The sequence below is a fragment of the Shewanella sp. BF02_Schw genome, assembly GCF_014596695.2.
In the GTDB taxonomy this organism is placed as follows: Bacteria; Pseudomonadota; Gammaproteobacteria; order Enterobacterales; family Shewanellaceae; genus Shewanella.
In genome coordinates this window covers 519,044-576,714 of record NZ_JABKAW020000002.1, presented here as the reverse complement: position 1 = coordinate 576,714, position 57,671 = coordinate 519,044, and the positions used below count along the sequence as shown (strand labels likewise).

Annotated in this window: 55 protein-coding genes (2 of these 55 running past the window's edge); 39 read left to right on the top strand and 16 right to left on the bottom strand. The window is 40.9% G+C overall.

Annotated elements, in window-relative coordinates:
* Both HNW13_RS10935 and HNW13_RS10930 read left to right on the top strand, forming a co-directional pair.
* On the top strand, nt 1-1,393 hold the 3' portion of the coding sequence (locus tag HNW13_RS10935; RefSeq protein WP_192115462.1) for a TonB-dependent receptor. The gene continues 929 nt to the left of window position 1, outside the view; 1,393 of the gene's 2,322 nt are visible here — the last part of the coding sequence; its start codon lies beyond the left edge, outside the window; the stop codon is at nt 1,391-1,393.
* A 14-nt stretch (nt 1,394-1,407) separates the two neighbouring features.
* Entirely contained in the window at nt 1,408-2,088 is a 681-nt protein-coding gene (locus HNW13_RS10930) for a Fe2+-dependent dioxygenase (RefSeq protein WP_192115463.1), read from the top strand.
* Between the two features lie 232 nt (nt 2,089-2,320).
* On the opposite strand, the gene nrfD is transcribed toward HNW13_RS10930, so the two are convergent.
* From nrfD to HNW13_RS10910, 4 genes are all read right to left on the bottom strand, one after another.
* Nucleotides 2,321-3,262, bottom strand: coding sequence for an NrfD/PsrC family molybdoenzyme membrane anchor subunit (nrfD, locus tag HNW13_RS10925; RefSeq protein ID WP_192115464.1), 942 nt, complete (start codon nt 3,260-3,262; stop codon nt 2,321-2,323).
* A complete protein-coding gene (locus HNW13_RS10920) occupies nt 3,259-3,945 on the bottom strand; it encodes a 4Fe-4S dicluster domain-containing protein (RefSeq protein ID WP_101086127.1) in 687 nt (228 codons plus the stop codon). Before HNW13_RS10920 ends, nrfD begins: the two co-directional genes overlap by 4 nt.
* A gap of 6 nt (nt 3,946-3,951) precedes the next feature.
* Nucleotides 3,952-4,416, bottom strand: a complete 465-nt coding sequence (locus HNW13_RS10915; protein WP_192115465.1) for a cytochrome c3 family protein — start codon at nt 4,414-4,416, stop codon at nt 3,952-3,954.
* 75 nt (nt 4,417-4,491) lie between these two features.
* The gene (locus tag HNW13_RS10910; RefSeq protein WP_101086125.1) at nt 4,492-4,956 is read right to left on the bottom strand and encodes a hypothetical protein; all 465 of its coding nucleotides are present in this window, start codon (nt 4,954-4,956) and stop codon (nt 4,492-4,494) included.
* Between the two features lie 518 nt (nt 4,957-5,474).
* Between HNW13_RS10910 and HNW13_RS10905 the strand changes: the two genes are divergently transcribed.
* The 8 genes from HNW13_RS10905 to HNW13_RS10870 all read left to right on the top strand — a co-directional run bounded on the left by HNW13_RS10905 (nt 5,475) and on the right by HNW13_RS10870 (nt 12,638).
* Nucleotides 5,475-6,434, top strand: a complete 960-nt coding sequence (locus HNW13_RS10905) for a LysR family transcriptional regulator (protein ID WP_101086124.1) — start codon at nt 5,475-5,477, stop codon at nt 6,432-6,434.
* 531 nt (nt 6,435-6,965) lie between these two features.
* Entirely contained in the window at nt 6,966-7,751 is a 786-nt protein-coding gene (locus tag HNW13_RS10900; protein ID WP_162022308.1) for an AzlC family ABC transporter permease, read from the top strand.
* Nucleotides 7,748-8,050, top strand: coding sequence for an AzlD domain-containing protein (locus HNW13_RS10895; RefSeq protein ID WP_059746143.1), 303 nt, complete (start codon nt 7,748-7,750; stop codon nt 8,048-8,050). Before HNW13_RS10900 ends, HNW13_RS10895 begins: the two co-directional genes overlap by 4 nt.
* Nucleotides 8,051-8,147: 97 nt before the next feature.
* A complete protein-coding gene (mpl, locus tag HNW13_RS10890) occupies nt 8,148-9,563 on the top strand; it encodes a UDP-N-acetylmuramate:L-alanyl-gamma-D-glutamyl-meso-diaminopimelate ligase (protein ID WP_192115466.1) in 1,416 nt (471 codons plus the stop codon).
* A gap of 25 nt (nt 9,564-9,588) precedes the next feature.
* Complete coding sequence (locus HNW13_RS10885; RefSeq protein WP_182745345.1) at nt 9,589-10,248, top strand: flavin prenyltransferase UbiX; 660 nt, start codon at nt 9,589-9,591, stop codon at nt 10,246-10,248.
* Nucleotides 10,249-10,255: 7 nt separating this feature from the next.
* Nucleotides 10,256-10,786, top strand: coding sequence for a hypoxanthine phosphoribosyltransferase (hpt, locus tag HNW13_RS10880; protein WP_011638672.1), 531 nt, complete (start codon nt 10,256-10,258; stop codon nt 10,784-10,786).
* 146 nt (nt 10,787-10,932) lie between these two features.
* A complete protein-coding gene (locus HNW13_RS10875) occupies nt 10,933-11,868 on the top strand; it encodes an ABC transporter ATP-binding protein (protein ID WP_192115467.1) in 936 nt (311 codons plus the stop codon).
* Nucleotides 11,868-12,638, top strand: coding sequence for an ABC transporter permease (locus tag HNW13_RS10870; protein WP_101086119.1), 771 nt, complete (start codon nt 11,868-11,870; stop codon nt 12,636-12,638). The genes HNW13_RS10875 and HNW13_RS10870 overlap by 1 nt, the downstream gene beginning before the upstream one ends.
* Before the next feature lie 139 nt (nt 12,639-12,777).
* On the opposite strand, the gene HNW13_RS10865 is transcribed toward HNW13_RS10870, so the two are convergent.
* The gene (locus HNW13_RS10865) at nt 12,778-13,056 is read right to left on the bottom strand and encodes a tyrosine-type recombinase/integrase (RefSeq protein WP_347813084.1); all 279 of its coding nucleotides are present in this window, start codon (nt 13,054-13,056) and stop codon (nt 12,778-12,780) included.
* A 321-nt stretch (nt 13,057-13,377) separates the two neighbouring features.
* Here HNW13_RS10865 and HNW13_RS10860 point away from each other — a divergent pair, with 321 nt between their 5' ends.
* The 6 genes from HNW13_RS10860 (at nt 13,378) to HNW13_RS10830 (ending at nt 19,658) form a co-directional block, all read left to right on the top strand.
* Nucleotides 13,378-14,388 carry a substrate-binding domain-containing protein gene (locus tag HNW13_RS10860; protein ID WP_192115468.1) on the top strand — a complete coding sequence of 337 codons (1,011 nt, stop codon included), beginning with the start codon at nt 13,378-13,380 and terminating at the stop codon, nt 14,386-14,388.
* A gap of 462 nt (nt 14,389-14,850) precedes the next feature.
* Nucleotides 14,851-15,552, top strand: coding sequence for a CPBP family glutamic-type intramembrane protease (locus HNW13_RS10855; protein WP_192115469.1), 702 nt, complete (start codon nt 14,851-14,853; stop codon nt 15,550-15,552).
* 700 nt (nt 15,553-16,252) lie between these two features.
* A complete protein-coding gene (locus HNW13_RS10845; protein ID WP_192115471.1) occupies nt 16,253-16,651 on the top strand; it encodes a hypothetical protein in 399 nt (132 codons plus the stop codon).
* A gap of 128 nt (nt 16,652-16,779) precedes the next feature.
* Entirely contained in the window at nt 16,780-18,099 is a 1,320-nt protein-coding gene (locus HNW13_RS10840) for a M24 family metallopeptidase (protein ID WP_347813087.1), read from the top strand.
* 198 nt (nt 18,100-18,297) lie between these two features.
* Nucleotides 18,298-18,714, top strand: a complete 417-nt coding sequence (locus HNW13_RS10835) for a hypothetical protein (RefSeq protein WP_192115472.1) — start codon at nt 18,298-18,300, stop codon at nt 18,712-18,714.
* A gap of 179 nt (nt 18,715-18,893) precedes the next feature.
* On the top strand, nt 18,894-19,658 hold the full coding sequence (locus tag HNW13_RS10830; RefSeq protein ID WP_192115473.1) for a lysozyme inhibitor LprI family protein: 765 nt from the start codon (nt 18,894-18,896) through the stop codon (nt 19,656-19,658).
* A 93-nt stretch (nt 19,659-19,751) separates the two neighbouring features.
* Here HNW13_RS10830 and HNW13_RS10825 read toward each other — a convergent pair whose 3' ends face one another.
* Complete coding sequence (locus HNW13_RS10825) at nt 19,752-20,003, bottom strand: hypothetical protein (protein ID WP_101086111.1); 252 nt, start codon at nt 20,001-20,003, stop codon at nt 19,752-19,754.
* Nucleotides 20,004-20,416: 413 nt separating this feature from the next.
* Between HNW13_RS10825 and HNW13_RS10820 the strand changes: the two genes are divergently transcribed.
* Nucleotides 20,417-21,067 carry a class I SAM-dependent methyltransferase gene (locus HNW13_RS10820; protein ID WP_243756243.1) on the top strand — a complete coding sequence of 217 codons (651 nt, stop codon included), beginning with the start codon at nt 20,417-20,419 and terminating at the stop codon, nt 21,065-21,067.
* A gap of 184 nt (nt 21,068-21,251) precedes the next feature.
* Here HNW13_RS10820 and HNW13_RS10815 read toward each other — a convergent pair whose 3' ends face one another.
* Entirely contained in the window at nt 21,252-21,629 is a 378-nt protein-coding gene (locus HNW13_RS10815; RefSeq protein WP_101086110.1) for a hypothetical protein, read from the bottom strand.
* A 745-nt stretch (nt 21,630-22,374) separates the two neighbouring features.
* Between HNW13_RS10815 and HNW13_RS10810 the strand changes: the two genes are divergently transcribed.
* The 6 genes from HNW13_RS10810 (at nt 22,375) to HNW13_RS10785 (ending at nt 28,693) form a co-directional block, all read left to right on the top strand.
* On the top strand, nt 22,375-22,923 hold the full coding sequence (locus HNW13_RS10810) for a hypothetical protein (RefSeq protein ID WP_174839625.1): 549 nt from the start codon (nt 22,375-22,377) through the stop codon (nt 22,921-22,923).
* A gap of 574 nt (nt 22,924-23,497) precedes the next feature.
* Nucleotides 23,498-23,746: a hypothetical protein gene (locus tag HNW13_RS10805; RefSeq protein WP_101086109.1), complete on the top strand. Its 249-nt coding sequence runs from the start codon at nt 23,498-23,500 to the stop codon at nt 23,744-23,746.
* A gap of 24 nt (nt 23,747-23,770) precedes the next feature.
* On the top strand, nt 23,771-24,268 hold the full coding sequence (locus HNW13_RS10800; RefSeq protein ID WP_162022311.1) for a hypothetical protein: 498 nt from the start codon (nt 23,771-23,773) through the stop codon (nt 24,266-24,268).
* Nucleotides 24,269-24,725: 457 nt separating this feature from the next.
* Nucleotides 24,726-26,276, top strand: a complete 1,551-nt coding sequence (locus HNW13_RS10795; protein WP_192115474.1) for a PAS domain-containing methyl-accepting chemotaxis protein — start codon at nt 24,726-24,728, stop codon at nt 26,274-26,276.
* 836 nt (nt 26,277-27,112) lie between these two features.
* Nucleotides 27,113-27,364 (top strand): superinfection immunity protein, encoded by a 252-nt coding sequence (locus HNW13_RS10790; protein WP_101086105.1) that lies wholly within the window; start codon nt 27,113-27,115, stop codon nt 27,362-27,364.
* A 531-nt stretch (nt 27,365-27,895) separates the two neighbouring features.
* Nucleotides 27,896-28,693, top strand: coding sequence for a hypothetical protein (locus tag HNW13_RS10785; protein ID WP_192115475.1), 798 nt, complete (start codon nt 27,896-27,898; stop codon nt 28,691-28,693).
* 196 nt (nt 28,694-28,889) lie between these two features.
* Here the strand turns inward: HNW13_RS10785 and HNW13_RS10780 are convergent, their stop codons facing one another.
* Nucleotides 28,890-29,837: a hypothetical protein gene (locus HNW13_RS10780; protein WP_192115476.1), complete on the bottom strand. Its 948-nt coding sequence runs from the start codon at nt 29,835-29,837 to the stop codon at nt 28,890-28,892.
* 221 nt (nt 29,838-30,058) lie between these two features.
* Between HNW13_RS10780 and HNW13_RS10775 the strand changes: the two genes are divergently transcribed.
* Both HNW13_RS10775 and dbpA read left to right on the top strand, forming a co-directional pair.
* Nucleotides 30,059-30,925, top strand: a complete 867-nt coding sequence (locus tag HNW13_RS10775) for a pirin family protein (protein ID WP_101086102.1) — start codon at nt 30,059-30,061, stop codon at nt 30,923-30,925.
* A gap of 325 nt (nt 30,926-31,250) precedes the next feature.
* Nucleotides 31,251-32,654, top strand: coding sequence for an ATP-dependent RNA helicase DbpA (gene dbpA / locus HNW13_RS10770; RefSeq protein WP_101086101.1), 1,404 nt, complete (start codon nt 31,251-31,253; stop codon nt 32,652-32,654).
* Between the two features lie 348 nt (nt 32,655-33,002).
* Here dbpA and HNW13_RS10765 read toward each other — a convergent pair whose 3' ends face one another.
* Nucleotides 33,003-34,436 (bottom strand): DEAD/DEAH box helicase, encoded by a 1,434-nt coding sequence (locus tag HNW13_RS10765; RefSeq protein WP_192115477.1) that lies wholly within the window; start codon nt 34,434-34,436, stop codon nt 33,003-33,005.
* A gap of 336 nt (nt 34,437-34,772) precedes the next feature.
* Here HNW13_RS10765 and HNW13_RS10760 point away from each other — a divergent pair, with 336 nt between their 5' ends.
* From HNW13_RS10760 to nqrF, 9 genes are all read left to right on the top strand, one after another.
* On the top strand, nt 34,773-35,831 hold the full coding sequence (locus HNW13_RS10760) for a DUF3626 domain-containing protein (RefSeq protein ID WP_162022314.1): 1,059 nt from the start codon (nt 34,773-34,775) through the stop codon (nt 35,829-35,831).
* A 320-nt stretch (nt 35,832-36,151) separates the two neighbouring features.
* Nucleotides 36,152-37,942, top strand: coding sequence for a cysteine/glutathione ABC transporter permease/ATP-binding protein CydD (gene cydD / locus HNW13_RS10755; RefSeq protein WP_192115478.1), 1,791 nt, complete (start codon nt 36,152-36,154; stop codon nt 37,940-37,942).
* A gap of 35 nt (nt 37,943-37,977) precedes the next feature.
* Nucleotides 37,978-39,675 carry a cysteine/glutathione ABC transporter ATP-binding protein/permease CydC gene (gene cydC / locus HNW13_RS10750; RefSeq protein WP_192115795.1) on the top strand — a complete coding sequence of 566 codons (1,698 nt, stop codon included), beginning with the start codon at nt 37,978-37,980 and terminating at the stop codon, nt 39,673-39,675.
* A 355-nt stretch (nt 39,676-40,030) separates the two neighbouring features.
* Nucleotides 40,031-41,410: a Na(+)-translocating NADH-quinone reductase subunit A gene (locus HNW13_RS10745; protein ID WP_101086097.1), complete on the top strand. Its 1,380-nt coding sequence runs from the start codon at nt 40,031-40,033 to the stop codon at nt 41,408-41,410.
* The gene (locus HNW13_RS10740) at nt 41,410-42,624 is read left to right on the top strand and encodes an NADH:ubiquinone reductase (Na(+)-transporting) subunit B (RefSeq protein WP_192115479.1); all 1,215 of its coding nucleotides are present in this window, start codon (nt 41,410-41,412) and stop codon (nt 42,622-42,624) included. The genes HNW13_RS10745 and HNW13_RS10740 overlap by 1 nt, the downstream gene beginning before the upstream one ends.
* Nucleotides 42,614-43,381 (top strand): Na(+)-translocating NADH-quinone reductase subunit C, encoded by a 768-nt coding sequence (locus HNW13_RS10735; RefSeq protein ID WP_101086095.1) that lies wholly within the window; start codon nt 42,614-42,616, stop codon nt 43,379-43,381. The genes HNW13_RS10740 and HNW13_RS10735 overlap by 11 nt, the downstream gene beginning before the upstream one ends.
* Nucleotides 43,382-44,002 (top strand): NADH:ubiquinone reductase (Na(+)-transporting) subunit D, encoded by a 621-nt coding sequence (locus HNW13_RS10730; RefSeq protein WP_101086094.1) that lies wholly within the window; start codon nt 43,382-43,384, stop codon nt 44,000-44,002.
* A 9-nt stretch (nt 44,003-44,011) separates the two neighbouring features.
* Nucleotides 44,012-44,620, top strand: coding sequence for an NADH:ubiquinone reductase (Na(+)-transporting) subunit E (gene nqrE, locus HNW13_RS10725; protein ID WP_101086093.1), 609 nt, complete (start codon nt 44,012-44,014; stop codon nt 44,618-44,620).
* A 24-nt stretch (nt 44,621-44,644) separates the two neighbouring features.
* Nucleotides 44,645-45,862: an NADH:ubiquinone reductase (Na(+)-transporting) subunit F gene (gene nqrF / locus HNW13_RS10720; protein ID WP_101086092.1), complete on the top strand. Its 1,218-nt coding sequence runs from the start codon at nt 44,645-44,647 to the stop codon at nt 45,860-45,862.
* A gap of 196 nt (nt 45,863-46,058) precedes the next feature.
* Here the strand turns inward: nqrF and HNW13_RS10715 are convergent, their stop codons facing one another.
* Both HNW13_RS10715 and HNW13_RS10710 read right to left on the bottom strand, forming a co-directional pair.
* Entirely contained in the window at nt 46,059-46,232 is a 174-nt protein-coding gene (locus HNW13_RS10715) for a helix-turn-helix domain-containing protein (protein ID WP_101086091.1), read from the bottom strand.
* A gap of 233 nt (nt 46,233-46,465) precedes the next feature.
* Entirely contained in the window at nt 46,466-47,146 is a 681-nt protein-coding gene (locus HNW13_RS10710) for a hypothetical protein (protein ID WP_101086090.1), read from the bottom strand.
* Between the two features lie 223 nt (nt 47,147-47,369).
* Here HNW13_RS10710 and HNW13_RS10705 point away from each other — a divergent pair, with 223 nt between their 5' ends.
* Together HNW13_RS10705 and HNW13_RS10700 are read left to right on the top strand one after the other, a co-directional pair.
* Nucleotides 47,370-48,041, top strand: a complete 672-nt coding sequence (locus HNW13_RS10705; RefSeq protein WP_174839626.1) for a nitroreductase family protein — start codon at nt 47,370-47,372, stop codon at nt 48,039-48,041.
* Between the two features lie 146 nt (nt 48,042-48,187).
* Entirely contained in the window at nt 48,188-48,562 is a 375-nt protein-coding gene (locus tag HNW13_RS10700) for a hypothetical protein (protein WP_101086088.1), read from the top strand.
* 161 nt (nt 48,563-48,723) lie between these two features.
* Here the strand turns inward: HNW13_RS10700 and lpxL are convergent, their stop codons facing one another.
* Nucleotides 48,724-49,650, bottom strand: coding sequence for an LpxL/LpxP family Kdo(2)-lipid IV(A) lauroyl/palmitoleoyl acyltransferase (lpxL, locus tag HNW13_RS10695; protein WP_192115480.1), 927 nt, complete (start codon nt 49,648-49,650; stop codon nt 48,724-48,726).
* Nucleotides 49,651-49,755: 105 nt separating this feature from the next.
* Between lpxL and hldE the strand changes: the two genes are divergently transcribed.
* From hldE to HNW13_RS10680, 3 genes are all read left to right on the top strand, one after another.
* Nucleotides 49,756-51,186 (top strand): bifunctional D-glycero-beta-D-manno-heptose-7-phosphate kinase/D-glycero-beta-D-manno-heptose 1-phosphate adenylyltransferase HldE, encoded by a 1,431-nt coding sequence (hldE, locus tag HNW13_RS10690; RefSeq protein WP_192115481.1) that lies wholly within the window; start codon nt 49,756-49,758, stop codon nt 51,184-51,186.
* A gap of 3 nt (nt 51,187-51,189) precedes the next feature.
* Entirely contained in the window at nt 51,190-52,176 is a 987-nt protein-coding gene (locus HNW13_RS10685) for a hypothetical protein (protein WP_243756242.1), read from the top strand.
* 227 nt (nt 52,177-52,403) lie between these two features.
* The gene (locus HNW13_RS10680; RefSeq protein ID WP_192115482.1) at nt 52,404-52,865 is read left to right on the top strand and encodes a TetR family transcriptional regulator; all 462 of its coding nucleotides are present in this window, start codon (nt 52,404-52,406) and stop codon (nt 52,863-52,865) included.
* A gap of 242 nt (nt 52,866-53,107) precedes the next feature.
* On the opposite strand, the gene HNW13_RS10675 is transcribed toward HNW13_RS10680, so the two are convergent.
* The 4 genes from HNW13_RS10675 to HNW13_RS10660 all read right to left on the bottom strand — a co-directional run.
* Entirely contained in the window at nt 53,108-53,806 is a 699-nt protein-coding gene (locus HNW13_RS10675) for a DUF3581 domain-containing protein (RefSeq protein WP_192115483.1), read from the bottom strand.
* 780 nt (nt 53,807-54,586) lie between these two features.
* Nucleotides 54,587-55,603, bottom strand: a complete 1,017-nt coding sequence (locus HNW13_RS10670) for a sensor domain-containing diguanylate cyclase (protein ID WP_162022328.1) — start codon at nt 55,601-55,603, stop codon at nt 54,587-54,589.
* Between the two features lie 103 nt (nt 55,604-55,706).
* Complete coding sequence (gene pntB, locus HNW13_RS10665) at nt 55,707-57,191, bottom strand: Re/Si-specific NAD(P)(+) transhydrogenase subunit beta (RefSeq protein ID WP_101086078.1); 1,485 nt, start codon at nt 57,189-57,191, stop codon at nt 55,707-55,709.
* A gap of 11 nt (nt 57,192-57,202) precedes the next feature.
* Nucleotides 57,203-57,671, bottom strand: the end of a protein-coding gene (locus tag HNW13_RS10660) for a Re/Si-specific NAD(P)(+) transhydrogenase subunit alpha (RefSeq protein ID WP_192115484.1). Its footprint extends 1,061 nt past the window's final position; the window shows 469 of its 1,530 coding nt (coding positions 1,062-1,530); the start codon falls outside the window, past its right edge; it ends in the stop codon at nt 57,203-57,205.

Genomic DNA, 57,671 nt, shown 5'->3' with positions numbered 1-57,671 from the left:
ACGTACCGAATATGAGTTAAATGACAGCATTACGTTGTACAACGCCACACGCGTTGGACATACCGAAAATGGCTATATTACAACCGGTATGGGCGGCACAACGCGGGCCGATACCGACCCAACAGCGCCTGGTGCCAGCACCTTAACGCTTAGTACTCACCAAGGTAACCAAGATGTTGATTATGTCAGCACTCAATTCAACTTATTTTGGAACACTCAAGCACTGGGGTTTAATCACAAGTTAGTATTTGGCCTTGAATACACAGATGAAAATGTTGATAACGGCATATATAGCATCACCAACAACAATGATGGAAATTGTTTGACCAATGGTCGCGGTGGCGTATCAGAGTCTTATTGTATTATTGATGGTGACGGCAATACTGTCGATAATATCGGCCAATTAATAAATCGCAGCTATGTTGATGGTGGATCAGATGCGATATACGACATCGAAACCGTGTCGGCATACATGATGGATACGGTAGAATTAACCGATCAGTTAGCATTATTTTTTGGTTTTAGACAAGACAGCTTTGATTACAGTAACAACACCACAGGTCGTGATGGCGAAGTGGATTATGCCTATTCCGATACCATGTATAACGGCAATATTGGCTTAGTTTACGACTTATCTGAAGATGCGAATATCTACGCCAATTACAGTACTGCAACCAACATCAACGGCGGTGAGTCTGACTTAGGTGCTAACTGTGGTTACGGTGGTATTTGTGGTACACAAGAGCAAGCTGCTGAAGCCGATGCCGAAATCGTTGAAAACCTAGAGCTTGGCACCAAGTGGATGTTGTTTGACGACAAAATGATGTTTTCAGCATCAATCTTCCAAATCACTAAAAGTGATGTGATGGAAAGTGTTGGCGACAGCTACTCAACTTTGGGGACACTTAATACCGGTAAAAACCGCGTTAAAGGTATCGAGTTTGGTATGGTCGGCAATATTACTGACAAACTCAGCATACAATTCTCGGCTGCCAAAATGGATTCCGAAATTCTAGAATCTTACAATCCAGCTAATATTGGTTTAGTACTGAGTAACTTTGCTGATGAAAGCGCTTATTTGCAACTGCGTTATGAGCTAACAGAGTCATTCGTATTTGGTGGTAGTTACACTTATCAAAGTGAAATGTATGGTGGACAACCAGACACTGCAGCAGGTTATGATAGCGACAATAGCCGTTACAGCATTGTGGTGCCTAACTATCAAGTAGTTGATTTATTTGCCAGTTACAATGCCACCGAAGATTTAACTTTCCGCATAAACGTAGGTAACATATTGAACGAAGAATACTGGACGGCAGCTTATCGTTCTGGCTCATTTATGTACTTAGGTGACGCCCGTAATGCTAAATTGTCGATGACATATGAGTTTTAATTAAAGGTATTTGCATGATTGTTATTGAACAAATTCTCTCGAAACAGGATGTCGGTGCTTATCGTCAGCAACTGGCTGAATGTCCGTGGGGCGACGGTCGTAAAACCGCAATGGGGATGGCGGCGTCGGTTAAAAATAACAATCAAGCAGATGCGCAACACGCTAATGTGCGCCAACTGGCTAATCAACTACTGGCGCGTATTGGCGAAACGCCTAAAATTGTATCAGCGGCGTTACCGCATAAGATATTTCCGCCGTGCTTTAATCGTTATAGCGAAACTGAAGAGTATGGTTACCATGTCGATGCAGCCATCATGCGGATCCCCAATACCTCAGAAGTGATCCGCAGTGATGTATCCATGACGGTATTTTTGAGTGAACCCGAAGAGTATGACGGTGGTGAGTTAGTTATTGCCACTGAATTTGGCCAGCAGCACATTAAGTTACCTGCAGGATACGCCGTAGTATACCCGTCGAGTAGTTTGCATAAAGTGACCGCGGTAATTCGAGGGCAACGCATTGCAGCTATTACCTGGATGCAAAGTATGGTGGCCGATGTCACTTTACGCCAAACCTTGTATCAGCTCGATCAAAGTATTCAAAACTTGATCAAAACCAATAATACAGATCGCGCCGAGTTAGATAACCTGCATAATGTGTATCATAATTTGATCAGGCAGTTTACCCAGCTGTAATAGCTCTAATGGGCTTTGAATGACGGGGTAATAATGGTTGGTTTTGAATTGTTAGCTTGTCTTAATACCAATTAAAATCAATTGGTAAAAATAGTTAAGCGAAGGTGACTCAAAAAATGGTGACTCAAAAAAATGAGACTCAATAAAGAGACGAGGTTACAAACAGCGGTATCTTCTGTCGAATAGACGGTGACAGTACGGTTGCTAACGCGTGCTATCACCGTTAATTTTATTAACTTACCACCATTTGACCGGTATAAAGTATAAAGTTACGTAATAATATGACGCCCAATAAACTTAGACATGCTGTTCCGGCAACATAGGAAAACTTGCGTTTTGAAGTGGCGGTCATAAATAAGTTCATCGCTAATGGGGCCGACAATCCTAGTCCCATAATGCCGAACCAGAATACAAATCCCCAAAAGCCTACTCCGATAGCATTGAATGCCGCAACCTTGCTTTGGCCACCACTGAAGACCAATCCTAGGAAGAAGGTGAACATAAGGAGTATCTCGCCTAAAATCAATGGGATCTCTATTTTATGAATAAAACGTACTTCAGCACCATTGGGATTGCCTTTGAGTAACACACCACCTAATAGTGATGCAGCGGCACCTGAAGACAAACCAGAAGCTAAAAATAGTAAGGGTAATACTCCTGTATTCCACATCGGGAAGTGAGGTTGAGCCGATAATAAAAATCCGGTATAGGCACCTAGAGACATTGAGAAAATCACTAGTAAACCGGTTATACCTGCTTCATATCGCGCTAGCAGCCTGGTTAACGTACAGACGATTGATAAATGTTTTTCACAAAACTTATCAATGGTTTGTCTGAATGTTACTGCAATCCAAGCATACATAAATACTTGATATAGCATTAAGATAATCACACCCATCGACATCACCGACGTAGGATTGTAAAACACTAGAATCTTCCAAAAGTCCCAAGGTTTTGTTAAATCTAATACCAACACTCCTAAGCCTGCTAAAACGGAAATTGCCGCAATAATACAGGCAGCTATAATAAATCCAGACTGATATGCTTTCTCTTTTAAGCAAAAATGTTTCAATAAAACAGCGAAGAACATGGCGCCTGCGGATGCCCCGGCTAAAAATAGGTATATTGCAATGGGCCAGTGCCAAACCAATGTATCAAAATGAAAAGCACTCATAATATAATCTCCCCTTGTTTCGCTTTGATACGAAATATTTTAGGTCGGGTACCTAAATCTTGCTTAAAGCGCTCAGTCGGATTCGCCTTTAATAGTGCAACCAGTTCAGACTCGGGATCTTTAAGATTGCCAAACACTAATGCTTTTGTCGGACATATTTCTACACAGGCAGGTTGTTTACCCTGTTTGAGATTAGTTTCACGGCAGAAGTCACATTTGTCGGCAGCTTTAGTAACAGGATTAATAAAACGCACTTCATAAGGGCAGGCCGCAATACAGTATTGGCAACCGACACATTTATCTGCATTTACTGCAACAATACCGGTTTCTTTATTAATAAAGGCGGCCCCGGTTGGACAAACAGAAACGCAAGGTGCGTTCTCGCAATGTTCACAAGAATGTCGAGAAAAATGATAAAACTGATTAGGGTATTCTCCAAACGGCCCAGTTCTTTCAATGCTTAGTCGTGTGACACCTTCAGGTACATGATTCACTTCTCGGCATGCTTCAACACAGGCATTACAGCCAATGCATTTAGTTTCATCATGTAACAAAGCGTACTTTATGTTGTTTATAGCGGGTTCCATTTCGGCATTGGCATTATTACCACTGAGTGGATATACCGACACGCCTGCAACCAATGCGCAGGTGCTTTTAAGGAAATGCCTTCTTGAGTTTTCCATGATTACTTACCTCTGCACCGTGTGACAATTTCGGCACACATTACTGCGATCTTTTGATCCTAAGCCCATTATGGGGTCAGATTCAGGATGCAGTTTATGGCAAGATGTACAACTCACTTTTTGAGCATGTACGTTGTGAGTCCACTCTGCTTGGGATATCTTTTTAGGCGAATGGCATTTCAAACAAACGTCATTTTTAGCGTCTATTGTAATGTCGTTTTCCGCCGAAAATACCATCAGGTCATTGGGTTTTTTAGGGTGATTTCCTTGCTCACCATGGCATGAACTACAGCTCATTTTTAGCTGTGCTTGGGCATGGTGGCCTAGCATTGCACCATTGCGTTTATGGCATCTCATACATGAGTCATTGTTAATTTCCTCAGTAGAGTCAGCGCTATTTGCTCCCTGACTAATAAGGGCAAACGACAATACGCCTACACTTAACATCAGTAGCCAGTTATTCCGGGACATAATCAGTCCTCTCTACAATCATGGATTATCAAAAAATATCGGGTGAAAACAGATTGTCTTCACCCGACAGGGTCTTCATACCGGTAGGGATAGCTTTAACATTTGCATGTCGTAAGGTTTGCCTCGAACGATTTCAACTAATTTAACGTTGAATTTTTCAAACAAACTTTTTGCGTTAGCATCATCTTGTTGACTGAAATCAGAGATAACCAATTTCACTTCCGACGAGTCATGATCTATCACGACATAATCGAATCGTGTATGGTTTTCGGCTGCGGTTTGGGCATCCATTTCGAACACGGTATCGATTGGAACGTTGCAACAAACATCATATTTGCCGCCCACCATTGTTTTTAGTGATTTTAAAAAGTTAAAGCTCTGAGTATCAAAAAGCATTTTTTTGAACTTAATTGAGTGCTCTTCAGTGTCAGTTTTGAAGAACTTTATACAAGTCATAATGAAAATTACTAATATAAAGGGAACCACAATAAACAGCACAGAGTACACAAATGCATAACTTAAAAAGACTGAAGTAATCATATTATCCTCCAAGAAATCGTTTTTAATTTATTGTTTTATGAATTAAACATACGTCATTGACGTACGATCAATATTATCCTTATATTTTGGTTTTTAATTGATCGTAATCAATTAAATGATGTGCTTTTAATTTATTCGATCGTAGTTATGATTTAGGTCTTATTGTTTTTTTCTGCATTTTAAGTTGATATATATTTGAAATAAACAAAGTTGATTTGAAAGTTATTAAGTTTGAATTTGAATTTTTAAAATATTGATATGTTGAAATTTAATAAATCAATATGTGAATATCTGTTTTCTCGAAATTCTAGTTGTTTAATTGGATATTACAATACATGAAATTAGCTTTTACTAAACATTGCTCCAATCGATGGAAGCATTCTATGTGAAATAAGTAGTGTTAGAAAATTATTTTTATGATCTGGAATAAGTAATCATTGAATACTTAAAATAACATTATGAACTCTTTTGAAAAGCGTTAGAATGCTAGGTTATATACCTAAAATGGAGTATCTAAGATGAAGCCAATTGACTTAGATAAATTAGATTTATTAACACTATCTATATTAGTGAGTCTTTATGAAAATAAATCAGCGACGCATGTTTCTAGAATATTAGATGTGCCAGCTTCGAAGATAAGTCGTTGTTTACACACAGCAAGACTAATATTTGGTGATGAGCTGTTTATTAGACGGAAATACGGATTAGTCCCAAATGATTATGCGGGAAAAATTTATCCCATTGCTAAAGAAATAGTGGACTGTGCTAAAAATTTCAATCGAGTTAATAGTGCTGAACAATCGCATAATCGATACTTTGAATTAGTCATTCCTGGAATGATTGCTTATGCCTATCCGCGAGCATTGATGAAATCCATTAAAGAACATAATAAAAATATCCATATTAATGTGAGTAGCTGGAATAGTCATTCTCTGGAAAGCGTGATTAGCGATCCACACAGTATTGTGATGTGTTGCTGCAAAGGCCCTGAAGAGATCCTCTGTTTTGACCAAAAATTACAGGTTGAAGTGCTTGCGACAATGAACCGACAATACTTACTCAGCTGCAGAAAGCACCCTATATTAAAGCAAGACATCTCTCTAGAAACCATTGCTAAATACCCATATATCAATACGCTTATTGGTATCCAGGCCCCCATACTCAACCCATTCCAGGAGTATTGTCAGGCTAAGGATTTATCTCTGAATACCGAAATGACCATTACCAGCGTGTCTTCTTTATTTGATTACCTCTCAGACTGTCAGTCATTGGCAATAACACCCTACAAAGCAGTGTATGACATGTTAGATGATGACTCTGGTTTACATGCTTGCCAGTTATCTGAGTACGAATGCAATCGTCTATTTGAGGTTGTAGAGCCATTAAAATTGGTTTTAGTCACTCATCCTAGTGTTGACAATGAAGATGCAGCATGGTTAAAAAAGCAAATTCGTGAATTAACCCATGAGCTAATTTAATATAAAACGAGTTAATATGAAGGTTCGCATTATTGCCTAATGAGTGAAATTATAATAATTCCTGTATATTTAATAGAAATAGAAATAGAAATAGAAATAGAAATAGAAATAGAAATAGAAAATAGGGGGTAAGGGATCGGGAGTTTAGCTCGCTGGTATTTAGTTATTAATATTTAGTTCCTTAATATTTAGTTATTGCTTATTTTTAAAGATGTAAAATGTCATTTTTGCATCTTGAAAGAGGGGTTTTGATATCTAATTTATTAAATTAGAATGTTGGTTATACAATTTGCAAGGTTCACGTTATCATTGTTTGTGCCTATTGATATTAAGTTAATGTATCAATTTTTTTATATTTCACTAATAGATTTTATACATAATAATGAAGCCCCTCAAGATCTTAACCCACAGCATAGTTTGAAAATTCTCCATAATGATCAGTTTTCAGGGGCTTTATTCATTTATTCACGTTAAGCTAATCTTCTTGTCACTTAGCGCGTTAGCGTAATCAGTGCAGCATAAGGAGATGATGTGAGCGCAACCGAATCTATCAGTATCACTACCACTAAAACCAAATCATTTTTAGCTGGCGCGCTTGCCGTTATGCCGCTAACGATAGCGGTGATCCCTTGGGGGATTTTAGCGGGCTCGTTTGCCCTTGAAGTTGGCCTTACAGCCGTTGAAAGCCAAGCAATGTCGGCCATTATCTTTGCTGGCAGCGCCCAGTTAGTTGCGCTTGGCATGATAAAAGCCGGTATTGGTATCGGCAGTATTCTGATAACCACCTTACTAATTACTTCAAGGCATTTATTGTATGCCATGGCCATGCGTACTCATATTAGCCCGTTGCCGCTTAAATGGCGTTTAGGGCTAGGGTTTTTACTCACCGACGAACTCTTTGCTATCGCTAATCAAACTCACAGTGGTGATAAACCAGGCCAACATCAGTTTGATCGTTGGTACGCTTTGGGCGGCGGGTTAACTTTTTATGTCGGCTGGAATATTGCTACATTGCTCGGCATTGTCGCAGGGCAGTCTATCGACAACCTAGGCGAACTCGGGCTCGACTTTGCCATTGCAGCCACCTTTATTGCCATAGTGGTACCGACAGTAAAGAAGCCGTCAATATTAGTGTGCGTTTTAGTGTCGCTTACGTTAGCTGTGGTGTGCGCAGTATTCGCGATCCAAGCAGGGCTGTTAATTGCCGCTATATCGGGTATGGCTGCAGGCATGACCTACGCCAAACTGACTAATGAAGGAAGTGCAGTGGCAACCGATGTCGATTCAACTCCTAACGCTAAGGAAGATAACGCATGACCTGGCTGATTATTTTATCAATGGCAGCAGTGGTATTTGTTAGTCGGCACTTACTGCTAGAACCTAAATTGCCTATTCGGTTAAGTAAAAATACCTTAACGTTTTTAAGCTATTCAGCACCTGCGGTATTAACCGCCATATTAGCCCCTATCGTATTTGTGCCCGAAGGCCAGCTGGCTATTAGTGTGCATAATCCTTATTTAACCTGTGCGCTAGTGGCCACTGTGCTGGCTTACGTCACCCGTAATACCTTGCTCACAACCGTGCTCAGTATGGGGCTGTTTTTTATTTTGTATTAACAACATACCCTAGATTAATTTCAATCATTGTTAACTGACATTCTGTGGCGCAATAGATTAGAATAACCGCCATATTACGGACCAATTAGAGTTGAGTATGCACGTACACATTTTAGGTATTTGTGGCACTTTTATGGGCGGTTTAGCCCTACTTGCCCGCGCAATGGGCCACAAAGTTACCGGCAGCGATGCCAACGTTTACCCGCCGATGAGCACCCAGCTTGAGCAACAAGGTATTGAGCTAATCCAGGGGTTTGATCCGGCTCAATTAGGCAAAGAAGGCGACAACCAACCAGACTTAGTGGTTATTGGTAACGCCATGAGCCGCGGTAATCCGTGTGTAGAAGCAGTATTAAATCGCGGCATAAAATACACTTCTGGGCCGCAGTTTTTGGCTGAATATATTTTGCAAGACCGTTGGGTATTGGCGGTAGCGGGTACACACGGTAAAACTTCTACTTCAAGCATGCTTGCGTGGGTTTTAGAGTACTGCGGCTACGAGCCGGGTTTTTTAATTGGCGGCGTACCGCAAAATTTCGGTGTGTCAGCACGTTTAGGTAACTCAGTGTTTTTTGTTGTCGAAGCCGACGAATACGACAGTGCCTTTTTTGATAAACGCTCTAAGTTTGTTCATTACCATCCTCGCACTTTAGTGATCAATAACCTTGAATTTGATCATGCCGATATTTTTGCCGATTTAGCGGCGATCCAACGCCAGTTTAATCATGTTATTCGTACAGTGCCGGGCGAGGGTAAAGTGATTTGGCCTAGCGACGTTGAAGCCGTACAACAAGTGATTGATATGGGCTGTTGGAGCGAGCAAGAAATTTATTCTAAAGCCACAAGCTTAGCCAGCGATTCAGCTCAACAAGGTGAACCAAGTGCTTGGCAGTCGCGTACTATTGCCGACGATGGCCATGAATTTGAAGTGCTGTTTAAGGGCGAGTCGCAAGGAGTATTAAACTGGGCATTAATAGGTCAGCATAATATTGAAAATGCCATAATGGCAATAGCGGCTGCTCGTCATGTGGGCGTAGCGCCAGGTCATGCTATTGAGGCGTTGGCACAATTTAGTCCACCAAAGCGTCGTTTAGAGCTATTAGCGACTGTGAATGGTGTGTGTGTGTATGACGATTTTGCTCATCATCCAACCGCTATAGCCACTACATTGCAAGGGTTACGGGCTAAAGTTGCATCTAGTGACAATCCTAATGGCAACATTATTGTGGTGCTAGAGCCGCGCTCAAACACCATGAAAAGTGGAGTACATAAAGATACTCTCGCCAACTCGATGGCATTAGCCGATGTAGGTTATCTATATCAAGCGGATAATATTGGTTGGGACATTCATGCCAGTATGGCTAACGCGCCAATTCCAGTGACTGTGTTTAACAACATTGAAGATATTATTAGCACTGTCGCCACCACAGCAAACCAAGGTGATACCGTGGTCATCATGAGTAATGGTGGCTTTAATGGGATTCACCAGAAAATTATTAAGGCTTTAGCGTAAGGCTTTCGCCGACAGAGGGTACAACATGGCCTACGCCAAAAAAGCTAAAGCAATTAGTCTTGCCTGGACGGGGGCATCTGGCGCTCCTTATGGCATTAAGCTGCTGGAATGTTTGTTAGCGGCCGATTACCAAGTTTTTTTAATGATATCCAGTGCAGCGCGGGTGGTATTAGCCACCGAACATGGCTTGCAACTGAGCGCAAATCCACAAAAAGCCAAAGAGCAATTAATTGAACAGCTGCATAATTCCGATGAGCCATTAAAAGGTGAGCTAGTCGTATTAGGCAAAGATGAATGGTTTTCGCCGCCAGCATCAGGCAGTGCTGCGCCTAAGCAAATGGTGGTTTGTCCGTGCTCAACTGGCACATTAGCCGCTATCGCGACAGGCATGAGTAATAATTTGCTCGAAAGAGCAGCAGACGTAGTATTAAAAGAGCGCGGGCAGTTAATCCTTGTTCCGCGTGAAACTCCGTTTAGTGCCATACACTTAGAACATATGTTAAGCCTTACGCGCAACGGTGCGACCATCATGCCAGCAGCCCCAGGCTTTTATCATAATCCCAAATCGGTTGAAGATCTGGTAAACTTCATGGTTTCCCGAATACTTGATCATTTGGGCATTGAACACGACTTAACGAGTCGCTGGGGATACGGACGTACTCAGTCACACGACATCGACAATTGAGAGATTTATGAAGCACACCATTGAAATGATGATTTCAGAACAAGAAATCAATAAAACCCTAGACCAGCTAGCAGAACGTATTAATGCTCATTACGCCGACAGTGAACGCTTATTAATGGTTGGCTTATTAAAAGGTTCTGTCGTGTTTATGGCCGATTTGTGTCGCCGTATCAAAGGCCATGTTGAAATCGATTTTATGTCAGTATCAAGCTATGGTAATACCATGAACAGCTCGCGTGATGTGAAAGTGCTTAAAGATGTACAATCTGACATCGCCGGCCGTGACGTATTAATCGTTGAAGACTTAATCGACTCAGGTAACACCTTAAACAAAGTGCGCGAGATGTTATTACTCCGTGAGCCAAAAAGCTTAGCGCTTTGTACATTATTAGATAAACCAGAGCGCCGTGAAGTCGATGTTTATGTCGACTTTATTGGTATTACCATCCCAGACGAGTTTATTGTGGGTTACGGTATCGACTATGCAGAGCAGTATCGCAACTTGCCTTACATCGCTAAAGTGGTTCCATTAGATTAATGAGATTTGTATACACTCCCGCTACACAGGCGGGAGTTTTGTTTTGGGCGTCAGAATATTTCAGCGTCTTTCTCATCTACATTACGTCATAAGCAGCACGTAATAAAAAGTGTTTAATTCGCAATTCATGGATTAGAGGTATGACAATGAGTAACACCAACAATGCATTGGTGATCGAAAACCTTAAAAAAACCTATAAAGGTGGCGTAGAAGCCGTTAAGTCGATCAGTTTGACGGTAAAGCAAGGTGACTTTTTTGCCCTGCTTGGCCCTAATGGTGCGGGTAAATCTACCACCATCGGCATTATCAGCTCATTGGTACAGAAAACCGCAGGTACAGTGTCGGTATTTGGTTTTGATATTGATAAGCAGCTCGAACATGCCAAGTTATGCATCGGGTTAGTGCCGCAAGAATTTAACTTTAACCAGTTTGAAACCGTGCAACAAATAGTGGTTAACCAAGCGGGTTATTATGGCGTACCAAAAGCGGTTGCATTAGAGCGTGCTGAAAAGTACCTCACCCAACTTGATTTATGGCAAAAGCGTCACGCCCAAGCCCGCGAACTGTCTGGCGGTATGAAACGCCGTTTAATGATTGCCCGTGCGTTAATGCACGAACCTAAATTATTGATTTTAGATGAGCCAACAGCTGGGGTCGACATTGAACTGCGCCGTTCAATGTGGGAATTTTTAAAACAAATCAACAAGCAAGGTGTGACCATTATTTTAACCACCCACTACCTTGAAGAAGCTGAAATGTTGTGTCGCACCATTGGTATTATCGATACCGGTTTGCTGGTGGAATGCACCACCATGAAGGCATTATTGAGTAAGCTAGATGTTGAAACCTTTATTTTCGATTTACGACACGATCTCGACGTAGCACCAATGCTCACCAATATGAATTGCTGCTTAACTGACGCACATACCTTAGAAGTCGATGTGGCCAAATCGAACAATATCAATGAATTATTTACTCAGTTAACAGCAGCCAATATCGAAGTATTGTCGATGCGCAACAAAGCTAACCGCTTAGAAGAATTATTTGTAGAGCTGGTAGAAAAAGCCAAGGAGTCAAAATAATGAACAGTCTGTATTTTGTGGCTTTTAAAAGTATTTTAACCAAAGAAATTAATCGCTTCACCCGTATTTGGATCCAAACACTAGTGCCGCCAGCCATTACCATGACGTTATACTTTTTAATTTTTGGTAATTTAGTTGGTAGCCGTATCGGAGAAATGGGCGGCGTTACCTACATGGAGTTTATCGCGCCAGGTTTAATCATGATGTCGGTGATAACCAGCTCATATTCTAATGTAGCCTCATCGTTTTACAGCGCCAAGTTTCAACGCAACATTGAAGAAATTATGGTGGCCCCAGTGCCACATTACGTGATGATAGCCGGTTACGTCGGTGGCGGCGTCGCTCGTGGTCTAAGTGTTGGTTTAATTGTTACCACAGTGGCGATGTTGTTTGTTGATATCTCGTTACATCATGTTGGCTTGGTCGTGCTAACCATGTTTTTAACCTCTGTGTTATTTTCACTTGGCGGGTTAATTAATGCGGTATTTGCCAAAAGCTTTGACGACATCAGTATTATTCCAACATTCATTCTCACACCATTAACCTACTTAGGTGGAGTATTTTACTCGTTATCGTTATTGCCACCTTTTTGGCAAGGTGTATCGGGCTTAAACCCAGTTGTGTATATGATCAACGTATTCCGCTATGGCTTTTTAGGTTTTGCTGACTTAAGTGTACCGTTATCGATTGCCATAATGGTTGGTTTTTGTGTCAGCTTATGGACACTGGCTTATTATTTAATATCGCGTGGAATTGGTTTGCGTAGCTAAGTCTCATAGGCGGTAAGCCGCAGCCAAAGCGGTTGTTATCATCTCAGTGTAAAAGGGCTCGTAAGAGTCCTTTTTTATGGGCGTTATTTAACAGGGGTTTACTCAATAGGCTTGACCTCGGACTAAGTAATTATTACTGCTAACTATAATCCATTGGGCTTTGTACACCGGTTTGGTGTAAACCAGCTACATGAGTATAAATTTGGGTCGTTTTTACATCGGTATGGCCTAATAGCTCCTGTACCGTTCTAATGTCGTGCCCACGCCTAAGTAAGTTTGTCGCAAAAGAATGCCTAAAAGTATGGGCGGTAATGCGTTTAGTGATAGTCGCTTTCTGAACTGCTTTTTTAAATGCCTTTCTAAATGTTGTTGGATCAATGTGGTGTCGACACAGATACCCATTAATTGGATGTGACACACAGTGAATCGAAGGAAAAAGAACTCTCTCCAAAGCAATGAAAACGAGATATGTTACTTATTTAAATGATGGGTGGAATTTTTTTATGATGGGAGGGAAGTCATCGCTTCATTATTAAGACAGGCATTCAAAAATTAGAACCAATTGGTTACTGGTATGGTGTTGCTATCCTGACGCATGGGGGAGTTCAAAACACAACAATATCGATTAGCCTACACTGATATGTTCGGTAATACCGTTTCAGCTCGTATCTTTAAATGAATTCCTTTGCTATATTTTATTGTAAGTAAAGTAGCGCTTTGATTTATTTCTGGAGGGGGTATGGCGAGATCACTTGTACTGTTTATTGTCTTTAGTCTAATACCCATATTTTCTGTCTATGGAAAAGAATTGAAACTTGCTGTGGTACCTAAATTTAATAGTGTTTTTTTTGAGCAAAGTAAAGCTGGTTGTATAGATGCCGCCGCTCAAATAAAAGGCGTGGAATGCATATATCGAGGACCAGATATAAGTAATGTTAGGATGCAAGATCAGGTAATAAATCAATTGATTGATGAAGGTGTCGATGGTATCGCGGTAGCCGTTACACAGTCTAAATATCTCGTTAACAATAGCCTGAAGAGAGCTAAAGAAGCAGGCATACCGATTATTACCTATGACTCTGATTTTGATGCTTCAATCAACGAAGACCCTAATAATATACGTCTAGCCTATATAGGCACTGATAATTTTGAATTGGGTAAATCATTAGGTGAAGAGTTAAAAAAACTTCGGCCCAATGGGGGAACGCTAATAATGCAATCTGGGCGACCAGATTCTCCCAATCTGAATTTAAGACTTATGGGTGTTCGTTCCGCATTATCGGGGAAAAAATACGATACACCTCCTGGCGAATTGCTTAATAACGACTCGGGCTGGACTGAAGTTAGAGAACCTTTTTTTAATTTTGATCAGCTGGATCAATCTGTTAATCAAATGGAGTCTGTAATGAAAGGTAAACCTGTAAAAGCAGATTCCTTTATTACTGTTGGTGGTTGGGCACAAAATGATCAAGCACTTTACCGTAAAATGATTGCCCCGTACCAGGCAAAAATTAATAACAACAAGGTCATCATTATTATTACTGATACATCTTCTGAACAATTAACTATGTTGGAAGATCAACTTGCTCATATCAATATTGGTCAAAACCCATATGAAATGGGAAGACAAGCCATTTTGACACTTTATAAGATTGTAACAGAACAAAAATATGAGAAAACAATTTACACTCCTATCACAGTTTGCACACCAGAGAATGTTGATACCTGTAACAAGAGTGCGGGATTGTAATCATATTTAATGTCGCTTGAAATAGAATTAACATAAAATTAACATAGCCACCCAAAGTTGTCGTCTAAACAATTAGCAATTAACAATGAAAAACGCTTTAATTACCCTTTGAAAAGGGTAATTAAAGATGGCCAGGCCAAGACAAACCATTGTTAGCTTAAATGACACGCCTTTTCCCTGTATATAGAAAGTTGCCACTGTTGCTCGCGTTTAGTACGTAATGCTTTTCTTTGCGGGATTGATAATTCGACAGGTCAAAACGTTGAGCATCGCCGAGAATGGGGTTATTCACATATTTTTATACTGATTTTCTGCTTATTAAGCACGCTATTTGTTAGACCAAAATTTTGATAGCAAGATTAGTTGTAAATAATGTGTGTTGCTGATAATAATCGATCTCACATATGAAAGGTGGTTCAATTACACTCCAATCTTATAAAAAGCCTGAATGGAAGAATGAGTATGCCACACCAAGATCAGAGCCTTACCATTAAAATGGCGGCTCCTTTTTGTATATTATTAATAGTGATATTACTGACACAGGTTGTTGGTGTGTATGTCAGCAATAACTTTTTAGCTTCAGGAGGGGTTAAAGGTTATTGGATTATAAGTCGATTAATCTTTCCATTTGTTCTCGTTTTATTGCTGGCCATACCGTTAAAACAATTGTACTTCTCTAAACCAACAATTAATCGTGAAAACCTGCTACTTATGGCTGCGTTTTTGGGTCTTTTGCTTTGTTTATTCGTTTATCTACAATTTTTTGCCGCAGATTATTTATCTCATTATCGTCATGGCAGTTCTTTAGAGGGGCTAAGAGAGGCAGGGAAGTTTCAACGTTTTTTAATTTTTACCGTATCGACTATCATTGGCTGGGAGGTGCTTCACCGAGGATTTTTATTGGGTGGTGGCCAATATTGTTTAACTCAGCATTACAAAATCAACCCGACGGCGGCGGCTGTGATAATGACCCTTATTGTCTGCATCTTTGAAGTATTATTCCACATAAAAAAACCGATTTACGAAGCTATAGGTATGATTTTTGCCTCGCCATTATTGTCTTATTTAACCATTAAGACGCGCAGTTTATGGCCTGCATTAACGTTTCATTTATTGATTGAGTTAGCATTTGGCTTTTCCGCTTTCTATTATTCGGTCTATTAATTACTGCATTTATAAACTTGGCCAAAATCAATATAAAATCACTATGGCCACCCAAGAGTGTTGATGGACACTGGCTTACTATTTGATATCGGACAGAATTGGTTTGTGTAGCTAAGCTGTTTTTAGATCGTAGCAAGTCAGTGATAGCAAGTGATAGTGAATAAAATGAATCTTTTGCGGCATTACCAAATTCTGTAGTGATTAATCACTATGCCAAAACACATCTTCTAAGTATAACCTAGAAAAGTAAGCTTACATGCCATACACGCGCATCTAATTTGTTTTATGTCTCTTTACTGTAAGTAGGGCATTTGTGCAAATCAAGAAAGGTAACGTAAATGCACATCGCTATTGGATGATAATAAACTACTCTTTAACTTGTTCAGCAATTACCCTTAGATTGTATCTACCATCATTTTCGTGGTTATTTAATGTAGACTTTATAACGTCTTATATTGCAATTTCTTGGGTTGCCTGGGTTCCAAATGTATTAGTAGCACAATTATATTTACTAAAAACCAAACGTGTTAATTATGCCGTTCAACGTCCTATTGATAATACATTAAGTACATAGAGCAAAGTGTAAACAGCTCCTAAACCCAACCAATAAGCCAGAAATAGCTTGATTAATTTGGTTAATCAGCTTGGTTAACCACCAGCCCCCTTGGGGCACTTATTGCAAGTCGGACGTGAGAAACTTATGAAGCAAAATAGTGCTATTAAAATTGCCTTTTGGCGAGGCGTGCTAATTGCTCCGCTTGCAGTACTGCCTGCAACACTTATTTGGGCTTTAATTGCCGTGGTTAATCAATTTACTGTTCAAAACTTAATTGATGCGATTTTTAATGTAATATTTATCAGTTTGTGGGGCATTTGCGTTGCTTATGTTATTACCGCGACATATGGCAGCTTAGCCTGGTATGCGCTTTGGCGTTATAACGTGCTGTCGTTGGGCTCATTATTATTGGCAGTTGTTATTCCTTGTGCGATAACGGCGATCATTACGACCGATATTTTGTTTTCGTTAATGGTCACATATTATTCATTAGCCGTGGCATTTTCGTTTTGGTTTGTTGGTATTCGAAATATTAAAGAGTGATAACGGCATCGTATGTTTTCGGTTTTGGGACGATGTGAAAATTAATATCAAAATCGTACATCTGTTTTACGCCTTATGGCAGATAAAAGGAGTTTATTTTGCGCTTGATTCATTGGATTTACTTAACAATTGTTATAGTTTCAACTTTTTCGGCAAGTTCATCTGCCACAGTTGCAGTTGAGATATTGCCTATGCGCGACAGAGCTGAGTTTATTGACCGCATACTGGCTAAGCGGGTAGAGCTATTATTACCCAAGTTGATGAATGAACATAAGCTCGATATGTGGGTAATCATTAGTCGTGAATACAATGAAGACCCTGTTATTAAAACGCTATTACCTGCTACATGGATATCTGCTCGCCGCACAACAATACTGGTATTTGCTCGTAAAGGTGACGGCAGTGTTGATGCTTATGCAATCGCGCCTTATAACGTTGGTAATGTTTTCGAAAAAGCGTGGGATAAATCAAAACAACCCAATCAATGGTTGGCTCTTAATGAGTTAATTGAAAGCTATCAACCCAATACCATAGGTGTTAATCAATCGGAACATTGGGCTCACGCCGATGGACTAGTCGCAACAGATAAAGAAAATTTGTTAGCGCATTTACCCGAAAAATATAAAACAAAAATAGTTTCAGCTGAACTCGTCGCCGTAGGATGGTTGGAGCAACGAATACCTGAAGAAATTGCCGTTTATAAAGATATCGTAAAATTGGCTCATGCAATTATTGCTGAAGCATTTTCTAACCAAGTCATTATCCCTGGGGAAACAACGACTGATGATGTGGTTTGGTGGCTACGAGAGCGTATCGTTGAGCTCAAGTTACAAACTTGGTTTCATCCAAGTGTATCAATTCAGCGTAGTGATGATGTTGCCTTAGCGCGCGAGTCGAGTGTTACCCATGACAATGATAAGCAAATTATTTTACCGGGCGATCTACTGCATGTTGATTTTGGCATAACCTATTTACGTTTAAATACGGATACGCAGCAGCATGCTTATGTACTCAAGCCAGGCGAAAGCGAAGCACCACAATATTTACAACAGGCGCTGTTATCAGGCAATAAACTACAAGATGTATTTACCGGACAATTTGCTGAAGGTCTTACTGGTAACCAAGTATTAAAACGCTCTCGTGAACGTGCAATTTTACAAGGATTAACGCCCACAATTTATACTCACCCGCTGGGTTATCATGGCCATGCCGCAGGTACGACACTGGGAATGTGGGATTCGCAAGACGGGGTTCCTGGTGATGGTGACTACCCATTACACCTCAATACGGCCTATTCAATTGAGCTTAACAATGCCGTTTATATTGAGCCGTGGAAAAAAGAAATCAGAATTATGTTAGAAGAAGATGCCATTTTTGACGGATCGGGAGTGTGGTATTTAAATGGCAGACAAACAGCTTTTTTACTGATTAAATCTCAGTCTCGCTGAGCTTTATAGATTAAAACTTGTTTGGGAAAAATAGTTACTCTTTTATACAACAATGGTGCGCGAGTGTTGGGGCAAGGTCTCCTGTTAGGTGTATTCAACGAACCAAGTTACTCATTCTTTAGGTTCTATTTCGTTCCACATTTTAGTACGTTATGATTCATCGCTTAAAACAGCGTAAAGCAAACAAGGAAGTTGTATATGTCAGGAAGCAAAGTCTACTCACCCGTTCAAGCTAGTCTAGGCGCATTTTTAGGAGGGCCAATAGCTTCAGTTTTTTTCATAAAACAGAACTTTGTCGTCTTGAATGATGATGAAGCCGTTAAAAAAACGAATCGCTATGGTGCTTTGGTTATTACATTTTTCATCTCAATTTTACCTTTTTTGCCAGAAAACTTTCCAAATATGATCATTCCTATAATCACGATTATTTCTACGAGACTGTTAGTTGAAAAGTTTCAATTTACAAAAGAAGTCATCTCCAATAACGATGATTTAGATTTTCATTCTAACTGGCGAGTACTTTTTGTCAGCTTGATAAGTCTGGTTGTTTTTATGATTATTGGCGTTAGCCTGCTGTTGGCGTTAGACTTTTTGGGTGTTGAAAGTCTGCTGTAAACTTCACGACTTCACGACTTTACTATGGGTAATTTTTTGAAAATGAAGTCAGCTTTCAAAGATAGTGATGTCAGGTTTTATTTTTTTAATAAAAACGAAAAATTGAGCAAATGAACTTAATCTACGCTATTTCGAACTAGCATGATTTAATTTTTGTCAAACATTAACAAGGAACTCAGTTGAGAAAAATCATTTATATCTTAGGATTGATATCCGTATTTTCAGTGCAAGGTGCCAGTTTTGATTGCTCGCTGGCCAGAAGCTCGATAGAAAAGAACATATGTGCTAACCCTGATATTTCAAAGGCAGATGAGGCGTTAGCAACGCTTTATAGCAATATTAAAAGCCAAGCTAAATATGTTAATGATTTAATTAATGGTCAGCGTGCTTGGTTAACACAACGAAATGCATGTGAGACTGATGTTTGTATTTTAGATAAATACCAATCTAGAGCGTTGGCGTTAAATGCTTGGCCTGAAACAGAGGCTAAAAAAGATAAAGTGCTTGAAAACTGTACCGATCGTCCTGAGTGTTGGCCAGGAGGCAGCGCTATGCATACTGGTTTGACATTAGTTAACAGTTTGAACAAGGCATCTGCTCAATTGAAAATAAAGCATGATGAGCTCATCGCTCTGTTGTCTGATGCCCCTAATTATGATGGTGAAAAACAGCCTGACTCTCGTGTTATCTCGGCTTTAACCGCACAGCAACTGTCCTGGAGTACTTATAGATCTGACGAATGTGAATTAATTGGTTCGCTGACCGGAGCGGGTGGCTCATGGCCATCGACTTATGCTAATCGTTGTGAGGTCAATTTGACTGAAGAACGTTTGCGCCGCGTTAATTCATCTATTAAGTGTATTAACAAAATACCTTTAGAAGATCGTTGGATGGAACAGTCTCGTTGTTTACAGCAACTTGCACCGTTAGCCAATAAAGTGTAGATAATTAACGTAAACTAGGGCTGCTAAGTACCTATTAAACAAGTTATTAGCTTCCTTAGTTATTTGGCCAGCATTTCTCGTTATAGGATGTCATTATTTAAAGGTAACTTTACCTCCCACCATTTTAAAGGCTGGTGCGCCTCTCACTAACGTATCTCTGGCAAATATCTGGCTGCATTCTGGGCATGTGCAAGGAACCTTGGTGTTGTCTTCGACAATACGCTCCTTAAAGCATTTGATTAAGGCGCCTTTACCTCCCTTACGATACTTAAACAATGGTGCTTTACACTTAGCGCAGAAAACATCGACGGTGCGCGAAGGACCTTTCTTGTTGGGTTGGGCCATGTATCGTTTACTCTAAAGTCTGTAAAGTGCTTTAGCCTATTGTAATGAAAAGTGCCGGGTTAGGCTAAAGTTAGCGATGCCTTTTATCATCCGGCCCTCTTGCTATTGGTGTACGCTGTTATCCGTTAATGTTACTGACCAAGAAAGAGCTTAAGACTCTTTTAATGCTTATCTTTATGAATGGCTGTTTAATATTAATCAGCCTATTGGCACTCAAAAGTGCTTGGAGTGCCAACCATATGAAGATCGTGATTAAGGTTAAATTGACGAAACTGCTAATATAGATACATATAGAGTCATATAAAACAGCAAATAGACGATGGCGGTTAGATTAGGCTGTAATCATAATCGTAAATTAACACCCAATGCTTGCAGATGTTAGCCATGGTTTATATTGAGCTTTCGGAATGCAAATGTTAATTATTACAGAGGATTTACCTTTGAGTTTTTATGAAAACAACATTCTTCCACACATTATAAATTGTGCTTGTTCTTCAAGTGTCATCATGGAGCTTAGGCAGAAAGTTGTGCCTTTAGCTTATGGCAATGTTTTAGAGATTGGTATGGGCTCTGCTGTTAATATGGTTTTGTATAATCCTATGAAAGTTAATATGATATGGGGCCTTGAACCTTCTCCTGGGATGCGTAAAAAAGCGCGGAAAAATTTAGCGAAATCGCCTATTCAGGTTGAATGGCTAAGTCTCCCTAGTGAACAGATTCCTTTAGATGATCAATGTGTTGACTCAGTTGTGTTAACTTATACTCTTTGCACTATTGCTGATTGGCGTGCCGCTATGCAGCAAATACATAGAGTGTTGAAGCCTGATGGTAAAATATTTTTCTGTGAGCATGGAGAAGCACCTGACGATTCAATTAAAAAATGGCAACATCGTTTAAATCGCTTATGGGGTAACGCTTTTGGTGGCTGTAATTTGAATAGACCTATGATTGACAATATACAAAGCAGCGGCTTTAGTATCGATTGGTTTGAAAGTGATTATATAAAGGGAGTGCCAAAGTTTGCATCGTATATTAGCTGTGGTGTGGCGACTAAAAAGACCTAACAAGAGAGTGGGGATATAAGGTGATTTAAACTGGTCACTTTAATTTCAGTATTTAGTTTTGTTATCCTAGTCGAGATGATGAGCATAATGATCTAGATTAAGATAATAGGCGGGAACTGGGCAGTGCTATTTTGGTCTATTTTGGTCTATTTTGGTCTAGAATTTAGGCGTTATTAATTTCGTGTCATTGAGGTGAATTAGTCGTTTTAATCGTTAATCTCTCTTGATTAGATAACCGAATTTGAATCCCATCGACTGTGGTAATCCGCTGAGCTTCAATATCTTTTTTACGCACCTTGTAACTGTTTGTCATCGCTTCAATAGGTGATGTAATTGTAACTTCAACGACGGTATTATCGTCATACCAACTCCAGCCCCAATAGCCTGCAGAGGCTAACATCGACACCGCAATCATAGTGTAAATAATTACTCGACTAAGAAGGGGTGATTTTTGTGCATCTGCCATATCTGCGATGCGATTAACTTTATGCCCTCGTCCACGGCGCAAGTAGACAATAGCGCCAAGGATTACCAATATTGTCACTAGAATTTTTGTTAGCACGTCATCTTCCACCAATTAATAATTAACCACAATTATACAGTTTATTGAATAATTTAACGTTATCTAGCACACATCAATCGTGCTAATTAATATTGATTACTCAGTTGTAAATATAGCCACATAGGGACACTTCCGACGAGGATAATATCGTGATCGTTTATTAAGCTGTGATGACCACTCTAAATGACAATAGCTTAAGTCTTCAATTCTTCAATTCTTACTATGCCTCACAGCCTAGGATGAAAGCTGCAATGGTAACAAATAACCCGTCAAAAAATGGGTTTAATTTACTTGCCTGACGAGGAACATCGATGCATTAAAGTGAGTTGATTCACCAGCAAGACTCATACAATACTCCTTAAAAAGAGTTGTAATGTCACAACAACATTAGCGAGTTAGATAGGTTATCTAATGGTACGAAAAAACATTCCCGCTCTTGTCTTGGTAACTGCAAGTAATGAGTTAATTAAAAGAGTCGACCAAATCAACTCATTATTAAGCGGATGATTGATACCGCTAATAATGAGAACTTGGCAATATTTTTATATACGGATTAATTCATCTATTTTCCTGTTGTAAGGAGGATTGATTTAACCAATGTATGCTGGTAAGTTATTAAAAATATTAATAATTAAACACGTGTTACTATTGCGCAGTTAAATGTGTTCCGGGTATTTACCGAAACTCTGACTCTTTTCACAAATACGCTGTCATAGATAAACTTATTAACTCAACGGAGTGATAGATGAAGTTGTTCAAATTGGCTTTAATTTTTGTAGCGGCCATATATTTATCTGGATGCGCATCTGGTGCAAAAATGAAAAATATGACGTTTCAGGGTGAACAAAAATCCTACTTTGATGTATTAAATGACAACATAGAGCTATCAAATGTCTCTGGTGGTCAAAAAACAAATCCACTGTGGACATCAGAAATTAGCAGTGAAGCCTTTTCTGGTGCTGTCAGGGGAAGCCTGCAAGCACAGGGATTATTGTCTGATGATGGTCGATATAAACTGGTTGTGAATATGCTTAAAGTGGATCAACCTATTTTTGGGTTAGATTTTGAAGTTACTACTCATGTTCAATATTTACTGACCGATTCGGCAACCCAATCCATTGTGTTTGACGAAACCATCATTGCACCGCACACAGCAACATTTAAGGATGCCTTTGTTGCGGTAAAAAGGCTTAGATTAGCCAATGAAGGTGCTGGAAGAAAAAACATTGAAGCACTACTTGATAAATTATCTGCGTTACAGATAGATAAGAATGAGGTATCACTAGTAGAGTAAAAAATGCATGGCCTCAAGCTTATTGCTTAGTCTGCTGTAAATTTTAGCTGACTTATTCGGTAGGCTTTTGTTTACTCGGCTCGCAGTTATTTTTTAAAGTGTTAGATTGATATAAGCATCCCCCAAATCACCTAACCAGAAATTAGTCGAGCAATAGCTATCTAATTTCTAGTTTGGTTATATTTTGTTATTACCAGTTGGATACAATCCCCCATATTATTCTGAAACAACTATTGATGGTTATTTTTATTTTCATGAGTAACTTTTACATAGTAAAAAGTAATAATTTGTAAAAACTACAAAATAATTATATTAAAATATTTCATTTTTTATCATAAAATATAAATGTTATATTTATCAGGTGTTTATTTTTTTGTTGCTTCGGTTTAAATGTGGTATGCCTTTCGCTTTATTAAAATAGAGTCGCTAATATTTAGGCATGTTTTTTTATTAATGTTATATAAATTGACCCAATCTATTTATCGTAATAGTGTGTTAATTGGACAGTTTTTATTGCCCCTATTTATTTCAGCGTAATATCACTCTATAAATTTTGTATTTAAGGAGATTAGAAATGGCTACAACAAAGGCAAAAAATCAAGATCCACAACAGAAAATTGAAGATGCTTATCACTTAGCTGAAGAAGCGACTTCAGAGGCTGTTCATTCCTTGAAAGATAAAGCGAAAGAATCATTGGGTGAAGGCACTGAAAAAGTTAAATCGGCAACAGCTCAAACTGAAAATCTTATTAAGGAACACCCTTTATTAAGTGTCGGGTGTGCTTTTTTAGCGGGATGGGCGATTTCGAAACTTATAAAATAGCAAAGCGGCCGGAGGGGTTTTATTATGGAAAATACTGAGAAAGTGTACAGTAAAGATAAAATCTCCGATGGCACGCAGACCGATCCTCACGTTAACTCAGATGAGGTGGACGTAAACTCCGATGACGTAAACGTTGAAGAAATTAAAGATATTTTTAATAAGGCATCGAAATTAGCTCAAGAGGTTGGACAGTGGTCAGAGTCTACAGTCCAACTTTTCTTTATGGAAATATTACGAAATGTTGCCGCAGCAAAACAGTTTCTTGTTTGCCAGCTTTTATTTATTCCATTGTTAGTTCTCTTTATCTTCAGTTTATGTGTTTGCTCCGGGATTGTGATCTACAGCCTCACTCACAGCATATTTATTGGCTTAGGGGTATTTCTACTCACAATGATGTTGGTTTTAGTTGGCTTGCTGTATTGGCAAAAACGGCTTATTCGTTTTTTTGGCTTCAAAGACACTGTCTCCCAATTAAAGGAGGGTATCGATGTCATCTCTAAAGCATCTAAATCATTCGATTAAGTTAACACGTGTGCAGGGGAAAGACTCTGTTAGACAGTGCGAGTTAACGCTTAATTTATTACTCCATTCTGTCAAAAAGCAGACTCGAAAGCATCCTTTTGGGGTCACAGTTGGTGTCACCATAGCCACGATTGTCTTTGCTCGGTATAGGAAAAGTATTAAATCTCTTTATCCTATTGCTTCTCTAAGCTTTAATTATGCGAAACAACATCGCAATTCAAAACCTCAAGAATAAAAACCAATCAATCATGATGATAGCCATTTTCTTGCCCATTATATGATCGAGTCAATACTTTGAACTGTTGTGAGTCTGGATAACTGTCAGTGTGACCCATCGCAAATATTTCAAAGATGTTAATTATTTACTGATTAAAGTCGTGAGTCATCACATACAAAAAATGCTGATTGTTTAATAATCAGCTTAATTATTTAACTCAATGACGTTTAATATATCAACATGACCACAAAAGATATCATCGATGAAGAAGTCACTTATCCGTCGGATTATATGATCCTTTCAACAACCGATTTAGACAGTATTATTACTCATGTTAACGATGACTTTATGACGGTTAGTGGTTATAAAGAAGATGAGCTAATTAATAAACCCCACAATATAGTACGCCACCCAGATATGCCTAAAGCTGCATTTAGTGACCTATGGGACACCATAAAGCAAGGGGAAAGCTGGATGGGATTGGTGAAGAATCGCTGCAAGAATGGTCAGTATTATTGGGTTAACGCTTATGTGACCCCGATTAAACGTAACGGTATTATTTGCGAGTATCAGTCGGTAAGAACTCAGCCTGAAGCAGAGCTGACTGAACGTGCTCAAGCCTGTTACGATGCAATTAATGCTGGTAAAGCTGCTAAGCCTAAGCTTGGCGCCAGTATTATTACCAAACTTTTTTTCGCTTGGTTGCTATCTGTTGGGTTGTTGATGTCCTTGCCTTACTCAAGTGGTTTTTTCACCGTCGTCGCATTTATTGTTGCCATTATCTGTTTTTGTCGGCCGCTTTATGTTCTTAAACAGCGTTTTAGTAACATATTGATATTAAGTGAAACAATACATAATAATCCACTAAATCAATTTGTTTATACAGGTTATACCGATGAGCTTTCTCACATCGAATTAAGTCTACGGATGCAAAAAGCTGAAACGCTGGCGGTGGTTGGACGTATAAAAGACAGTGGTGAGGAATTACAGCAAGGTTTAGAAGAGCATCAACAACAAAATCAAGCCAATCAAAATCAGTTAGTTACGCAATCACAAAACCTTGAGCAAGTTGTCACAGCCATCGGCCAAATGAGCTCGTCTGTTACTGATATAGCTAAAAATACGACAAATTCAACCACAGAAATTCATCACTTAGTTGAACAAATAGAGTCAACTAAGGTGGCATTAGCCAGCAGTCAAATCGTGACTACGGAAATTAATAACTTATTGGAAGAATCTCGTATTGCTATTTCTTCGCTGAATAAGCAATGTCAAAATGTAAACCAAGTTGTCGAGGTGATCGAGAGTATTGCACAGCAAACAAACTTGCTTTCGCTCAATGCCGCCATTGAAGCCGCTAGGGCTGGAGAGGCTGGTAGAGGGTTTGCTGTGGTCGCGGATGAAGTGCGTAACTTGGCCAGTCGCTCGGCAACTTCTGCTCATGAAATACACGCTATTATAAATTCACTTAGTCGTACAACTGCAGAAGCCGTTGCACAGATGGAGCAAAGCCATTTGTTAATAGATAAGAGTATTGATTCTAGTCAAATACTCGAGAAAAGCCTGGTTTCGGTTAGTGAAGTGATGAGTATTATCGAAAGTAATGGCGAGCAGATTTCAGTGGCGGCAGAAGAGCAAGCTGCTGTTGTTAATCAAATTTATAACAACGCGATGATACTACAAGATGGCATTAATCAATTTGAACAAAATTGTCATAATGCAGCAATACATAGCCAAGAAATTAGTGGTCAGGGTATACGTCAAACAGAGTTGGTAAATCAATTTAATTAGATTGTAATATCACAAATTGTGAGGTGATGACTTCGGTATAATTGAGGTAATTTTACTTTGTTGACTCTGCTGAGCATCTTGCTGCCAAAACAAATTAACCAACTTACCAACTTACCAACCAACTAACCAACTAACCAACTAACCCAGGGTGAGGTTGTGAACGTTTTTTATACAGATTAAGTATGTTTTTAGAACTATATTTGTTCAGTACGTTATCACTTCATGAATGATTGGAAGTGATTAAGTATTGAAATTATTTATAGTGTTCAAAAAACGCACACTCATGCGGTTACCCTGCCAACTAACCAACTAACCAACTAAACAACCCACCCACTAACCAATCAATCAACAACATCAATACACTGTACATCGCGAATGTGCATATCAATGGCTTAAATAAGTGCTGTTTATCAACTGTGTTAGCTTGTGTGCTACAGCCTTCTTTGTATGCCGTTATCGTATTCTTTTGCCGAGTATCGCTTTGGGTGTATGGTTTTTTCTTTGATGGTTAATAAAGATTAAAGCTAGATATTATATTTAAATCAGCTGGTTAAGTGGTTTGTAATGGTCGGTGTCCGAATAAGCAATGAGTACTAAACAGGCGTAGTGGACGTAAGCCATAGTTTAATTAATACAAGTGACATCGGCATGAGAAGTGTCTACTAGACTAGCGGCCAGCACAAAAACGGCAATAATAGTGTCAATAATGTTTCAACTAAAAATGATGATTTGTGTAAATAAGGCATTTTTTATAATACGATGACTTTTAGCTTGTTATTTAGGCTTTATGTTTTAGTATAATCCGTTGCACTTATCAATTAGGGAGAACGTAATAAATGGAATTTATAAATGAAATAGTCGCAAATGAGAATTATACTTTTTTAGTGGTGTTAGTTATTGGGGGGCTGACTCTTTGGTTTCTTCCTGCTATTTTGGCATTATTTTTTAATCGAAAACACTTTAAATATATTCTGTTAGCGTGTATCCCTGCAGGGTTTTCTTTTATTGCGTGGGGCGGCGTTATAGTGTGGGCTACCACGGGTAAAGTTATTGGTAAATACGCTAATAAAGTTAACGCTGAAAGTTAACTTCTATCAATAATATACACTCACCATAAACCATAAAAATCATTATATGCACTTATTTTTCGCTCACTTTGTGATGCTTTTAAGTGCCGGTTTTTGGCGTCAGTTTTCGGTATAAAATGCAAAAGGATATTACATGAAATACTTATCAATTGTCATCATCGCACTCTTACTTGGTTGTTCTTAAAAAGATTTTAGTGCTCAGGTTAACGATTAGTTCATCGAGAAAGTTATTGGTGGCGAATACTCACGTAATGGCGCTCAATGCAAAACCATAAAAAATCAATGTCCTGAAGGACAATACGAAGAGTGGATTCAAAAGAGCGGTGAAAAAGCGTGTGCGTGCAATAGCTTGTAGCATTCAATTGCTTTGAGTAAGGGGTAAAAACTAAAAAACTTGATAATAGTTAGCATAATACTGGCGATTTTTATCGATAGTTAAGCTGGTTATTAACTGTGTTGGCAATCCTTTGTTTCATGTTAATTATCAAAAGATAACGTCAGTTATATCTGGATATACAGGGAAGTAATACGATGAAAAAAATGATAACGGTTGTGACATTATTGGTGTTAGGTGTGTGTTTGAATGTTCAAGCGAATGACAGATATAAGCCTACATCTAATTTGTCATTGTTACGTTCATTAGACCGTGGCTATATGATTATTGGCACTACACATACAAACGATGTTAATGATCTTCAACTTGTCGATATAGAACGCCTTTTTAATGAGCTTAATCCCACTTTAGTGTTGTTAGAAGGTGGTTATTGGCCTGATAAAATGTCTAAAGCTGAAGCGATTAAGTGCTGTGGTGAAATGGGGTTTTTACAGTTTTTAGCTAAGCAGCATCATGTCAAAGTAACAACTTGGGAAGGCGATAGCCTAAGTGAAGCTAAATTTGTGTTAGAGAAGTTTGATGATGAAAGCCTAAAGGTATTTTATTTATTAAGACAAGCACCACAGTTGCTCAGTAATGTTAGTCTTGCCGACGCGAAAAGTAAGATGTCTAATCTGCTCGGACAATCTGGTTTTCCTGCAACAGAATATCACCTAAATGTTAAGCCAGATTCAATTGCTGAGTTAGACATTATGTTATCAACCATGGTGGGGAAATCTGTATCGTGGGTTGAGTTTTCATCGGCAACTATTTTTGATCAACAACTCAGCACCTCTGAATTTACGACGCTTAAAGCGATTAAAGATCGTGTAAATGAGTTTAGGGATAATAGCGCCATTAACAAGGTGAAAACCGCGATCGATAATAATGAACGAGTCATGTTTGTGGCTGGTGGGCTTCATTTTATGCCTGTCATGAATGCACTCATGCAATAGCTTAGTGCTCATAGCTGTTTATTCATTTATATTTTATTGATAAAGATAGATTGGCCATGTGTGGCATCTTAGGTCCTAGTCAGGAATCATCATAAGGAAAGGGCTTTGGGTATTGTATTTGCGGTATTAGCGGCTTATTTATCATTGACTAGGATAGTGATGCCAGATGTTGATATGACCATGCCAATTCAGTAACTCATTTTACGGCGTTGACTCTTTTGCGAATCGCTTCTGTTAATTGTTTTTTGACTTGGTCTTCGCCACAAAATGTTGCAAATCCTAGTCCCCATCCATGAGGATTCACTTGAGTTGCCAATTCAACCACCCGGTAACAATAATCGCCCTGTTTTACTATTCTGTTAGGGTCTAGCCGATGGTTAAAGGTATGCGGTTGGCTGATATCAATTTCTGCTGCTAACTCTATAAAATCAAGGTTAAGGTCCATTTCACTCATAGTGCCAGTGGGTTTGTTTTGTAATGCAGTTTGCGATCCTATGAGTGTGTCTAATGCTGCAATATTATTTTGTATAAAATGGCTAGTGGCTTGTTGTATTGACGCTAATGATGGCGCGGACTTGTTGATGTCAGTGGTCGTGTTTGGTTTTATTTGATTAGGCAATGCATTAGGTATTTTTGCACTCGCACTCGCAGTCGATCGTATGTTGTTGGGCTTATTGTTTGATGGCATCACGTTATCGAGGGGGGTGTCTTCATTTAAAGAGGTCTGCGTCTCTTTAGTCTTTATGGTTGTTGATGGGCTCTCGTCAATTTCAATATCAACATCAATTTCATCAATTTCAACATCAACATCTATATCAGCATTTATATCAACAATGGGTGGTTTACTCTGTACGGGTTGGGCATTTTCTAGGTCATTAAGCTTGGGTGATAAACTTGTTTGGGTCATTGATTGGTATTGCGCCGAAGTCATGAGATAGCTTTTTATTGCGGTGGGCGAAGGCTTAACCACTAAAGCTGACACTCGTTGCGTCGTGTCTTGGTACCAAAACGCAATCAACACATAAATCAATAAAACATGGATGATGAATGCCGTGAGTACAGGCTTAAGCCAATATGCTTCTTTAGAGGAGTGTGTTGAAGATCGAGAGTGATGTGGCTCCCAGCCAACCGTTATTACTTCCATTTATATCAATCACTTTATCGCAGTATTATCAGTCCTTTTTTGATTGTTAACAGAAGGTAAAGTTCATAAATTGATGTGGATAAATTTATCTTGCTTGAGCAAAAGACATCATCCTTGTTAATTGGTCTATTTTATCGAAAGAAAATCACACTATTATGCAATATTTATTCAGTTAACAGCCTGCTATTATTAAATAGTTATTTTTCATCACCGAGGTTTTCATGAAAGTATTACAGCGTTTTAGCGCTTTGCCCGCAATGGACGGTGATGGTGTAAACATTAATCGTATTGCCGACTTTGATAAGCTTCGTTTTGATCCATATTTAATGATCGATGAGATTAAGTCTGATGATGAACAAGATTTTATTGGTGGTTTTCCGCCGCATCCACATAGAGGTGTAGAAACCTTTACTTATATTCGTAAAGGCGGCTTTGAACATCGCGATCAAATGGGCAATGTTAAACCTATTCGTGCCGGAGATGTGCAGTGGATGAGTACTGGCAGTGGCGTGCTGCATTCTGAAATGCCATTAGCAGATGCCAAAGAAGGGCTGCATGGGTTTCAAATTTGGATCAATATGCCAGCAAAACACAAAATGCGTCCGCCTATTTATCAAGACAGCAGTAAACAGACTAATCCCCGTATAAATAACGAACACGGCGCAACGCTTGTTGCCTTGGCGGGGAGTTGGGGTTTTAATCATGAGCCACATAAGATTACTTCAACTCTTCAGGGGTTAGCTGGCCATGGGGCAATTGCTGATTTAACGTTAACTGAATATGGTCACTGCACGCTGAATCTTGCAGAGCACCAAACGGTGTGCGCTTATGTGTATCAAGGCGAGCTTAACTATATTGATGCACAAGGTTTGCGAGAAACTGCAGGAGCAGGGCAGTTTTTAGTTTTAAATGCGCTTGAAGTCTGTCATTTTCAAACCGAGGCCACAGGTGCTGGGTTGTTAATATTAGCGGGCAAGCCGATTAACGAAAAAATTGTCCACATGGGGCCGTTTGTGATGAATACCCAGGCTGAGATAGAGCAAGCTGTTCGTGATTATCAGCAAGGCCACTTTGGCCAAATTACCTAGCATTACCCTCAAAATAAGCTGAATTATCGATAAATATTTGTCAGCGAACTGCGAATAAAATTGCTACAATAGCTGACATCTGGCTTAGGTTTGTTTTAAGACCTTTGCTCACACCAATCTTATTTATTATCTGTTCCTTCTGGCAAGATAAATCGTTCGCAAATAGCGGTAAGCATTTTTCATATAACATCATTGTATATGCTAATTTTGTTCCGCTGTTTAATGATAGTTTTGCGCGTTATTGGCTCATTTATGTAATGGTATTGGTATATTTTTTTGCAGCTTTTGCCTGCTTTTTACCTTTCGATATCAGAGGATATTTGCCTTGAGTCAGTCTACAGAACAAGTCGTTAACACGGCTTTTGCATCACTTAAATTAAAACCTGAATTGCTTGAAAACCTCCAAACTATGGGTTTTGAATCGATGACTCAGATCCAAGCTGAGAGCTTACCGCCTATTTTGGCCGGTGAAGATGTTATCGGCCAAGCGATGACAGGTTCAGGTAAAACAGCTGCCTTTGGTTTAGGATTGCTTAATAAACTGGATGTAAAACGTTTTCGCATCCAAACCATGGTGCTTTGTCCAACGCGTGAGTTAGCCGACCAAGTAGCGAAAGACATTCGTACCTTGGCCCGTGGTATCCATAACGTTAAAGTACTAACGCTATGTGGCGGCGTACCTATGGGGCCACAAGTTGGCTCATTGGAACACGGAGCACACATTATTGTCGGTACACCGGGTCGTATTGTTGATCATTTAGATCGCAACCGTTTAGATTTAAGTAACATGAACATGCTGATTTTAGATGAAGCTGATCGCATGTTAGAAATGGGCTTCCAACAGCACATTGACCAAATCATTGCCGCGGCCCCTCGTGAACGTCAAACATTGCTGTTTAGTGCCACGTTCCCAGATCAAATCCAAGCGATTGCCGATCAAATTCTGTATAAACCGGTAATGGTTAAAGTTGAAGCTAAACACGATAACCTCACTATCGATCAGCACTTTTATCGTATTGAAGATAACCAGGGCCGTCTTGAGGCATTGCGTTTATTGTTATTAGATAAGCAGCCTGGAAGCGCAGTCGTGTTTTGTAATACCAAGCGTGAAACCCAACAAGTGGCTGACTCATTACATGAGTTTGGCTTTAGCGTACTAGCATTACATGGCGATTTAGAGCAGCGCGATCGCGATCAAATGTTATTGCAGTTTGCTAACCGTAGTGCGCGTATTTTAGTTGCTACCGACGTAGCTGCACGTGGTTTGGATATTGATGAGTTAGACGCAGTATTTAACTATCATATTGCTTATGATACTGAAGTGCATATTCACCGTATCGGCCGTACTGGCCGTGCTGGCAGTTCTGGAGCCGCATATACTTTCTTTGGTGAAGAAGACGGTTACAAAATGGCGATGATTGAAGAAGCCATGAACAAAGATGTCGTCAGTGAGCCTTTACCGCCAATGAGTGCGCTCAACAAGCAACCGCTTGCTGCTGAAATGATCACGATTCAGATTGAGGCGGGTAAAAAGCAAAAAATCCGTCCTGGTGACATTGTTGGTGCATTAACGGGTGGCAATGGTTTAGATTTTAACGATATTGGCAAAATTAAAGTGACTGATTTTCGCGCTTACTTTGCCGTAAAAAGCAATGTGTCTAAACAAGCGATGAATATCATCAGTAAAGGTAAGTTAAAAGGCCGTAGCTATCGTGCGTGGTTCATGTAACTGAGCCTTTTGCAGCCTGTAGGGTTGCAGTTGATTGATTTGCAGTTGATTGATTTGCAGTTGATTGATAGTTAGTCGATTGGGTTATGCCTGAATAATAAAAAAGCCGGTGAACAATGTTCACCGGCTTTTTTATGCTCTATCGCTAATTAACCTCAGCTCGGGATAATAAACAGTTATCAAACAGTCCTTTGTCTCGCTAACAGTGTTGTATCGACTTGCAATAGGCTAGCTATTGACGCGTCAACACGCCTTATTAGCAAAACAAATGACAAGTTTGATATGAAATAGACCAAATTTTGTCATTTTAACTAACTTATCCCATCTCTTAACCCGAGTTAAGGTTAGTTAGCTTTTAACTTTAGCGTTGGCATAAGGATTACTGCTACTGCTTGAAACTACTGGTGCAGTGCCACTGCGACGTGGTGGACGATTACGCTGTGGTGGTTTATTACCATTCGCTCTAGCTTCCGCTTTAGGATCTGCAGGCTTATCGTGACTGCGTGATGGTTGGCGAGAGTCAGGTTTACGCGCTGGTTTATCACCTTGAGCGCCATCATTTGCATGCTGTTGAGCATGTTTACTGCGATTCGGGTTTGGCTTTTTAGCGCTATTACCGCCAGATCTGCTACTCGCTTCAGGGATAGTGAATGGTGCTTCAAAACCAGCAAGTTGCTTACGCTCAATAACACGATTGATTAAACGCTCGATATCATGCAGTAATTTAACTTCTTCAAGACCCACTAATGATACAGCTTGACCTGTTGAACCTGCACGGCCGGTACGGCCAATACGATGCACATAATCTTCAGGTACGTTAGGTAAGTCAAAGTTAACCACAAATGGCAGTTGATCAATGTCGATGCCACGCGCGGCAATATCTGTTGCGACCATAACTTGTACGGCACCGGCTTTAAAATCTGCCAATGCTTTAGTGCGTGCTGTTTGGCTTTTATTGCCATGAATGGCTGCGGCTTTGATGCCAGCAGCTTCTAGGCTTTTCGCTAAACGGTTAGCACCATGTTTGGTACGAGAAAACACTAACACCTGTTTCCAATCATTGGTTTTAATCAGTTCGATTAGCGCCATTGATTTACGGGTTTTATCCACTGGATACACACATTGGGTCACAGTGTTTGCTGTTGCGTTACGCGGCGTAACTGAAATCTCTACCGGATTGTTAACCAGCCCTTTAGCAAGTTCACGAATTTCATTCGAGAATGTTGCTGAAAACATCAAGTTTTGACGCTTAGCGGGTAATAATGCTAATACTTTTTTAATGTCGCGAATAAAGCCCATGTCTAGCATGCGGTCTGCTTCGTCTAACACTAGAATTTCTAATTTGTTAAAGCTAATGGCTTTTTGCTGACATAAGTCGAGTAAACGGCCTGGCGTTGCGACCAGAATGTCGACACCATTTCTGAGCGCAGCTAATTGTGGCACGATGGACACGCCACCAAAGACTACGGCTGATTTTAACGGTAAGTTGATGCCGTAAGTAGCGACGCTTTCTTGTACTTGCGCGGCAAGTTCGCGTGTTGGTGTTAATACTAGCGCACGGACTTGACCACGTTGCGCTCGTTCACCTTTAGATAATAATTCTAAAATTGGTAAGGTAAAACCAGCTGTTTTTCCTGTCCCTGTTTGTGCTGCTGCCATTACATCTTGACCGGCTAAAACAGCTGGAATTGCTTGTGCTTGAATTGGAGAGGGGGTGTCATAACCTTGTTTTTCAACCGCTTTTAAAATAGCAGCATTCAGACCAAGTGAGGAAAAACTCATAGAAAAATCTCTTTGGGCAACGCATTGTTGCTTTGAATAAAAGGTAGCCAGTAACGGCGGCCGTGAAGCTTACCTGAAAACCTCTTTGAGTGCTATCAAATCCCTGTGTGGGCAACGATATATACTCTGAAATCACAATTAATAATGGACTATTTAATGGTGAAAATGTCTCGCTTATGATTGCCAAATACAGCGATTTAATGAAATCGTGTTAATCTTAAGACCAGAATCAGTGCTAAAAGTCGACTTATTGCATACAATAAAATGGTAACTCGTTTTCTATCTAAATATTCAGCGACTTAGCTGAGGTTACTTAACTTAAGGTGTCTCTAACTGATGAAATTAACGGCACAAATACATATTGAGAAAATGGCGTATGAGCTGCGAGATCATGCTCATGCCGTGATCAAAAATGTGCTGTTAATGTCTAATATTTCAACCTTATCTCTTCAACTTGCTATGCGCGAGCTCGCTCAACATAGCCGAGTCGCGTTGCATTTTCATCCCGATCAAATTGATAATCGAGGCCTCACTGTCGTTGATGGTTTATTGCGTGACGGGGTGTATAAAAGCCAGTTTGAAACCCATGTCTCTAATGGTCATTTATCACCAGAATTAGGCGGTTCTCGCGACCATTGGGAAAACCAATTATTTGGTCACAGCTATTCTGGGATTAAGCATCGGCCTAAATATGGTGCGTTAGATTTTGGTTTGTGCCCATTAGGTCCGGCGCCTCGCTTTGGCAGTTGTTATTTAGTGACTCATCCTCAAATATTGTCTCGATGTACCTTTAGTTACATGGACTCTTATCGGTTGCCCAAAGAAAAGGGCACTATAAAGTGTTTTGATGCGATTTTAGCGGCATTACTCAGTGAGAGCTTTGAGCGTCAATATGCTTTGGGTATTTCTGGGCTTAAACCGAGTAAGTTGATTGAACATTTTAGTCAGCATTTAACCGATGATATCAGTAGCCGTTTCGATGTGGCCCCTAGCGGTAATTTAGATCATTATATTGAAGCCCAAATTCACGGCGATGTGTCGCTGGATCAAGATATTGCCATATTAGTGGCCGATCCGTCATATGTAGGCACTGCCATTGGCGATTCATTAGTCGCCTTGTGTCATGAGTATGGAATTGAGTTGCATTGGCATCAAGGGCGGCAGATTAATGTGGCACAAATACCCGATGATTTTCGTGGTGCTGCGATGCCTATTTTGGCGCAAAGCCTTGCTGAAAATGAGTTGATTAATGCTGAGATTATTGGCCGTGCGGCGTACCAATTGCAAAAAAAACCGGCTTCATGGAGTGAGCGTGGTGCACATTCTAAAAAACGACAAGACTTAAAGTTACTCTGGCACGTATTGGTAAAATACGGGGAGAGTACTGGTCAATAAATGTTATTACCAACAATAAATTGTTTTACTCGCATTGCTTCCCCTTTGGTTCTTTTTGCAAATTAGCTTGGTTTTGTCGCTCAACGTGTTTGTGCTTAACACTGTGATGTTGTTTGTGATTAACCATTTTATTTGTAAAAGATGCACTTTATTGAATTTGATAAGTTTCAAGCTGATAGTGGTTAAATTTAATCTTTAAATAAGGCTTTATTAGCAAAATGTGAATCAGATAACATTTACACTGTTTTAGGTGTTAACTCGATGCCAGTACTGCGATACTGCGTGATTAAAGTGGTCATCGATAACTCTGCCGGAGCTTCATGGACAAGTCGTTAGAAAAGTCATTAGCCAAATGGCTTAAAAGCCAACAATCTTCTTGTGGTATTTTCCTCAAACTATCGGTGCTATGTGGTGTGCTAAATGGCATTGCCATGGTGGCACAGGCCTATTTTATTGCTCAGATTTTACAGGGTGTCATTATTGATAACCTTGTTCCCGCCACATTAAACATTCAATTTTTTTCCCTTATTGGTTTGCTATTCACCCGAGCATTGTTAGCGCAGGTGCGTGAACGGATAAGCTTTGAGGCGGGCAAACGTTTACGCACCGACATACGCCAAGCGGTGCTCAATAAATTAGTCGCATTAGGGCCGGTATTTATTAAAGGCAAACCTGCTGGGTCATGGGCAACCTTAGTATTTGAGCAAGTTGAAGATTTGCATGACTTTTATGCTAAATACTTACCGCAGATGATGTTGGCTGGGTTTATTCCTTTACTGATATTAGCCTGTGTTTTTCCGCTTAATTGGGCCGCTGGGATCATTTTGATGGCCACGGCACCATTGATTCCGCTATTTATGATTTTAGTGGGTATGGGCGCCGCAGATGCTAATCGTAAAAATATGCAGGCGTTATCACGTTTAAGCGGTCACTTTATGGATCGCCTAAAAGGCCTGCAAACGTTAAAGCTGTTTAATCGCGGTGAAGCCGAGTTAGTTAACATTGAACATGCTTCGGAAGATTTTCGTGCCCGGACGATGTCGGTATTACGCTTAGCCTTTCTTAGTTCCGCGGTATTAGAGTTCTTTGCCGCGGTATCGATTGCCGTGTTGGCGGTGTACTTTGGCTTTAGTTATTTAGGCCATTTAGATTTTGGTCACTATGGCGTACAGGTAAGTTTGTTTACTGGCATGTTTGTGTTGATTTTAGCGCCAGAATTTTATCAACCCCTGCGAGACTTAGGCACTCATTATCACGCCAAAGCTCAAGCGATAGGCGCTGCAGAAGCGCTGGTTGAGCTACTTGATTATCACGTTAATACCCCCGCTAAAATCCATTCAGCATCACCAGATATGGCGTTCACAGCCGACAGCATAGACATTCAAGCGATTGGGATTGAAGTGTTTAGTTTAGATGGTCAGCGTTTAGCTGGGCCAATATCATTTACATTACCCACAGGTGAACACTGGGCTATTGTGGGCCCAAGTGGTGCGGGTAAAACCAGCTTGCTTAATGCGTTGCTGGGTTTTTTGCCTTATCAGGGATCGTTACTGATTAATGGTCAGGAATTGTCACAACTTAATGTGGCCCAATGGCGGCAACATTTGGCTTGGTTAGGGCAAGATCCGCAATTGTTTCATGGCACGGTGAGAGAAAATGTTGCATTGGCCAATCCGCAATTAAACGATGAACAAATTATGACGTTGCTAGAACAAGCTGATATCAGTGAGTTTGTAAAGCAGCAACCATTAGGCCTCGATTTAGTCATAAGCGACCAAAGTGCAGGAGTGTCAGTGGGCCAGGCCCAGCGTTTTGCATTAGCACGTGCGTTGGCACAACCCGCTAAATTGTTTTTATTAGATGAACCCACTGCCAGCTTAGATGCCCAAAGCGAGCAGTCAGTGCTGGCCTCGTTGCACCGCGCGATGCAGTCGACAACAGCATTAACCGTTACCCACAAATTAGATGATTTACACAACATGAATTACGTATTGGTGATGGACAACGGAATGGTAGTGCAGCAAGGCCATGTAAATGATTTACAGCAGGCTGATGGATTATTAGCACAAATGCTCAATCAGCAACAGAATCAACAACCGGAGGTGTGCTGATGTCGCAACCCGTTGATGCCGCGCCGCGTAACATTATTCAGGTGTTACGGCCATTTATTGCTTTGTTCCGCCGCCAGTGGCTGATGATGTTAGTCGGCTTATTGCTTACGTTTACCACGTTACTCACCGGTATTGGTCTGTTGTCTTTATCTGGTTGGTTCTTATCAGCCAGTGCGGTAGCAGGCTTAGCAGTGTTGACGGCCCAAACATTCAACTTTTTTACCCCGGCAGGAGGCGTTCGATTTTTCTCCATCGCCAGAACAGCAAGTCGTTACGGCGAGCGTTTAGCAACTCATGAAGCGACCTTTAAATTGCTGACTCAACTGCGTGTTTGGGCATGGAATAAGTTGCTGCCGTTGAGTGCAGCTAACTTACAAGGTCTGCGCAGAGGCGACTTACTCAATCGTTTAGTTGCCGACATTGATACGTTAGATCATCTCTACTTACGCTTACTCACGCCAATGACCGCATCTTTGATGATGATTGGGGTATTGTTGGTGTTTCTCGGGTGGTTTGATAACCATTTAGCCTTGAGTTTATGTGCTTTGTTATTAGCGGCTTGGTTTATCTTACCGCTGGTATTTTATTACTTAGGTAAGGCACCTGGGCAAGCATTGATGCAAGCGCAAAGGCAATATCGAGTCGAGTTGTTTGATGTTATTCAGGGGCAAGCTGAATTAAGTTTATTTGGCGCCAATAAGCGTTATTTAGCCCAACTTGATAAATCACAGCAGGCTTTATTTAGTCAGCAAACTACCATGGCTAATATTACTGGGTTGAGCCAAGCATTATTGATATTAATCAATGGCATTGCAGTAGTGTTTATGTTGTATTTAGCGGGTCAAAGCGTCGGAGATGCCACGCCTCCGGGGCCGTTAATGGCCTTAATGGTGTTTGCCACCATGGCCAGTCTTGAAATGATGATGCCAATAGCCGGTGCATTTCAACATTTATCTAGTACAGTACTTGCTGCGCGGCGGGTGACCGAAATAACCGAACAAATACCGAGTGTTAAATTTAATGCTAACAGTCACTTGCAAGCAAAACACGGCGCCTTGCAGCTCAGTGGCATCCACTTTGGTTATCACAGCCATTCACCGGTGTTACAAGGTGTAGATTTGACTCTTAAAGCCGGTGAAAAAGTGGCTATTTTAGGTCCCACAGGTTGTGGTAAATCCAGTTTGTTGGGGCTGATTACTCGTGATTGGGCGCCGCAACAAGGGTCTATTTCGCTTGATGGCGAGCCCATAAGTGCCTACAGCGATGCCAATCTTCGTGCTGCGATGACCGTGGTGAGTCAGCGAGTTTATCTGTTTTCTGGCACCTTACGTGACAATTTAGCCTTGGCGTTGCCCTTTGTGCAAAGCGAAACCCAAAAAGCTCATGATCCTCGTTTTATAGAGGTATTACAGCGCGTTGGTTTACAAACCTTGTTGCAGGGCGATAAACCATTAGATTGCTGGATAGGTGAGGGCGGCCGACAATTATCGGGTGGTGAGCAGCGCAGAATCGGAGTCGCAAGGGCATTATTGCGTGACGCTCCTTTGTTATTGCTTGATGAACCGACTGAAGGATTAGATAAACGTACCGAGCGTGAAATCCTTAACGTGTTGCTCGATTTTGCGGAGCATAAAACCCTGTTAATGATTAGTCATCGTTTGACTGCGTTAGAACAAATGGATTGCGTGTACCTTTTTCAACAAGGTCGACTAATTCAACAGATAGCGGATTAAAATAAGCCATTAGCGGATTAAACTCTTAGCCTAGCGCGATAGAACATACGTTATGGCTGTTTTGGTGCGGTGTAATCAAGCTTAATCGGTAGATGTTAATCAATCTAGTCGTGGGTTTTTTATGATTATTGGTTATAACATGTACCGCTAATACTGCCGGAATGTAACAACCCTTTTGACACATAAATTACATAAATAGTTTTATCTCGAGACCATAAATTGACTTGCTTCACAAATCTGGCATTCGGTTATGTTCCAAAATTACAGTCCTCTCTCGGAGTGTGATCTTAGTTACTATATTAGTAGTTGCAAACATATAACATAAGCTATCGAATATTTTTAGATGGTGAATGTGATGGCTGGTGTTACCAATCCAGTAATAACTATTAAGCGCGGACTTGATATCCCGATTGCTGGAGAACCACTGCAGCAAATAGATGGCGCACCTAAAACGACCCAAGTGGCGTTAATTGGTGAAGAATACGTTGGCTTAAAGCCTACAATGTCGGTTGAAGTGGGTGATCATGTCGCCAAAGGCCAAGTGCTGTTTGAGGACAAGAAAACCCCTGGCGTGTTATTTACTGCGCCAGCCAGCGGAGTTGTTTGCGCGATTAATCGCGGAGAACGTAGGGTACTGCAGTCGGTAGTGATTGATTGTGATGCCACGCAAGAGCCTGCCATTATTCTCCAATCAGTGGATATTCATGCGTTATCACATCAAGCCGTTAAAGACGGTTTAGTCCGCAGTGGCTTATGGACAGCGCTGCGTACGCGTCCTTTTTCTCGAGTGCCCCAATTAGATGTCAGTCCTGCAGGGATATTTGTTACGGCTATTGACACTAATCCTCTTGCGCCCGATCCGCGTGTCATTATTGCCACTCAACCACAGGCTTTCCAAGCCGGATTATTTGCCCTTACGTTTTTGACCACCGAAAAAGTGTATTTATGCCAAGACGATGGCGTTTCGTTATTGGCAGATGCCAGCAGCGAGTACGACTTATCGCAAGTCAGTGTGCAACGCTTTAACGGCGTGCACCCAGCAGGATTAGTCGGCACTCACATTCATTACCTGTTACCAGCCAGTATTGAACGCCAGGTGTGGCATGTGGGTTACCAAGACGTGATTGCCTTCGGCAAACTGTTTTTAACCGGTGAACTGTATACTGATCGCATCGTCGCGCTAGGAGGGCCTAATGTATTAAAGCCTCGTTTAGTGCGTACCCAGTTAGGCGCAAAGTTAAGCGAATGGGTAAATGGTGAAATTGACCAGCGACAGTCGCGCATTGTGTCTGGGTCATTATTGTCAGGCCATACCGCTGCTGATGTGTACGATTACCTAGGTCGATTCCATAATCAAATTAGCGTATTGACTGAAAATGAACGTCAAGAGTTGTTGCCTTGGGTGCGTCATGACAGCAGTAAATTTTCACTTACCGGCATCATGATGTCAGGTTTTAGCCGCACCAAAAAACTGTTCGATTTCACCACCACTGCTGGTGGTTCTCCGCGAGCCATGATGGCGTTTGGCCAACTGGCCCGCGTTATGCCGCTTGATATTTTACCCATCTTGTTAGTACGTGATTTAGTGGTGCGAGATACCGATGAGGCACAACTGCTCGGCGCATTAGAGCTAGATGAAGAAGATTTAGCGTTGTGCACTTTTGTGTGCCCAGGAAAGTATGACTTTGGTAAAGAACTTCGTGCTTGCCTAGATATTATCGAGAGGGAAGGTTAATGAGTCAGCAACAGAAAAAGCCTAGCAAACAAGACAGCTATTACGCTCATGGCAACTCGATGCGCAGCTATTTACGTTCGTTGTGGATAGCCAATGGTCGTAGCACCAAAGGTGATGTGCACATTCGTGATGCGATTGATGTTAAGCGCACCATGCATATTGTGGGCATGTGCTTATTTCCTGCAATGTTATTGGGCATGTACAACATTGGCCTGCAGGCTCAAATAGCCATTATTGCCGGGGCAACACAGCCGGATGTATGGCAACTTGCCTTTTATGACTTACTGTTTGGCCCACTTACGCAAAGCGCAGGTTTAATCAGTTTGTTTGCCTATGGTGCCAGTTTTTATGTGCCATTTTACTTAACTGCGTTGGTGGTCAGTTTGGTGTGGGAAGTGGTGTTTGCCAAAGTGCGCCATCAAGAACTGCACGAAGGCTTCTTTATCACCGCGTTATTATTCTCACTCATATTACCTATCTCTACGCCGTTATGGATTGTGGCCTTGGGCCTTAGCTTTGGTGTGGTCGTGGCCAAAGAGATGTTTGGTGGTATGGGTTACAACTTTTTAAACCCTGCACTGGCGGGTTATGCGTTTATTTATTTTGCATACCCAACAGAAGTGGTGTCATTAAGCCAGTTTGTGGCGGTTGATGGCTTTTCTGGTGCAACGACGTTAACCCTTACCGTGGCTAAAAAATTAAGCTTTATTGATGTGAGTTGGTTCAGCGTATTAGGCGACAGCACTTGGTGGGATGCCTTTTTAGGTTTTACCCCAGGTGCAGTGGGTGAAACCAGTACCTTAGCCATCCTTATCGGTGGTGGTATTTTACTGCTTACCCGCGTAGCTGATTGGCGTGTGGTAGCCGGCGTGATGCTAGGAATGATCATAACCGTTTTGTTGTTCAACTATTTTGGTTCTAGCAGAAATCCTATGTCGGCAATGCCGTGGACATGGCATTTAGTCACTGGTGGTTTTGCACTGGGGATGATGTTTATGGCAACCGATCCGGTAACGGCGTCATATACCCGCAAGGCTAAATTTGCCTTTGGTTTTATGATTGGTTTTATGACCATTATTATTCGTTTACTGAATGCCAAAATGCCAGAGGGCATTATGTTGGCTATTTTGTTTGCTAATTTATGGGCACCGTTATTCGACTACTTAGTCGCACGCGCCAATATTAAACGGAGACTAAAACGTCATGGCCTTTAAGAAAGATAGCGTCGCTGGAACAATGATTTTTATCATCATTTTAAGCCTAGTTTGCTCATTTATGATCACCGGTACCGTGGAGATTTTAAAAGAGCGTAAGTTGGCTAAAAAGCGCGAAGAAGTGCAGCAGTTTGTGTTAAAGGCTGCGGACATCGACATCAGCCAAGGTGACTTTAGTGAGTTATTTGCTCAACGAGTGAAGCCTAAGATGGTTAACTTGGCGACAGGCAAGGTGACTGAAAAAGCCAATCTACTTGATTTTGATGAGCGCATGGCATCGATCAACCCTGAAACCTCGACCAAACCGAAAAAAGATATCGCTAAAATTAAAACCATGGCGACCGACATTCGTATTTTTGAGGTGTATGACACCAATGGCCAACTTGCCAGCATTGTTATGCCGATCTATGGCAAAGGTTTATGGTCGATTATTTACGGTTACATGGCGATAAAACCAGACTTAAACACTATCGAAAATATCGTGTTTTATGAACATGGCGAAACCCCAGGTATTGCTGACTTTATTACTGACCCACAATGGTTAGCCTTGTGGCAAGGCAAAACGCTATTTGATGCCAAAGGTAATATTGCCATTAAAGTGGTTAAGGGCGGCGCCAAAGACGGTGACATTCACGGTATTGATGGCGTAAGTGGGGCTACTCGTTCCGGTGTCGGTATTCAGCGCTTAGTCGAGTTTTGGTTTGGCGTAGAAGGATACCAAACCTATCTACACACGTTAGCTGCGGAGGGTAAGTAAATGAGTCGTGCTATTTCAACTCGTGAGATCCTAACATCGCCAATTATGGCTAATAACCCTGTGGCAATACAGGTATTAGGTGTGTGTTCGGCTTTAGCGGTCAGTAATTCGATGCAAACTGCATTCGTCATGACACTTGCTGTGACCTTTGTGTTGGTATTTTCTAACTTGATTATCTCAAGTATCCGCAATTTTATTCCTAATAGTGTGCGGATTATTGCGCAAATGACGGTGATTGCCTCGTTGGTGATTATTGTCGATATGGTGCTACAAGACGTGGCGTATGAATTGTCAAAACAGTTGTCTGTGTTTGTTAGTTTGATCATCACTAACTGTATCATTATGGGCCGAGCAGAAGCTTTTGCGATGAAACATCCGCCTCATTTAGCCGTATTTGATGCCTTAGGCAATGCCTTGGGTTATGGCTTAATTTTAATGGGCGTAGCGTTTATTCGTGAGCTACTGGGGCGTGGCAGTTTGTTTGGTCACAACATATTTACCACTGTTGAAAATGGCGGTTGGTATCTTGCAAATGAAATGTTCACTTTACCACCCAGTGCGTTCTTTTTAATTGGCGTGATGATTTGGGTTATTAAAATCATTCAGCGTAAGCGCGGATAAGGAAACAGCATGGAACACTATATTAATTTATTTATCCAAGCAGCGTTTATCGACAACATGGCGCTGTCATTTTTCTTGGGTATGTGCACCTTTTTAGCCGTGTCGAAAAAGGTCTCTACTGCATTTGGTTTAGGCATTGCGGTGATTGTGGTCATGATGCTGGCTGTGCCATTAAACCAAATTATCTACGTAAATATCTTAGCGCCAGGCGCATTAGCTTGGGCTGGGTTTCCTGAGTTGAATTTAAGCTATTTACAGTTGATTACCTTTATTGGGGTCATTGCTGCATTAGTGCAAATCTTAGAAATGTTTTTAGACCGTTATATTCCGACCTTATATCAGTCATTAGGGATCTTCTTACCGCTATTAACGGTGAATTGTGCCATTTTTGCTGGGGTTATCTTTATGGCTAACCGTGACTATAACTTTACTGAGTCAGTGGTTTTTGCTGCGGGTTCTGGTGTGGGGTGGGCGATGGCCATTGTGTTATTAGCGGGATTGCGTGAGCGAATGAAGTTTCATGCTATTCCTGATGGGTTACAAGGCATTGGGATTACCTTTATTACCACCGGCTTAATGGCTCTGGGCTTTATGTCATTTGCGGGCATTACGTTATAACGCATTGAAGAGAAGGGTTATTTAATGGAAATGGCAATAGGTATTGGCATGTTTACCATAGTGGTAAGTTTGCTAGTGGTGGTGATTTTAGCTGCCAAACGTAAGTTAGTGAACACCAATGATATCACTATTAGTATTAATGGTGACGCCAGCAAAAGCGTGCAAACTCCTGCTGGTGATAAGTTATTGGGCGCACTGTCTGGACAACATATTTTTATACCATCAGCGTGTGGCGGTGGTGGAACATGTGGCCAATGTCGCGTAAAAGTAAAAGCCGGTGGCGGTGATATTTTAGCGACCGAACTTGATCATATTTCGAAAAAAGAAGCCAAAGAAGGCTGTCGTTTAGCGTGCCAAGTGACGGTGCGAACCGACATGGAACTTGAGATTGATGAAGAAATTTTTGGGGTTAAAAAATGGCAATGTGAGGTTGTTTCAAATAATAACCAAGCGACGTTTATTAAAGAGCTGTTATTAAAAATCCCCGACGGTGAAGATGTATTATTTAAAGCCGGTGGTTACATTCAAATTGAAGCGCCTGCGCATGAAGTACGTTATGCCGATTTTGATATTCCTGAAGAGTATCGTGGTGACTGGGTTAAATACGGTTTGTTCGATTTAGTGTCTACCGTTGATGAAGACGTATTACGTGCTTATTCAATGGCAAACTACCCTGATGAAAAGGGGACGATTATGCTAAATGTACGTATTGCAACGCCGCCTAAAGCCGGTTTACCACCAGGCAAAATGTCGTCATATATTTTTAATTTAAAAGCCGGTGATAAGGTAACAATTTCTGGTCCCTTTGGTGAGTTTTTTGTCAAAGAAACTGATGCTGAAATGGTGTTTGTTGGTGGTGGTGCGGGTATGGCACCGATGCGATCGCACATATTTAACCAATTAAAAAGTGTTAAAACCAAACGTAAAATGAGCTTTTGGTATGGTGCTCGCTCAACTCGTGAAGTGTTCTATCAGCAAGATTTTGATCAACTAGCCGCCGAAAATGACAACTTCGTTTGGCATGTTGCTTTGTCTGATCCATTATCTGAAGATAATTGGACGGGTTATACCGGCTTTATTCATAACGTGCTGTATGAGAATTACTTGAAACAACATAAAGCGCCAGAAGACTGTGAGTTTTATATGTGTGGTCCTCCAATCATGAACGCGTCAGTGATAGCCATGCTAGAAAGCTTAGGTGTCGAGTCTGAAAACATCTTGCTAGATGATTTTGGTGACTAATGCTGTGTTGAGCGTTGGGTTTATGTTTGCTAGCCCATGTTCGGTCATTCATATTTACTCGTCCAAGCGTAGCTTAGAAGCTGTAAATAAGAATATGAACTGAGCGTATCAATAAAAAATCCCCATACTGTCATTGACGGTTTGGGGATTTTTTAGCAAATAGGGTTTCACTCGACATTAACGTTCAGAGTCGATATTAACGTTCAGAAAACGCCAGATAACGCATTACTTCGGCTTTGTTGAAACTTAGCACATTACCGTTTTGTTCAGTGAACAGTAAATTTTCGCGAGCATAACGCTTAATCGTAGTAGGGCTTTTGTCGAGTATTTCACAGACTTCATTTAAAGATAAATCGTTATCATCACTCATTCTCGTTCTCCTTACGTTATGGTTATAGTTACTCGTGTTGCCTTGTTAGTATTAAACATCACATGTGCATTAACTTGTCATATTCGCGTGTTTTTGTCGAGCTTAGTATTAAACCAATCACATTATTCTGCGTTGAAGCCTTTTGACGTAAAATGACTATGCCTTCAAGTCTTCGCCTTGATTAACGTCATTTTAATTCCCACAGCATGAGCAAATAACTAATACGATTGGTATTAATAATGACAGCGATGCATCATGGCATTAGTGATAATTTGATGCGTGGGAGCGACCTGAGGCTTCAAAGCCACTTGGTACATCGACTCCGCTACCGTGTGCGCATTAATGGGCTGATATTTACGCAGCGGACCGATAAATAGAAACGATAAACCACCAAAAAGGCTTTGGCCAATATCTTCCATAAAACGACCATTATCTCGTGGTCCTAATAATAAGCTCGGTTGAAAAATATTGAGTACCGGTAAAGATAGTGCCTTAAGGGCTTGCTCTACTTCGCCTTTGACTCGATTATAAAACACGGTTGATTTAGCATCCGCGCCCAATGCGGTCACCACCATAAATTTAAGTGAAGGATTTTCTTGAACTTGGATAAGTTTAGCGAAAGCCAATACGGCTAATTTATCGACTTGATTAAAAGCTTCTTCGCTGCCCGCTTGTTTGATTGTGGTGCCTAAACAGCAAAACGCATGATCAACTTTTTCTGCCAATGCCAGCTCATGTACTTCGTCCAGTTGGCAGCAAATAAATTGCACTTTCTCAGCCCCAAATTGATGTTCGACCAAATTAGGTGCCGAACGGCCAATAACCAATACTTTACTATAATGTTCACTTTCAATGATGCGAGTAAGTAAGGTATTCCCCACTAAACCCGTCGCACCTATTATTGCTGCAATCATATAATCCTTTAGAAAGCTAAACCGACTCGCTAGACTCTAATCTGTCGCCTTAATGGTTTCAATAAGAATATTTTAATAGCAATTATTATCCTGTTTGTTAGCTTAGGACTATTACAAAAACTACCGGTTATTGAAAATGAGTGTTCACTTTATAAAAATATAACCATCATAAGAATAACAATCATAAGAATAGCAATCATAAGAACAACAATTAGGATGGATTATGAGCCAAGCGCATTTACCACTAACAGATTTTATTGAATATTCTCCAGATGAAATGCTCAAGCGGGCACAAGATAATTACCAGCAAGTTAAGCGACGTCATTCAATACGGGCATTCTCTGATCGCGCGGTACCCCAAGCCATTATTGAGCAGTGCATATTGGCAGCGGGCACGGCGCCCAATGGTGCTAACCATCAACCATGGCATTTTGTGGCGATAAATAGCCCACAGATAAAAGCGCAAATTCGTCAACAAGCTGAGGCGTTAGAGCAAGCATTTTATGCAGGTCGCGCCGGTGAAGAATGGTTAGATGCATTAAAACCTTTAGGCACTAATGCTGATAAACCGTATTTAGAACACGCGCCTTGGCTGATTGCAGTGTTTAGCAAAAAACGTACTGAAGAATCGGGTGAACAGAAAAGTAATTATTATGTGCATGAGTCTGTGGGGATTGCGACCGGTTTTTTAATTCAAGCATTGCATCATGCAGGTCTTGGCACATTAACGCATACGCCAAAACCGATGAGTTTTTTAAGTAAAGTGTGTGGGCGCGACAATGATAATGAGCGTCCGTATATGCTTATTATAGCGGGATACCCGGCCGATGGAGCGACCATTCCACAGCATGCTATTGAGAAAAAGTCGCTTGCGGAGATTTGTGATTTTATTTAATGCTGTTCACTGTTAGTCTAGCTGTATTTACAAAACGACAGCTTGTAAAACGGCTGCTTGTAAAATGACTGCTTGTAAAATGATTGTTGGTAAGAATATCATTGATCTCAATGATCGTCGTTAGATACGTATTAAAAGGAGTTAATATGAAATTGTTAAGTTCGTTGTTGGTTTGCTCTCTAGGCGGGATTGTCTCCATGCTAGCAGAAGCAGATGATGCTCAATTAGGCCACTTAGTCGAATTATCGATAACACACAATGATAACGCTATTGGGTTAAGTTGCTTGCCAAGAACTGAAGCCGCTGGCGAAACCGCTGATTGGGTGATTGAGTGTAACCGTTTGGCTTATCAATATTTAATCAGCCAAACGGGCGAAGGTATTGAGTTTAATCGCCAAGTTAATGAAAAGCCTTTTGGGATGGCAGCCGATTTTATGGCGAAAACCTTGATGGCGGACCCATCAGGATTTAAGGCGGTCAATATTTCGCAAGAGTTTGAATTTACTCATAAGAAAACTTAATAGCCTCTTTTTTTGTCTCGATTTTTACATTTTTCTGAATACATAACTAACCCGCTATGGCTTTAATACTGCTATAGCGGGTTAATTATGTATTGCTCATCAGTAGCTATTAGTTGGTAGCAACAGTCATCATTTATATACCCCGACGCGTTTAACTTAAATCAGTCATATAACGATGGCGTGTCTTCAGTGGGACGGGTTTTAAAACGACGATGAAGCCACATGTATTGAGCTTTGTTGCGGCTAATCAGTTGTTCTACAATCTGGTTACCACGAATGGCGTCGTCTGTTTCATTGTCGCCAGGAAAATTCTCTAAAGGCGGCATTATTTCAAGGGTGTAGCCTTTGTCATCGCTATTACGTTCAACAAAAAAAGGCACTACATTGGCTTTACCTAATCTTGCCAGTGAGGTTGCTCCAGTAATGGTGGCAGCGTCTGGCACGCCAAAAAAGGGAATAAACACCGCGCTTGAACGGCCAAAATCTTGATCGGCGGTATACCAAATGACATCAGGACTGCGCAAACTGCGGATCATCTGGCGCACATCACGCTTAGGCACTAAGCCTTTGTTTGAACGCAGGCGACCTTTGACTTGTAAGTATTCCATCACCGGATTGTTATGGGGACGATACACGCCAATTCCCGGGGCAAACTGGCCAAATATACGCGCGCCCATTTCAAGTGGTAAACAATGTACCGCAAATAAAATCACCCCTTTGCCATTGTCTAAACTCTGACTAACATGCTCAGTGCCTTTAATGGTCATGTGCTGTTGCACGCGCTCGTTTGACCACCACCATGCGTTAATGGTGTCAAATACCGCTTTACCGGTTTCTTCAAAAGTACGCTCAAGCAGTTGTTGCTTGTCTGCATCACTCATATCAGGAAAGCATAAATTGATATTACGCTTAGCGGTATGGGTTCTTCCGCTCGCAACTTTCATGACTAATCGACCAATGCCACGGCCAATTTTCATTTGCCAAGACAGAGGTAATAGTAAGGTTAAACGCATCAAACCGACGCCAAACCATATAGGCCAATGTTTAGGATGATATAAATTAGAAGAAAATTCGGCTTTCTCGACCACGGACAACTCGTCTAGTTCACAAAAAATTATTTGTTATTCTACCTCATATTTAGATGAAAATTAGGTACAATCACGGTTAAATTTTTACAAGACAGCGAATACACTATGAAGGTTTCTCTCCCAGCTTTTGAAAATGCGCGCGTTTTAGTGATTGGCGATGTGATGTTAGATCGCTATTGGGTAGGCCCTACGGGACGCATTTCACCCGAAGCCCCTGTACCTGTTGTTAAAATTAATCAAATTGAAGATAGACCCGGCGGCGCCGCCAACGTGGCATTGAACATTGCAACATTAGGTGGACATGTCCAGTTAGCGGGCATAGTCGGCCAAGATGAAACCGCACAAGCATTAACCCAAGGGGTAAAAGTGTTTGGCGTTGAGCCGCAATGGTTAACGGTAGCAGACAAGCCGACAATTACTAAATTACGAGTATTGTCGCGTAATCAACAGTTAATCCGCTTAGATTTTGAAGAGCAATTTGATAAAGCGACTAGCCAAGCATTATTCGCGCAAAGCGAAGCCATTTTAGACAATGTCGATGTATTGGTATTGTCTGATTATGCCAAAGGCGCCATTGATGAACCTAGGGACTTTATTGCTAAAGCACGAGCCAAAGGGGTAAAGGTATTAGTTGATCCGAAAGGGCATGATTTTGCACGTTATCACGGAGCTTCATTAATCACGCCAAACATGAGCGAATTTGAAGCGGTTGTCGGTACGGTAACCAGCGAAGATGATTTAATCGAAAAAGCACAGAAACTGATTAAGTTGCACGACTTTGACGCCATTTTAGTGACCCGTTCAGAAAAGGGCATGACGTTAGTGTCGCAAAGCCAACCCGAACTGCACATTCCAACGGTTGCACGTGAAGTTCACGATGTTACGGGAGCAGGTGATACGGTGATTTCTGCTTTGGCGACCTCAATTGCTGCCGGTGCTTCGTTAGCGCAAGCTTGTGCGATAGCCAATACCGCCGCGGGCGTGGTTGTAGGTAAACTTGGCACTTCAACGGTTAGCCGCATTGAGCTGATTCAAGCATTAGCCCTTAACCATGGCGAGTCTGGTTTTGGCGTAATGACCGAAGATCAATTAGCTTATGCAATGGATCAAGCCCGTTTACGCGGTGAGCGTATTGTCATGACCAACGGTTGTTTTGATATTTTACATGCTGGCCATGTGAGCTATTTACAACAAGCCAAAGCCTTAGGTGATCGCCTTATTGTTGCTGTAAATGATGATAGCTCGGTGACGCGCTTAAAAGGCCCTGGACGTCCGGTTAATCCTGTTGATCGCCGTATGGCAGTTTTAGCGGGCTTAGCATCGGTAGACTGGGTAGTCCCTTTCACTGAAGACACACCACAACGTATTATTACGCGATTATTGCCAGATTCTTTAGTCAAAGGCGGCGATTACAAAGTGGAAGATATTGCTGGTGGTGCTGAAGTGATGGCTGCAGGTGGCAAGGTTGAAGTGCTTGGATTTGAAGATGGTGTATCCACTACCGCTATTATTCAAAATATTATGTCACAAAAATAGTTGATGCTTAGATACTGGCAACGGTCATTACTCAAGTTATTAAGCTGTAGCGTTGCTTGCGCGCCGTTATTGGTTGGTCACTTTGTTAATGCCGGCCAGCTTATTACGCCTCAATCTATGACCACAAATCAACTAAAAACCACAACAGTTATGGTTGAAAATGGTTTGGCGAGTGATGACATTCGCCAAGCTTATTTTATCCCAATAGCAACCAAACAAGCGCTAGTATGTTCTTTATCTTCACTGGTAAGGTGTATTGCGTTACTCCCTGCTTCATTACAACAACAAACCGCTTTTTCTGTTGCCAATATTCGCCGCGCCGTTGGGCGTAAAAGTGCGGTGGTGCTGGTTGCTGAACATCACATAATAGCAGGGGTTATTGTTGTCAATCCTGCTAACAATATGGCTGAGCAGAGTGGCGCAATTGGTTTAAAAACTTATCAGTTACCATTAGCCAACCAAATACAATTAACCTTGTGGCATGAAATAGGCCATTTATATAACATTGCACTACAAGGCAGTATTTTACCCTCATCTTTAACTGAGTATCAGCATGAGTGGCTAGCGGATTTGTATCTGTTATGGCGTATTGCGCAGCATTATCAGCAGCTCGATTTAGCGTGGCAACAATTTCATCGCCGAAACCTGGCCCTTATTAACGACAGTGGTAATTTGTCGCATTGGAGCGCGCCTCAACTTCAAATTGTGCTCAATCATTATAATGCCCAACAATTGCAGCATTTTACTCACTATGAGGATTTTTTATCCGCAGTTTATCCATTAATGCCGACATGGTCGCCGCGTGACATGGGAGAATTTTCTAGCTTAGTGCAGCGTACTTTTAGTGCGGTTCAATCTTTGCCAGGGTACATGTTTTGGCGTCAATCGGAGCTAATTCAAGTGTTGTCGCCGACATTAGAAAGGTTAATGGGTAAGGCTGAGGCACAACGTTGGCTGAAAAATCAATTCTTAACCGAAAATAATATGTAAATTTTTGTAACCTGTTTTTATCACCTTCTGCAGCTCATTAAATTGTGATTTTTTATAACCTTTGATTTTAAAGGGTAAATAAATAGTTATCGCGATAATGTTCTGTTTTATCTTGTCTTTCTGGATATTGTACGGTTAAAAATGTTGTAAATTCGCTAATTCTTAGCAGAATTTTCTAGTTTGGTCTGGTAAGCTCTGGCACCAAAATAATTAGAGAGACCAAGTTTATGGCCAAGCGTTCACGAGTTGAAACTGAGTTAACCGTTAACCAAATTTTAGATGAAGCCTTTAAACAAATCCTCACGATTGGTTTTGAGGCGATGTCTTATACCACGCTGTCTGCCGCCACTGGAGTCAGCCGAACGGGTATCAGTCATCACTTTCCGCGTAAAACAGAATTTTTAGTGCGTTTAGATCAGCGTATCGGACAGTTTTTTATTGAAGGATTAGATTTTTCTTCGATATCGGCACTAGAGCAATCATGGGCTGAAGTTATGAAACAACCTGAACGTAAAGCAGTATTACAACTGTTTTTTAGTTTATGTGGCAGTAGTGACGAAAGCATGAAAATACTCAAATCGCTTAATATTGTCATCGAGGCTGCGGTTAGTCATTTTGCTGATGCTGGGCGTAAATGTGTTGAGCAACTTATCGGTAATAGTGCCTTGGCATTATTACAAGATGTGTAAAAGTAACTGATCAAAATTCACGAGTTTGTTACACGTACCAATTTGTTGTAAGCACCAAAAATTTTGGCTATTTAAGTTTTACCCTGTAAGTAACAAATCGGTATTAAAATTGACATTATGATCAATACGATATCGAAGAGACTATTCCATATTGGTATCTGAGCATTCAATAAGTTGAATTACGCAGGTATCGTTATGGAATGGCATTTCGTGAACGATGAACATCGCTCACGTATCTTGGTTTACGCCAGCTTTCTACTTTCATATCTGTCGCACATTTGCTGCGCTTGCTCGTCATCAAAAGCACGTAAGCCGCTTAATACTAATGTTTTGACTCCGCTACCAATCACTTTTCCTTCGCTTTGCAGTTCAAAGGTGAGGGTGACATCGCCACGCTTACCATCAATCGCTAAGTCTTGTTTGATAAGGTGCAAACTGATGGTGCTGAAATCAAAATGGTCTAAATGAAATGACATGCTTTCATAAATCACTAATGGGCGATCAGGGTTAATCATGACCTTGTATTGCTTCATCATCGGCACAAGTACGTGGATAAAGTTCAATCCTGAAAAAGCAACATAACTTTTAATAAATGCCGCTGTTTGAATATCACATTGGCACACTTCACCTTGACGCTCAATATGCAGATATTCTTTGCCTTTGGTGTCGCTAATGCTGAATTTATTGGCCACATTTTTATCGACGTGAAGCTCAACGTTGTCACCGACCATGCCGGCAAACTTAAACTGCATGTTTTGGCTTAAGCCGTATTGGGTCAGCACTAGTGCAAATAATAAATCGCCAGGGACACAAAAGCGTTTAGCGCCCACATCGTGTATAGGGTTGAAATCTCCAGCGATTTTTTTGGCGAAGTCACTGGCTTGTTGAGCCGAAATAAACACGCTTTGATCTTGCTTAGTAAAATAAGGTGATAAAAACATAAAGAATAATTCTTATTAGTCAGTAGTAAGCCATATCACAAGGCATGATTGTTAATGATAACGCGGTAACAATGTAGGCTAATGCGAGACTAGGTTAGTGATAAAATCCATTAATGAGCGAGAGTTTACTGCATGAAGGCAAATAAACTCACCCGATGACTATAAACAGCCAATATTAAGCTTAACTACAGTCGTCATAGTGTACTTAGTTCTGTTTCGCCTGTGTCATCACAGACGAAATAAGTCGAACATGCTCTTTGTATTACAACAGTATACCAAGATTACTTGGTACGTTTACTTGAGATTTTGTTTTGAATGACAAATCAACTTAGTTGGCAGCATATCCTGAAAACGAATATAAAGTGATATAAATTATATTTTCAGTGTCATTTATATTGGATTTTCGTGTCATTTACATCGACTTAACGGATATCAAACCGCTCTTTGTTATGCTATTTGCTTGGTATCGAATACCAATCAGCCAGATATTTATCCGTCATTACGCCTTGTTAGCAACATAGATAACAGCTTTGAGATTAGCGCTGTGAATAAACTCACTGTGTGGATTTATCCCATTTTTTATCTGGCGTTGAAGATATATGATTCTGCTGGAGAGAGGCTCTTTTCGTTTTCACCCTGATAATGGGCATTTTTTTTCACAAGACCTTGGCACCGTTGGTGATGATTTAAGGCTTATATGAGGGGCTTATGTGAGTGCTTATGTAGGAATTTATAGATTATTGGGGATATTCAAAAAGGGGGGGGCGTTTTTCAATCTTATTACCAAAATAAGAAATTATGTTTACCGTGTTTTTTAATGCTGTACATGGCTTTATCGGCTTGCTCACAAACATTAGTGAACTCGTCTAATTCATCAAATAAGCTGATGCCAATACTGAGGCCTACTTTAATGCTTTCACCCTCCAATTCGATAGGATGTTGATAGTGTGACAGCAAGGTTTTAGCCAATGCGGTTAATCGTTCCACATCATTGCAATGAACTAAAATGACAAACTCATCACCACCAAAACGTGCCACATGATGAAGTGGGTTTTGTGTTGAGTCTGCAGTGCTAAACAGTTGATCGCATATTTGCGCAATATCGTTGGCAATATGGATTAATAAACTATCGCCATATCGATGGCCTAAGTGGTCATTAATTATCTTAAAACCGTCCAAATCGATAAAGCACAGCGCGCCTTGATGTGTACTGTGAGTGCTTTTTCCTTGTTCAAAGGCAGCAATGAGTGCATTTCGATTGAGTAAATTAGTTAACGGATCACGATGAGCGAGTTTGGCTAAATCTTGTTCGTAGCGCTTTTCTTGGGTGACATCAATATGAGTGCCCATAATACGAAGCGGTTCACCGTTAATACCATATTCAATAATACGCCCACGGTCAGACACCCATGCAACAGTGCCATCTTTGTGCACCATGCGATGCACGGCTTGATAAATTTCAGCATTACCGGCTACATGACTTTCAAAGGCTTGTATCACCCAGTCTTTATCTTCCGGGTGGAGATTATTTTTCCAGCTGCTGATATGGGCCGGTAATTCTTCACGGGTAAAACCGAGCAGATGGCCCCACTGTTGATTAAAAATAGTCAGGTTTCCGCTGGGAATATGTTGCTCCCATAGACATAAACCAGTGCCATCAAGCGTAGCGTTGAGTTGCTCGTTTACTCGTTTATTGAGCAGCGTAAGCCGATTATTCTCGTATTCTAGTCGCTTGATTTTCTGCTTATGCTGCTCTAGTTCAAGCTGTAATTGAGCAATAATATCCTGCTGTTCCATGAATAACTGATAATCCTTTAAGTCCAATGGACCCAGTTTAGCGGGTTATTAAACAAAAAAACACCAGCATTGATTGCTGGTGTTTTGTTTGCCACAAGTTGATTTATAAGGCTTTAAGGATTGCTTCTACACTGTCCTTCGCATCGCCAAACAACATTTGGGTATTGTCTTTAAAGAACAATGGATTTTGTACACCGGCATAACCTGTGTTCATTGAACGTTTAAAGCCAATCACGTTTTGCGCTTTCCACACTTCTAACACCGGCATGCCAGCAATAGGGCTCGTTGGATCTTCCATCGCCGCTGGGTTAACCGTATCGTTAGCGCCAATGACGAGCACGGTATCAGTACTGCTAAAGTCTTCGTTGATTTCGTCCATTTCTAACACGATATCGTAAGGCACTTTAGCTTCTGCCAATAGTACGTTCATGTGGCCAGGTAAACGCCCTGCAACAGGGTGAATACCAAAGCGAACTTTTATCCCCAACGCGCGCAGTTTTTTAGTGATTTCAGCTACTGGATATTGCGCTTGAGCCACCGCCATACCATAACCTGGGGTGATGATGACTGAGTCTGATGCTTTTAGCATATCAGCGACATCTTCTGCGGTTGTTTCGCGGTATTCGCCCACAGTGTCATCGCCAGTTGATACTGCAGCATCGTTACCAAAACCACCGGCAATAACAGAAATGAACGAGCGGTTCATGGCTTTACACATAATGTAAGACAGAATCGCACCCGATGAGCCCACAAGTGCACCAACAACAATTAGAAGGTCATTAGATAACATGAAACCTGCTGCTGCCGCTGCCCAGCCTGAATATGAGTTCAGCATTGAAACCACAACTGGCATGTCTGCTCCGCCAATTGATGCGACTAAATGCCAACCAAATGCAAACGCGATTAAGGTCATCAAGATGATTGGTGTCACTGCACCACCCGCCTGAACGAATATCACCATTAGAATAAACGACACCACAACGGCCAATAAATTTAATTTATGACGATGAGGTAGCATTAATGCCTTTGATGAAACCAAACCACGTAACTTAGCAAACGCCACAATAGAGCCTGTGAAGGTGACTGCACCAATAAAGATGCCTAAAAATACTTCCACTAAGTGAATGTTAAGCATGGCACCGGTTAGATGCTCAGTTTGTTGGGCTTTGCTTGCTTCAGCAAATGCAGCTTTTGCGGTTTCTAGGGTGGTGTTGAGGTCTTGCCCCATGACCACGACAATTTCAGACACTTCGTGTGGTTGGATATCAATAAAGCTATTAAAGCCCACTAATACCGCAGCTAGACCCACAAAGCTGTGCAAAATCGCGACGAGCTCTGGCATTTCAGTCATTTCGACTTTTAATGCTAAGCGAATACCAATCGATCCACCAATGACCATGGCGAGAATAATCCATTCTACGCCGCTTGTAGCAGGATTGAGTATGGTTGCAATAAGCGCAATTGCCATACCAATAATGCCAAATAAATTACCATTTTTAGCAGTTTCTTGTTTTGATAACCCAGCTAAACTGAGAATAAAAAACACCGCGGCAATGATATAAGATGCTGTAACCAGTCCTTGAGACACGATATGACTCCTTAATCTTTACGGAACATCTTCAGCATGCGCTGAGTGACGGTAAACCCGCCAAAGATGTTAATACTGGCAATAAGCACCGCGACAAACGCAAGCGCCGTGACTAATGCTGAACCCTGGCCTATTTGCAATAACGCCCCGACCACAATAATGCCTGAAATAGCATTAGTGACCGACATTAACGGCGTATGCAATGAGTGCGACACATTCCACACCACGTAATAACCCACCACACACGATAGGATGAACACGGTGAAATGCGACAAGAACTCAGCGGGCGCAACTGACGCCACTGCAGCAAAACCGGCTAGACCTAACACAGCTAAAATGTATTTAAGTTTTGACGGTACTTTGTCAACTTTGGCAGCTTTAGGCTCGATACTCGCTGCTGGTTTTTGCGGTGCCGCAGACACTGAAATTGCCGGTGGAGGGAAAGTAATTTCGCCGCCACGAGTCACGGTCATGTTGCGC

Coding starts and splice junctions, on each gene's coding strand:
- HNW13_RS10920 (WP_101086127.1), bottom strand. CDS start 3,945: ATGGAAAACTCAAGAAGGCATTTCCTTAAAAGCACCTGCGCATTGGTT.
- HNW13_RS10715 (WP_101086091.1), bottom strand. CDS start 46,232: ATGAGTGATGATAACGATTTATCTTTAAATGAAGTCTGTGAAATACTC.
- HNW13_RS10790 (WP_101086105.1), top strand. CDS start 27,113: ATGGAATTTATAAATGAAATAGTCGCAAATGAGAATTATACTTTTTTA.
- HNW13_RS10910 (WP_101086125.1), bottom strand. CDS start 4,956: ATGATTACTTCAGTCTTTTTAAGTTATGCATTTGTGTACTCTGTGCTG.
- HNW13_RS10870 (WP_101086119.1), top strand. CDS start 11,868: ATGAACAGTCTGTATTTTGTGGCTTTTAAAAGTATTTTAACCAAAGAA.
- hpt (WP_011638672.1), top strand. CDS start 10,256: ATGAAGCACACCATTGAAATGATGATTTCAGAACAAGAAATCAATAAA.
- nqrF (WP_101086092.1), top strand. CDS start 44,645: ATGGAAATGGCAATAGGTATTGGCATGTTTACCATAGTGGTAAGTTTG.
- mpl (WP_192115466.1), top strand. CDS start 8,148: ATGCACGTACACATTTTAGGTATTTGTGGCACTTTTATGGGCGGTTTA.
- HNW13_RS10670 (WP_162022328.1), bottom strand. CDS start 55,603: ATGGAACAGCAGGATATTATTGCTCAATTACAGCTTGAACTAGAGCAG.
- HNW13_RS10675 (WP_192115483.1), bottom strand. CDS start 53,806: ATGTTTTTATCACCTTATTTTACTAAGCAAGATCAAAGCGTGTTTATT.
- HNW13_RS10685 (WP_243756242.1), top strand. CDS start 51,190: ATGCTTAGATACTGGCAACGGTCATTACTCAAGTTATTAAGCTGTAGC.
- HNW13_RS10860 (WP_192115468.1), top strand. CDS start 13,378: ATGGCGAGATCACTTGTACTGTTTATTGTCTTTAGTCTAATACCCATA.
- HNW13_RS10760 (WP_162022314.1), top strand. CDS start 34,773: ATGAAATTAACGGCACAAATACATATTGAGAAAATGGCGTATGAGCTG.
- HNW13_RS10930 (WP_192115463.1), top strand. CDS start 1,408: ATGATTGTTATTGAACAAATTCTCTCGAAACAGGATGTCGGTGCTTAT.
- HNW13_RS10885 (WP_182745345.1), top strand. CDS start 9,589: ATGGCCTACGCCAAAAAAGCTAAAGCAATTAGTCTTGCCTGGACGGGG.
- HNW13_RS10730 (WP_101086094.1), top strand. CDS start 43,382: ATGAGTCGTGCTATTTCAACTCGTGAGATCCTAACATCGCCAATTATG.
- HNW13_RS10745 (WP_101086097.1), top strand. CDS start 40,031: ATGGCTGGTGTTACCAATCCAGTAATAACTATTAAGCGCGGACTTGAT.
- HNW13_RS10780 (WP_192115476.1), bottom strand. CDS start 29,837: ATGGAAGTAATAACGGTTGGCTGGGAGCCACATCACTCTCGATCTTCA.
- HNW13_RS10700 (WP_101086088.1), top strand. CDS start 48,188: ATGAAATTGTTAAGTTCGTTGTTGGTTTGCTCTCTAGGCGGGATTGTC.
- nrfD (WP_192115464.1), bottom strand. CDS start 3,262: ATGAGTGCTTTTCATTTTGATACATTGGTTTGGCACTGGCCCATTGCA.
- HNW13_RS10785 (WP_192115475.1), top strand. CDS start 27,896: ATGAAAAAAATGATAACGGTTGTGACATTATTGGTGTTAGGTGTGTGT.
- HNW13_RS10710 (WP_101086090.1), bottom strand. CDS start 47,146: ATGATTGCAGCAATAATAGGTGCGACGGGTTTAGTGGGGAATACCTTA.
- hldE (WP_192115481.1), top strand. CDS start 49,756: ATGAAGGTTTCTCTCCCAGCTTTTGAAAATGCGCGCGTTTTAGTGATT.
- HNW13_RS10800 (WP_162022311.1), top strand. CDS start 23,771: ATGGAAAATACTGAGAAAGTGTACAGTAAAGATAAAATCTCCGATGGC.
- HNW13_RS10855 (WP_192115469.1), top strand. CDS start 14,851: ATGCCACACCAAGATCAGAGCCTTACCATTAAAATGGCGGCTCCTTTT.
- HNW13_RS10735 (WP_101086095.1), top strand. CDS start 42,614: ATGGCCTTTAAGAAAGATAGCGTCGCTGGAACAATGATTTTTATCATC.
- cydD (WP_192115478.1), top strand. CDS start 36,152: ATGGACAAGTCGTTAGAAAAGTCATTAGCCAAATGGCTTAAAAGCCAA.
- HNW13_RS10775 (WP_101086102.1), top strand. CDS start 30,059: ATGAAAGTATTACAGCGTTTTAGCGCTTTGCCCGCAATGGACGGTGAT.
- HNW13_RS10795 (WP_192115474.1), top strand. CDS start 24,726: ATGACCACAAAAGATATCATCGATGAAGAAGTCACTTATCCGTCGGAT.
- HNW13_RS10895 (WP_059746143.1), top strand. CDS start 7,748: ATGACCTGGCTGATTATTTTATCAATGGCAGCAGTGGTATTTGTTAGT.
- HNW13_RS10810 (WP_174839625.1), top strand. CDS start 22,375: ATGAAGTTGTTCAAATTGGCTTTAATTTTTGTAGCGGCCATATATTTA.
- nqrE (WP_101086093.1), top strand. CDS start 44,012: ATGGAACACTATATTAATTTATTTATCCAAGCAGCGTTTATCGACAAC.
- HNW13_RS10740 (WP_192115479.1), top strand. CDS start 41,410: ATGAGTCAGCAACAGAAAAAGCCTAGCAAACAAGACAGCTATTACGCT.
- HNW13_RS10905 (WP_101086124.1), top strand. CDS start 5,475: ATGAAGCCAATTGACTTAGATAAATTAGATTTATTAACACTATCTATA.
- HNW13_RS10765 (WP_192115477.1), bottom strand. CDS start 34,436: ATGAGTTTTTCCTCACTTGGTCTGAATGCTGCTATTTTAAAAGCGGTT.
- HNW13_RS10680 (WP_192115482.1), top strand. CDS start 52,404: ATGGCCAAGCGTTCACGAGTTGAAACTGAGTTAACCGTTAACCAAATT.
- HNW13_RS10845 (WP_192115471.1), top strand. CDS start 16,253: ATGAAGCAAAATAGTGCTATTAAAATTGCCTTTTGGCGAGGCGTGCTA.
- HNW13_RS10805 (WP_101086109.1), top strand. CDS start 23,498: ATGGCTACAACAAAGGCAAAAAATCAAGATCCACAACAGAAAATTGAA.
- HNW13_RS10705 (WP_174839626.1), top strand. CDS start 47,370: ATGAGCCAAGCGCATTTACCACTAACAGATTTTATTGAATATTCTCCA.
- HNW13_RS10825 (WP_101086111.1), bottom strand. CDS start 20,003: ATGGCCCAACCCAACAAGAAAGGTCCTTCGCGCACCGTCGATGTTTTC.
- HNW13_RS10835 (WP_192115472.1), top strand. CDS start 18,298: ATGTCAGGAAGCAAAGTCTACTCACCCGTTCAAGCTAGTCTAGGCGCA.
- HNW13_RS10820 (WP_243756243.1), top strand. CDS start 20,417: ATGTTAATTATTACAGAGGATTTACCTTTGAGTTTTTATGAAAACAAC.
- HNW13_RS10915 (WP_192115465.1), bottom strand. CDS start 4,416: ATGTCCCGGAATAACTGGCTACTGATGTTAAGTGTAGGCGTATTGTCG.
- HNW13_RS10875 (WP_192115467.1), top strand. CDS start 10,933: ATGAGTAACACCAACAATGCATTGGTGATCGAAAACCTTAAAAAAACC.